The organism is Brucella haematophila, from assembly GCF_005938105.1.
Classification (GTDB): Bacteria; Pseudomonadota; Alphaproteobacteria; order Rhizobiales; family Rhizobiaceae; genus Brucella; species Brucella haematophila.
This window is the reverse complement of the sequence record NZ_VCPE01000016.1, coordinates 1-57,671: the sequence shown is the minus strand read 5'-3', so window position 1 is coordinate 57,671 and position 57,671 is coordinate 1. Positions and strand designations below refer to the sequence as shown.

Genomic DNA, 57,671 nt, shown 5'->3' with positions numbered 1-57,671 from the left:
TCATGGGTGAAGCGCCAGTTTGGCGCCAAGGATTCGGGGCGTCTTCTGCCGGGTCATGGCGGGGTACTTGATCGCGTTGACGGGCTTGTCGCCGCCGCTGCACTTCTATACCTCTTTGGTGCCGTGATTGCTGAACCGGATGTGCCATCTGCAATCTTTTTCAGTTTCTAAGCGGCAGGCGATTCGTAGAGTACGAGGATCGGCGCGCCAATCGAGGCCGCAGTCGATCAACGGGTGATTTGTAAGGAGTAGTGATTTGCAGGAGGCTCTGGCCTTTTTCTTCGGCGGTGAAAGCCTGCTTGTCGGGACAATCGTACCGTTTCTTTTCGTTCTTACAATCGTCGTATTCGTACATGAGATGGGGCATTATCTTGTCGCGCGATGGTGCGGCATTGGTGCGCAGGCCTTTTCGATAGGCTTTGGTCCTGAGCTGCTCGGCTTTACCGATCGTCGCGGAACGCGTTGGAAGCTCTCTGCAATTCCGCTTGGCGGCTATGTAAAGTTCATCGGCGACGAAAGCGAAACCAGTTCGCCTGTCGGTGTGGATAATAATGCGCTCAGCGAGGAAGATCGCAAGCGAGCATTCCATACCCAGCCTGTGTGGAAGCGTGCGGCAACGGTTTTTGCCGGACCGGCTTTCAATATCATTCTGACAATTGTCATTTTCAGTGTTTTCTTTGCACTTTACGGACGCCAGATCGCAGATCCGCTGATTGCAGGCGTACAGCCTAACAGCCCCGCAGCCGCGGCTGGTTTTGAACCCGGCGATCGTTTTATCAGCGTCGAAGGTGAGAAGATCACCACTTTTGCCGATGTGCAGCGCATCGTTTCGGGCCGGGCAGGTGACACGCTCGACTTTACGGTTGAGCGTGGCGGCAAGATGGTTGACCTCAAAGCAACGCCGGCGACTGTCGAGCGCGTAGATCCGCTCGGCAACAAGGTGAAGCTTGGCGCCATTGGCGTGGAGACCACGGAAGCGGTCGGCAATTTCCGCCGCATTGAATACGGTCCGCTCGAATCAGTCGGGCAGGCGGTGATGGAAACGGGCTTCATCATCAGTCGCACGGGTGAGTTTTTCACACGTTTCGCCTTTGGCCGTGAGGACAAGTGTCAGCTCGGTGGGCCGGTCAAGATCGCCAATATGGCGAGCAAGGCGGCAAGCGCGGGCTTTGACTGGTTGATACAATTGACGGCTATGCTCTCCATCGGGATCGGGCTTTTGAACCTGTTTCCCCTGCCGCCGCTGGATGGCGGGCATCTGGTTTTCTATGCTGTGGAGGCAATCAAGGGCAGCCCGGTGTCACCGGGAGCGCAGGAAATTTTCTACCGTATTGGATTCCTTCTTGTGATGGGATTTATGGGGTTCGTACTTTTCAACGACCTCTTTGCCTGCTAGATCAAATGCCGACTGTCTCAGGCAGCGGTCCTAGGAATTGAAATCTCGGGGGATGGCGATCTTGGGGTTATTGGCTCGACCGGCCTGTCCGGTTAGGCTGACTGCAAAGAGACGACGTTTTGTCCGACGGAGGCCGGGCAAGGTGTTAAACAGAAGTGAACATTGGGAGCGACGACCGGAAAAGCTAAGCAATCTGTTTACCATAACTCACAATTCGCGTGGCACGGATGCCACGCTTGTTGCCTAAGTAAACAGAATTTAACCGCAACGCTTGCTTGTATGGAAAAACCGGCTAATACGGTTGTATCTGTACGCATTTTTCTGGGTTAATCGTCCCGGGGACAGAAACGAAGGTTCGGAAAGCCTATGACGGCAAGTTCTAAATTCTTTGGCGCCGCGTCTGCGCTCGCCATGTCGGTGGCTCTAGTGGCTTCGGGTACTGCAGCGCTCTCGCTGGCATCCGTGAATGTCGCGGAAGCTGCCGTTGTGAGCCGTATCGATGTTCGTGGTAACACGCGTGTTGATGCTCAGACCATTCGCGACAATATCGAGATTCGTCCGGGCAAGGCCTTCACCAGCGCTGATATCGATGCTGCGGTGAAGCGTCTTTTCGCTATGGGCCTGTTTTCGGATGTTCGCATCAATCAGTCCGGCAGCACGCTTGTCGTGACCGTGAACGAACGTTCCGTGGTCAACAATGTCCTGTTCCAGGGCAACAAGAAGATCAAGGATCCTGATCTGACGCGCGCCGTCCAGCTGAAGCCGCGTTCGCCTTACGATGCGGCGACGATGGAATCGGACAAGGAAGCCATCAAGGCTGCCTATGCACATATCGGACGTAGCGATGCGACCGTGAATGCGCGCACCGTCGATCTCGGTCAGGGGCGCGTCAACGTTGTCTATGAAGTCAACGAAGGCTCGCGCACCAAGATTTCCAATATCGAATTCGTCGGCAATCAGGCCTATAGCGGCCGTCGTCTGCGCGATGTCATTTCCACCAAGCGTTCGAACCCGCTGTCGTGGCTGACCCGTAATGACGTTTACGACGAAGGCCGTTTGCAGGCTGACGAAGAAACGCTGCGTCGCTTCTATTACAACCGCGGTTACGCTGATTTCCGTGTTGTGTCGTCGAATGCGGTTCTCGATCCGTCGACCAATGAATACACGATCACCATCACGGTTGATGAAGGTCAGCGTTATACCTTCGGCGATGTGAGCGTTGAAAGCACCGTTGATGGCGTTGATACCAACGCGCTCGGCGGTCTCGTGAAGACCCGTTCGGGTCGCGCTTATAGCGCCAAGGAAGTTGAAGATTCCGTTCTGGCTGTGACCGAAAGCGTTGCCGGTAGCGGTTATGCTTTTGCCAAGGTTGAGCCGCGCGGCGATCGTAACTTTGAAAACCGCACGATTTCGGTCGTTTACAGTGTCGATCAGGGTCCGCGCGCTTACATTCAGCGTATTGAAATTCGCGGCAACGACAAGACGCGCGACTACGTGATTCGTCGTGAGTTCGACATGAACGAAGGCGATGCCTTCAATCAGGTTATGGTGCAGCGTGCCAAGCGTCGCCTTGAAGCTCTGGATTTCTTCCAGACCGTCAATATCTCGACGGCTCCGGGCTCCGAGCCGGATCAGGTGATCCTGGTTGTTGACGTCGTGGAAAAGTCCACCGGTGAATTCTCTATCGGCGGTGGCTACACCACCGGCGGTGAAACGCCGGGTGCGTCTGTCGAAGGTGCGATCACCGAGCGTAACTTCCTCGGTCGCGGCCAGTATATCCGTCTTAGCGCCGGTGCCGGTCAGGACGATATGCGCAATTATGGCCTGTCCTTCACCGAGCCTTATTTCCTCGGCTATCGCGTCTCCGCAGGTTTCGACGTATTCCGTCGCAGCTACCGCGTGAACGACGACTACGATGTTGAGCAGACCGGTGGTACGATTCGTTTCGGCCTTCCGATCACCGAGAACTTCTCGGTTGGTCTCGCCTATAATCTGGTTCAGGAAAAGTACGACCTGTTCCGCGACAACATCAATGATTACTACGCTCCGGCTCTGCAGGAAGCAGCAGAAAACAGCCCGTGGCTGCGTTCGTCCATCAGCTACTCGCTGACGTATAATTCCATCGACGATCTGAAGAACCCGCATGACGGCCTCTATGGCAAGTTCACGCAGGAATTCGCAGGCCTTGGTGGCGATGCGAAGTTCATGAAGACGACCTTCAAGGGTAACTACTATAAGACGCTTGCTCAGGAAGCCGACATTGTCGGTATGCTGGGTGTCGGCGGTGGTTATATCCATGAATTCGGTAGCGACGGCGTCCGTATCTTCGATTTGTTCAAAAACAATTCGGACATCATCCGCGGCTTCAAGTTCAACGGCATTGGTCGTTACCAGGATTCTGGTACGGGCCAGCGTTATTGGCTGGGTGGCACGACCTACATCAATGGTACGGCTGAAGTGCAGTTCCCGATGCCGGTTGTTCCTGAAAGCCTCGGCATTCGCGGTGCATTCTTCGCGGATGCGGCGATGCTCTACGGCGGTGCAGACGAGTTGGGTGGTTCGCCGGTTTATGGCGACGACAAGAAGCTTCGCGCTTCGGTCGGTCTCAGCCTGATGTGGGCTTCGCCGTTCGGTCCGCTGCGCTTTGACTATGCATTCCCGGTCGCGAAGGCTGATACCGATAAGGTTCAGAACTTCAACTTCGGTGTTTCGACCAAGTTCTAACCGATTTGCCTTTCCCCGGGGCGGCTACGCCCCGGGAGAGAAAGTGTACTGATGGCAGATCCTGTCTTTTTCACGCCTTCTCGTGAACTCACGATTGGCGATGTGGCTGATTTCACCGGTGCAAGACTTCGTGACCCGAAGCTTGCACCGCGTTCTGTTGAGCGCCTGGCTTCCATGAAGGATGCCGGGGAGGGTTCGCTTATCTTCGTGGAAGGTAAGAAGAACGCCGAGGCGCTGGCCGGAATCAAGGCTGCTGGTGTTCTTTGCAAGGAAGACATAGCGCCAAGCGTGCCTTCGCATATGGCTGCGCTGATTACCCGCAACCCGCATCGCGATTTTTCGGCTGTCGGACGCATGTTGTTTCCAACGTCGGCCAAGCTGGAAAGCTGGTTTGGCGAAACCGGCATTTCTGCGCAAGCATTCATTCATCCTTCGGCACAAATTGAAGATGGCGCAACGATTGAAGCGGGTGCGGTGATTGGTAAGGGCGTGACCGTCGGTTCGGGCACTTTGATTGCTGCAACCGCAGTGATTGGCGAGAACTGCCAGATTGGACGCGATAGCTATGTTGCGCCGGGTGTGACCGTCCAATGCTCTTTCATCGGTAACCGCGTGTTGTTGCATCCGGGCGTTCGCATCGGTCAGGACGGTTTTGGCTACGTGCCGGGCGCTGCCGGACTTGAAAAAGTCCCGCAGATCGGTCGTGTCATTGTTCAGGACAATGTAGAGATCGGCGCCAATACAACGATTGATCGTGGAGCGCTGACCGACACGGTGATCGGCGAGGGCTCCAAGATCGATAACCTTGTCCAGATTGCGCATAATGTGCGCGTCGGTCGGTTCTGTCTTATTGCCGCGCATTGCGGTATTTCGGGAAGCTGTGTGATCGGCGACGGGACTATGCTTGGTGGTCGCGTCGGTATTGCGGATCACCTGATTATCGGCTCGGGCGTGCAAATTGCAGCTGGGAGCGGCGTTATGAACGATATACCCGATGGTGAACGTTGGGGTGGTCTTCCCGCACGTCCTATCAAGCAGTGGTTCCGCGATATCGCGAACATACGCAGCATCGGGCAATCAAGAAAGGAGCAATCCTCAGATGAGTGATACGGAACAGACGAAACTCGAAGCGGCGGATATTCAAGAACTTCTGGCCGTGCTTCCGCACCGTTATCCTTTTCTGCTGATCGATCGCGTCGTTGATATCAATGGCGATCTGTCGGCAACCGGTATCAAGAACGTCACGATCAATGAGCCGCATTTTACCGGACATTTTCCGGAAAAGCCGATCATGCCGGGCGTATTGATCATTGAGGCCATGGCACAGACCGCCGGTGCAATCTCGCTGCTTCAGCGCAAGACTGGCCGCCCGGGCGTTGTCTATTTCATGACCATCGACAATGCGAAGTTCCGCCGCCCGGTCATCCCGGGTGATCGGTTGCTTCTGCATGTCAAAAAAGTGAAACAGCGCGCCAATATTTCGAAGTATGAATGCGTGGCTGAGGTTGATGGTGTGAAAGTTGCCGAAGCGGAAGTTGCGGCAATGATTAATGCCGGTGAAGAAAGCCAGTGAGCATTACAATGAAAGAAACAATCATTCACCCCACCGCTCTTGTTGAGCCGGGTGTGGAACTGGGCCAGGGTGTGTCTGTCGGGCCTTTCTGTCATATTCAATCGGGCGCCGTTATTGGCGACAATTCCGTTCTGATGAGCCATGTGGTTGTTACGGGCGGGACGACGCTTGGCGCGGGCGCGAAGGTTTATCCGCATGCTGTTCTCGGTTGCGATCCGCAGAACGGCAAGCATAAGGGTGGCCCAACGACACTCACTGTTGGCGCGAACTGCCTTATCCGTGAAGGCGTCACCATGCATCGCGGCTCGGATAGCGCGCGCGGCTATACTTCGGTGGGCAGCGATTGCACCTTCCTCGCTTATGCGCATGTGGCGCATGATTGCGATGTTGGCGATCACGTCACCTTCTCGAACAATGTCATGATCGGCGGTCACACGACCATCGAACATCACGCCATTCTGGGCGGCGGTGCGGCCGTGCATCAGTTCGTGCGTGTCGGCCATCATGCATTTGTCGGCGGTATGGCTGGCGTTGTGGGTGATGTTATCCCTTATGGCATGGTCATTGGTAATCACGCGCATCTGGGCGGCCTCAATATCGTTGGCATGAAGCGTTCCGGCATGCAGCGCGCGGAAATCCACATGCTCCGTCACGCCGTGCGTATGCTGTTCGATCGTACCAAGCCGGTTCGAGATCGCGCTGCCGATGTGCTGGCGGCTTTCCCGGAATCTCAGGCTGTTGCCGATATGATTGCTTTCATCAGTGTCGACGCGAAACGCGCCTATACAACGCCACCACTCGACGCGGCTCATGGCGGAGTCGGGCATGACAGCGACGAAAGCTGAATCTTTGGCGCGTCCGCCCCTTGAGGGCGGGCGTGTCGGTATTATTGCGGGCAACGGCCTGTTGCCCATTGCGGTGGCCGAGGCGCTTCAGAGCGCCGGTACCCCCCCATTCATCGTTCCCCTGCGTGAAGAAGCTGACCGGGTGCTCTACAACTACGAGCATCAGGAAATTTCGATGGTCGAATTCGCAAAGCTGATTCGCTCCATGAAAGCGGCTGGCGTTTCGCATGTCGTTCTCGCGGGCGGTGTGCGCAACAGGCCACATCTTGGCGATCTGAAGCTCGACTGGCCCACATTGCGGGGCATTCCCTATGTGCTTCGTGCGTTGGGGCAGGGTGATGACGCCTTACTACGTGCCTTTATCGGCCTGCTCGAATCATTTGGTTTCAAGGTCGTCGGCGCACATGAAGTTGTGCCTGATCTTCTGTCTCCATCGCCTGCTCGTCTTCTGACCAAGGTTGCGCCAGATGCGCGCGAAGCCGCGAATATTAAGCTGGCTATGGAGTCTGCTTTGCGGCTTGGTGATCTCGACGTCGGACAGGGCGCTGTCGCAACAGGTGGTCGTGTCGTGGCGCTGGAAGGCGCGGAAGGCACGGATCTGATGATCGAGCGCGTTCGCGAGCTGCGTGAAGCCGGACGTATTCCCAAGCGCGGCGGGGTCCTTGTGAAAATGGCCAAACCTCGTCAGGATGAGCGGGCGGATTTGCCCGCCATCGGCATTTCCACCGTGCTGAATGCCAAACGTGCTGGTCTTGCAGGAATTGCAGTTGAGGCGGGGCGCACATTTATCCTGGGTTTCGGTGAAACCATTGCGGCGGCAAATGAAAGCGGTCTCTTCATAGAGACGATCAGTCGGGACAAGAAGGACGCCTAAACGTGAGTAACACCAGCCGGCCATTGAAAATAGCAATCGTGGCCGGTGAAGAATCCGGTGATCTTCTCGGTGCGGATTTGGTCGACGCCCTGCGTCTTCAGACTGACAGGCTGGTTGATCTCGTTGGTGTGGGTGGTGACCACCTGGCTGCGCGTGGCCTAAAGACCTTCTTCGACCCCCATGAAATTGCTCTCATGGGGCTTGGCGCGGTCATCAAGAACCTGCCGGGACTTATACTGCGCATCCGGCAGACGGCTCGGCAGATCGTGGCGGAAAAACCGGATTGTGTCTTGCTGATCGATAGTCCGGATTTCACCCATCGCGTGGCGAAGAAGATCAGAGCTGCCGCTCCGTCTATTCCGATTGTCAAATATATCGCGCCCAGCGTCTGGGCCTGGCGTCCGCAGCGTGCACGCGCCATGCGCGCTTATGTCGACCATGTGCTCACGGTCTTGCCGTTCGAGGTTGATGTGATGGCGCGGCTGAATGGCCCTCAGTCAACCTATGTCGGGCATCGCCTGTCGAGTTATGCGCCTATCCTCGATACGCGTGCTGCACAACTGGCGCTTGAACCGCAGCGGTCGGAAGCCGGCAAACATACATTGCTTTTGCTGCCTGGCTCGCGTCGCACGGAAATCCAGATGCTGATGGAACCCTTCGGCAAGACGGTCGAAGAGCTTTCGTCGCGGGTTGAAAAGCTTGAGGTTATTCTGCCCACCTTGCCGCGTATCGAGGCAATGGTGCGTGAACTTTCGCGTGACTGGACAGTCAAGCCGTTGATCGTCGTCGGTGATGAAGAGAAGTGGAAGGCCTTTGCGCGGGCCGATGCTGCGCTTGCCGCTTCCGGCACCGTTTCGCTGGAACTGGCGCTGTCGCGCATTCCAAGCGTGCTTTCCTACAAGGCGGACTGGTTTGCGCGAAAATTTCTGGTACCCAAGATCACGATATGGAGCGCAGCGCTGCCCAACATCATTGCTGATGAACCGGTGGTGCCGGAGTTTTTCAATGAATTCGTCCGTCCGGGGATGTTGGCCCGCAATGTGGAGCGCTTGATGCGCCCCGGTTCGGCGCGTCAGGCGCAGTTGGATGGTTTTGATGCGGTGGCTTCGGTCATGTCGACAGAGCGGCCCTCCGGCGAGATCGGAGCGCAGGTTCTGCTGGACGTTATAGAACGAGGCCGCAAGGGCTGAACGGTATCGTCAATACGGGAACCGCTACGGATAAAAAGAAACCCCGGTCGCCATTGGCAACCGGGGTTTTGTTTTCAGCGTTTGCGCGCTTATTTGCGCTTTGCAACCGGCACGTAGTCGCGTTCCGTAGCGCCCGTGTAGAGCTGGCGCGGACGGCCGATCTTCTGCTGCGGATCTTCGATCATTTCCTTCCACTGTGCGACCCAGCCGACGGTGCGGGCGAGTGCAAAGAGAACCGTGAACATTTCGGTCGGGAAGCCGAGAGCCTTCAGCGTGATGCCGGAGTAGAAGTCGATATTCGGATAGAGCTTCTTCTCGATGAAATACTCGTCGGTCAGAGCGATCTTTTCCAGTTCCATTGCAACGTCGAGCAACGGATCGTCCTTGATGCCCAGTTCGCCGAGAACTTCATGGCAGGTCTTCTGCATGATCTTGGCGCGCGGATCGTAGTTCTTGTAAACGCGGTGACCGAAGCCCATCAGGCGGAACGGATCGTTCTTGTCCTTGGCGCGCGCGACAAATTCCGGAATGCGATCCACCGAGCCAATTTCGGCCAGCATGTTGAGCGCTGCTTCGTTCGCACCGCCATGGGCAGGGCCCCAGAGGCAGGCAACGCCAGCTGCGATGCAGGCGAATGGGTTGGCGCCCGACGAACCGGCAAGACGTACGGTCGAGGTCGATGCATTCTGCTCGTGATCAGCGTGCAGGATGAAGATGCGGTCCATGGCGCGGGCCAGAACCGGATTGACCTTGTAATCCTCGCAAGGAACGCCAAAGCACATGTGCAGGAAGTTCGATGCGAAATCGAGATCGTTCTTCGGGTACATGAACGGCTGGCCGATATGGTACTTATAGGCCATTGCGGCGAGCGTCGGCACCTTGGCGATCAGGCGGATCGAAGCGACCATGCGCTGATGCGGATCGGTGATGTCGGTCGAGTCGTGGTAGAAGGCGGACATGGCGCCAACACAGCCAACCATGACGGCCATCGGATGCGCATCGCGGCGGAAGCCGGTGAAGAAGCGCGTCATCTGTTCGTGGATCATCGTGTGACGGGTCACGCGATAATCGAAATCGGCCTTCTGGGTTGCCGTCGGCAGTTCACCGTAAAGCAGCAGGTAGCAGGTTTCGAGGAAGTCGCCATGCTCGGCAAGCTGGTCGATCGGATAGCCGCGATAGAGCAGGGTGCCTTCGTCGCCATCGATATAGGTGATCTTGGACTCGCACGAAGCGGTCGAGGTGAAACCCGGATCGTAAGTGAACGCATGCGAATTCTTGTAAAGCGGACCGATATCGACGACGTCCGGCCCGACAGTGCCTTGTCGCACAGGCAGATCGAACGTATTGCCGTCGAGAGTAAAGCTGGCTGTCTTAGCTGACATCATGTTTCCTTTCATGTCCACTTTGCCGCCTTAGGCGGCAGTATTGCATTCGCTGCTATAACTTGTCTCGTATCTCTTGGCGGGCGCCCCAAAACTGCAGGATGCCCGATTTTTAACGCATTACGGCTACGATTTTGATCGCCAAACTATCCCAAACCGTCCGTGATGCAATGCGAAATTTGAACTATTTAAGCGAGTTATGTCACGTCAGCGTGAATGATAGCACCTTAACCGATTTGATCGCGAATACGGCCCAAAGACTCTTCGCGACCCAGTACAAAAAGCACATCAAAGACGCCCGGTGAGGTAGCGCGACCGGTCAAGGCGGCACGCAGTGGTTGCGCAATCTTGCCCAGTTTCAGTCCGGTTTTCTCTGCATGGGCGCGAACCACCGCATCCAGTGATTCAATGGTCCATTCTCCGGCAGCTTCCAGATCGGGCAGCACGGATTTCAAAACCGCGCGGCCTTCTTCGTTAAGTAGCGAGGCGGCCTTTTCGTCGAGATCGAGCGGGCGGGCTGCAAAGATGAACTTCGCGCCATCTGCCAGTTCTACGAGCGTCTTGGCGCGGTCCTTGAGGCCCGACATGGCTGCGAGGAGCTGCGCGCTACGCTTGTCGTCGAGCGCTGCGGCGAGTTCCTTGCCGCCTTCGATTTCCGGCAGGACAGCCACCAGAGCGTCGAACAGTGTCTTGTCGTCGCTGCCACGCATATAAAGGCCGTTGATCGCTTCGAGCTTCTGGAAGTCGAAACGGGCAGCGCCCTTGTTGATGTCCGTCACGTCGAACCATTCGATCATTTGTTCGGTCGACATGATTTCGTCGTCACCATGGCTCCAGCCAAGACGGACGAGATAATTGCGGAGTGCTGCCGGCAGGTAGCCCATGGCGCGATAGGCATCGACGCCGAGAGCGCCGTGACGCTTGGAGAGCTTCGCACCGTCCGCACCATGGATCAGCGGAATATGCGACATCTGCGGCACATCCCAGCCCATGGCGTCATAGATCACGGTCTGGCGCGCTGCATTCGTCAAATGATCGTCGCCGCGGATGATATGCGTGACGCCCATATCGTGGTCGTCAACGACAACGGCATGCATATAGGTCGGTGTGCCGTCGGAACGCAGAATGATGAAATCATCGAGATCCTTGTTGGGGAAGCGCACATCGCCCTGTACGGCGTCGCGCACGAGGGTTTCGCCTTCCTGCGGCGCCTTGATGCGAATGACTGGCTTTACGCCTGCAGGCGCTTCGGACGGATCGCGGTCGCGCCAGCGGCCATCATAACGCGGCGGGCGGCCTTCGGCACGCGCCTTCTCGCGCATTTCTTCCAGCTCTTCCGGCGTCGTGTAGCAGTAATAGGCTTTGCCTAGAGCGACGAGTTCTTCGGCGACTTCGCGGTGACGTGGAGCGCGCTCGAACTGCGAGATCGCATCGCCTTCCCAGTCGAGACCAAGCCAGGTCAGGCCGTCGAGAATGGCCGCGGTGGCTGCATCGGTGGAACGTTCACGGTCGGTGTCTTCAATACGCAGCAGCATCTTGCCGCCCGTGTGCTTGGCATAAAGCCAGTTGAACAGCGCAGTACGGGCACCGCCGATATGAAGATAACCCGTGGGCGAAGGGGCAAAACGGGTGACGACCGGTTTCGACATGGTAGCTCCACTTTATTGCGCGCCCGTCAAGACAGCGGCAATTGCCGGGGCAGGGGCGCAAAACTGAATTCTGATACTCGCTACCTAAGAGCGAGAACGAGGATTTCTATAACGAAACCCTCTCGATTTCGACTGGCGTTCATGTAGCATAGGCAGCACTACGCGCAAGGGCTTCGCGTTTGTTTCGGCTCCTTGCGGCATTGTTCTTTTGGGGTATTTCGACAAAAAGACCTTTTTTGCAGTCAGGCGGGGGCATGACGCGCTTAGGTGATATGGCCAAGGCCTCCGATGAGGCCAATGAGCGGGCGCTTGTCAAAAGCCTGCCCGATGGCCTGACGCGTTCTTATCTTCCCGAGTTGTGGCCCGAACCGTCAATTGCTCCCACTGAAAGCCGTGAACGCGATCTGTCTGAACTTCCGAAACCGGATGATGTGCGGAGCCGCGCCAAAAGTCTCGCTCACAAGGTGCCCATCGCCTTTGCCGAGGCGGTTGACCTTGAAACGGCGCGCGGGATTTTCTTTCTGCTGATTCCGATTCTCAGTGGCCTTGGCGCGATTGTTTATTTCACTCTGCCGTTTGAACCAGATTGGACGCCCATTCTGGCTCTGCTGGTTGGGCTGGCTATGGCTCGCATATTGGCGCGGAAGCATTTCTTTGCAGGGCAGGTGCTAACATTGGCGCTTGCTTTCCAACTGGGCCTTGCCAGCGGAAAATGGGAGACCGAACGCATGGCGACGCCGATGCTCGGTTCCGATGTGTCGACACGCGTTACTGGCCGGGTTGTTGCGCTGGATGCGCAGGATAATGGAAGCTGGCGTATTACCCTCGATCTGTTGTCGACAGAACGCCCAACACTGCGCTTTTCACCAACACGCATACGTATAAATGCTCGCGATATACCGGCGGATACATCGATTGGCGGGGGATTAACCGGTTTTGCACGGCTGCGCGTTCCGTCAGGCCCGGTTCGTCCGGGTAATTACGACTTCTCCTTTCATGCCTATTTCAATGGCATTGGAGCAAACGGCTTCTTTCTGGGAAATCCGAAGACGGCAGCTGTTCCGCCACAGACAAGCATAGCGGCGGCAGTCAGCGAATGGATTGCCTTGCTTCGCGTGCGTGTTTCCGAGCGTGTGGAGGAGGTGATCGGCGGTGAAGATGGCAATGTCACCGCCGCATTGATCGCCGGTACGCGCGGCGGCATCAGCGAGAAAACCAATGAAGATCTGCGCAAGGCCGGTCTGGCGCATATCCTCTCTATATCTGGCCTGCATATGGCGCTGGCGGCGGGTGTCGTCATGTTTGCCCTGCGGTCTGCCTTTGCGCTGTTTCCGGGTTTCAGCGTCCGACATCCGGTCAAGAAATATGCCGCTTTCCTGTCGTTGCTAAGCTGCACATTTTATCTCGCCATGTCGGGTGCCGATGTTGCAGCGCAGCGCAGCTATGTGATGATCGCCGTCATGCTCAGCGCCTTGTTGTTTGACCGCGCGGCACTCAGCATGCGCAATGTGGCAATCGCTGGCATGGTGACAATAGCAATCTCACCGCATGAAATACTCGGGCCGAGCTTCCAGATGTCCTATTCGGCAACAGCAGCGCTGATTGCCGGATATGCATGGTGGGGAGCGCGTAAAGCCAAAAAATTGCAGGATGTGGAGAGGCACGCCGCTTCGTCGGTAGCTGGATTGCCATCGAAGATCATGAAATCAGCCATTGCTGCTGCCGGGACTTCGCTTGTAGCGGGAATTGCGAGCGGCATTTTCGCCGCCTACCATTTCAACAATACCGCGCCATTCGGGCTGATTGGCAATGTGCTGGCCGATCCGGTGATCGCCATTCTTGTCATGCCGTTCTCGGTTCTGGGCCTCGTGCTGATGCCGCTCGGCCTTGATTGGCTGCCTTTGACTATTGCCGGGTCTGGTATCTGGATTGTCCGCACCCTCGCGAGCCTGATCGGGGCATGGTCGCCTGATGGCAATCCGGGAGCGATGCCGGTCGCGGCTCTCGCATTCTGGACCATAGCGCTCGTGATAGCGGTGTTGTTCACAACGCGATTCAAGATGCTGGCGTTACCATTTGTTTTGGCGGGATTTATTGCCTTCATGCACCAGCCGTTTCCAGATGTTGTGATATCCGAAGATGCAAAGCTGGTCGGCGTCCGTCTGCCCGATGGGCGTTTTGCAGTGAATCGCGACAGACCGTCGAAGTTCACGGTCGATAACTGGAAAACCGCCTATCTCGCAACGCAATTTCTAATACCGCAGCACACAAAAGACTGGCTTCGCGGAATACCGACTGACGGCTTTATCTGCGAAGATGAGCTCTGCACGATTACATTACGCGATGGGCGGGTACTGGCCTATACGGCTGATCCTGCCATTCAGGATATCGCGTGTGATGTGGGTGATGTCGTTATCCTCGCCGTAGCTGGGAAAACACAGGGATGTACCATCCAGAACAAACTGGTCATCAACCGGCGTGACTTGGCATTGCGGGGAACGGTCGAGATGAGACTAGGCGACAAGAATGTCAATGCCAGCACTCCTGCCACGGTTCCAACTGGTGATTTGGCGCCGGCCAGCGACAACGCGCCCCTGAGGCATGGTTTTGCCGATCCACGTTTTGACGACAGGCTAGCTTTCGCCATCGATGAGCCGCGGCGTCCATGGCATCTGTTCCGGCTCTATTCACGCGCAGCACGCGGTTTGCCAGATTGGGAATATAAGAAGAAGCAGCCTGCTCAAAAGGCAGAAACACAATGCCCGGCCACTGACGATCAGGAGCTGGGCAAATGCGAATGACAATATTGGGCTGAGCGCCTGTGATTCAGTAGACTGGCGGTTCAACTCGCCCTTTCATGCATGTGTTTCCGAAAACGGTGCCCCATTTTCGGGCCTAACGATCAGTACCGGCGGATCAATCCGACCAGTTTGCCCTGCACGCGAACGCGGTCTGGGCCGAAGATACGTGTTTCATAAGCTGGGTTTGCGGCTTCAAGCGCAATAGATGCGCCCTTGCGGCGGAACCGCTTCAAAGTTGCTTCTTCATCATCAACCAGTGCGACGACGATTTCACCCGGATTGGCGATATCGCCGCGCTTGATGATGACTGTATCGCCGTCAAAAATCCCGGCCTCGATCATCGAGTCGCCTTTGACCTCCAGCGCATAATGCTCACCCGCCCCAATCATTTCAGGGGGGAGGCTGAGCGAATGCGTCTGACTCTGGATGGCTGAGATCGGCACACCGGCAGCGATGCGCCCCATGACTGGCACTGATACAGTTGCCGAAACATCATCATTGGTTGCAACAGGCGCGGAGCGTAATGGCTGCACAGGCGCAGGAGGTGCCTTGCCCAGACTGCCTTCGATGACGCTCGGTGCAAATTTCTTCTGCGCGTTCAGGCCCGGTGCAATCGAATCCGGCAGGCGCAGCACTTCCAGCGCACGTGCCCGGTTCGGCAGCCTGCGAATGAAGCCCCGTTCTTCCAAAGCGGTGATCAGGCGATGAATGCCCGACTTGGAAGCAAGATCGAGCGCTTCCTTCATTTCGTCAAAAGAGGGCGGAATGCCTGTTTCTTTCAGACGATCATGAATGAACAGCAGAAGCTCGTGCTGCTTACGGGTCAACATGCGCGACACCCTCCGGCCAGATAAGAATCGAGAAAAACAAAACCAGAACGAACACTATATGTTCCAGTCTTGTTCTGCAATGGTTTTAAAATGATTAACGGGCTGGCGGCTTGTTGCCGGAATGTTCACAGGGCGACGTAACGGGCCGTTCGTCATCGATGGAAGCGTTTTAGTTTCAATCCGTTACGGCTTTTGCTTAGCGTGGTTTCGAGGCAGCAAACGTGACCATTCTGGTGCTTTTTAACGTAGCATGAGCACGCGGCACGAACTGCCTGCATCTGCTGCCGGGGCATTTTCGTCACGAATGAGCAATGCATTGGAGCCGACGAGGGCTGTCAGCATGGACGAATCCTGTACTGAAAATGGTGTTGCAAGCAGCGTTCCATCGCTTTGCGATTCGACCGTGGCGCGTACAAAATCGCGCCGATGGTCATTGGCAGGCATCGCCTGACCGAGCTTTGCGGGACGGATATCTGCCGTCAGATCGGTGCCTGCAAGTTTCGCAATAAGCGGGCGGAGAAAAACGAGGCTGCAAACGAGGCTTGAAACCGGGTTTCCCGGCAGGCCGATCACGTGAACAGTTTTGCCGTCGACAGTCTTGCGCCCATACATGAGCGGCTTGCCGGGACGCATGGCGATTTTCCAGAAACCGAGATCGACACCGCAATTGCGCAAAGCGCCATGCACGTAGTCGCGATCACCGACCGATGCGCCGCCAATGGTCACCAGAACATCGATTCCACCGTTCAGAGCGCTGGCAATAGCCGCCTCGATCTGTGCCGGATCATCCGGAATGATGCCCATATCTTCGGATTTGCCACCTGCACGGCGCACGATGTCGGCAATACCGACACTGTTCGAGGCGACAATCTGGTCCGGTCCGGGCTCGGCTCCGGGCGGCACAAGCTCGTCGCCGGTCGCCAATATGGAGACACGCGGCTTGCAAAACACATCGAGCGTTGGATTGCCGCTTGCAGCAGCCAGTGACAGGGCGGGTGCGTCCAGTTCGCGACCGACCGGTATGACGGTCTTGCCCGGAGCAAAATCGAGACCGGCCCGGCGGATATGCCGTCCGGGTTCCAAACCTTCCAGAATGGTCAGCTGATCGCCGGAGCGTTCGGTATGTTCCTGAATGACAATCGTGTCGGCAGCTTCCGGCATCGGTGCGCCGGTGAAAATGCGCACGGCCTGTCCGGGCTGCAAGGAGCCTTCGAAACGTTTGCCAGCGGCTGACTCGCCGATAACCGTCATCGGTATCGGATAGGCGATTTCTGCTGGCGCTATCAGCGCATAGCCATCCATGGCCGAGCAGTCGAACGGCGGCTGCAGGAAACGGGCCACGATGGCGCGGGCAACCACGCGCCCGCCTGCTTCGTTCAGCGTAACAGTTTCAGGGCCATGCGGTTCTGCGGAGGAAAGTATACGGCCCAGAGCATCTTCGACCGGGAGAAGGGACATGGTATTTCCTCTCGAACTCAGTTTTGTGAGGCCGCTTCAGGCCTTCCAGTCGCCGGACTTGCCACCGCTCTTTTCCACCACGCGAATATTGCCGATTTCCATTTGGCGATCGACAGCCTTGGCCATGTCGTAGATTGTCAGGCAGGTTACGGAAACAGCTGTAAGCGCTTCCATTTCAACGCCTGTGCGGCCTTTCAGCTTGGCAAGCGCATGTACGCGCAGACCGGGCAATGCGTGGTCCGGGGTGATATCGACCGCAACCTTGGTCAGCATCAGCGGGTGGCAAAGCGGAATGAGGTCGGCGGTTTTCTTCGCAGCCATAATGCCAGCAAGACGGGCCGTGCCGATCACATCGCCCTTCGCTGCATCGCCAGCCAAAATGAGCGCCAGCGTTTCCGGTTTCATGGTCACGCTGCCTTCGGCAACGGCCTGACGCTCGGTCTCGTCCTTGGAGCCGACATCCACCATATTGGCAGCGCCAGACTGATCGAGATGGGTGAGCTTGGCCGCGTCCGAGGTCATGACATCACGCCTTGCCGGTCAGAAGCTCGCGTGTGGCGGCAGCAACATCGTCCTTGCGCATCAGGCTTTCGCCGATGAGGAACGTGCCGATGCCGGATTTTTCCAGGCGCAGGCAATCGTCATGGGTGAAGATGCCGCTTTCGCCAACCAGCAAACGGTCGGCAGGGGCCATTTTCGACAGGCGTTCGGAAACCGCCAGATCGACTTCAAATGTGCGCAGATTGCGATTGTTGACGCCGAGTAGACGCGAGGAAAGCTTGAGCGCACGTTCCATTTCGGCCTCGTCATGCACTTCGATGAGCGCATCCATGCCGAGTTCGAAAGCGGTTTCTTCCAGCGCTCGGGCCAGATCGTCGTCGACGCTTGCGAGAATGATCAGAATGCAGTCCGCACCCCAGCTGCGCGCTTCATAGACCTGATAGGTGTCGAACAGAAAATCCTTGCGCAAAGCAGGCAGGCTGCATGCTGCGCGCGCTGCCATCAGAAATTCCGGCGCACCCTGGAAGGATGGCGTATCGGTCAGAACTGAAAGGCAGGCAGCGCCACCGTCTTCATAGGCTTTTGCCAGTGCTGGCGGGTTGAAATCCGGGCGGATCAGGCCTTTGGACGGGCTGGCCTTCTTGATTTCGGCAATCAGGGCAAACTTGTCGGCTGCGCGCTTGGCTTCGAGCGCCTTGAGGAAGCCCCGCGGCGCAGCCTGATCCCTGGCGAGCGCCTTCAGGTCTTCAACCGTGTGACGCGCCTTGGCAGCCGCGATTTCCTCGCGCTTATAGACTTCGATCTTACGGAGAATGTCGGTGGACATGATGCGCTTCCTCTCGTCAGACTGTCTTGTCGTTTGAGACAGCGATTACTTTTTGCAAAACGGCCAATGCCGCGCCGCTATCAATCGAATGGGCGGCCTGAGTGATGCCGTCCTTCAGGTCCTCGGCCTTGCCTGCAATTACCAGCGCTGCGGCGGAGTTGAGAAGGACGATGTCGCGATAGGCGTTCTTCGCGCCTTCCAGCACGGCGATCAACGCCTTGGCATTCTCGGCAGCATCGCCGCCTTTCAGCTCTTCCGGCTTGCAGCGGCGCAAACCGACTTCCTCGGGCGTGATTGTGAACGTGCGGACGGTGCCATTTTCAAGCGCCGCGATCTGCGTTGTTCCAGCGGTGGTCATTTCATCGAGACCATCGCCATAGACGACCCAGACGGCTTCCATGCCGAGTTCGTTGAGCACATGCGCCAGCGGTTCAACCCATTGGGCCGCAAATACGCCCAAAAGCTGGCGCTTCACGCTTGCCGGATTGGCCAGCGGTCCAAGTATGTTGAAAATCGTGCGCGTTCCAAGCTCCACGCGGGACGGGCCGACGTGGCGCATGGCGGAATGGTGCATTGGCGCAAACATGAAGCCGAGACCGGCTTCCCGGGCGCTGCGGCCGATGGTTTCCGCATCGGCCTCGATATTGACGCCAAGTGCCGCGAGCGTGTCAGCAGCGCCTGAGCGCGAGGACAGGGCGCGGTTGCCATGCTTGGCGACCGGTACGCCAGCGCCAGCCACGACGAAGGCCGAGCACGAGGACACATTATAGGAACCGGACTGATCGCCGCCAGTGCCGACAATGTCTATGGCGTTTGCCGGGGCGACGACAGGCAGCATGCGCGACCGCATGGAAGCGACTGCGCCGACGATTTCCGGCACGGTTTCGCCGCGCACGCGCAAAGCCATCAGAAAGCCGCCGATCTGCGAAGGCGTTGCCTGACCGGACATCATGATGTCGAACGCGGCCTTGGAATCCTCCTGCGACAGTGGTTCGCCGGAGGCCGCTTTCGCGATGTATGGTTTCAGATCAGCCATTTTCTTTCTGCCGCTTGTTTATGTGAATTCTTGCGTTCCGGAGCTGTGCTCAGCAGAACCTAGAACGCAAGAGCATTGTTGATGATGGTCTGGTTGATCTTCACCGGATACTGCTTTTGCAATTCGCCAACCATCTGTTCCAGCACGTCGTCAGAAAGGGCGGTCGACAGATAGTTGCGCTGCTGTTCAGGAATGGTGTCTGGACCAGCACTTGCAGGCTCGGTCACTTCCGTCACCTTGAAGAGAATCTGCGCGTCATCGGAAGGCGCTGCCGCCGTGCCGGTGAAACCGTTCGGGCCACGGAAAATCTGCGCTGCCGCAGCCGAGCCGATATCGGCATCGTTGGTCGAGCGGGTCACGCCACGCTTGGTCTGCTTTTCAAGGCCGAGTTCCGATGCAATTGCATCAAGCGTTGCGCCGCCATCGAGACGCTTCTTGAGATCTTCCAGACGCTGATTGAGGCGCTTGACAGCTTCCTCACCCTTCCATGCGGCCACAACCTTGTCCTTGACTTCGTCGAGGGTGCGGTCGCGGGCAGGAGTGACGCCATCGATCTGGTACCAGAGATAGCCGACATTGCCCATGGTCAATGCATCATTGTCAAAGCCCTGTTCCGCCTGGAAAGCAGCCGCCAGAAGCGCCTTTCCGTTCGGCAGTTCAACCGGCTTACCGGATGGATCGTTGCCTTCTGCATCGACTGCATCGACGGTAACAGTCTTGAGGCTAAGGCCCTTGGCGACATCGGCCATCGACGCGCCATCGGAGCGCTGCTGTTCATAGGAATCGTGAATGCCGCTGATGCTGCTTGCCGCGATGTTGTTGGCAAGGGTCGTGCGGATTTCGGCTTCGACTTCCGTGAGCGGCTTGACATGCGCCTGGTCGATCTTGGTAACGCGCAGAATGACCGGGCCAAAACCGCCCTTGACGACAGGGCTTACGCCGTTTTCCGCCAGCGCAAAGGCTGCATCGGCGATGGTCTGGTCAGGAATGGCGCTTTTCTCGAAAGTGCCGAGCTTCAGATCGTCTTCGGTTTTGCCCTGTTCCTTGCCGATGTCGAGGAAGCTCGTGCCAGCGGCAATCTTTTCCTGCGCGGCATTGGCCGCAGCCTCATCTGCAAAGCTGATCTGCTCGATGGCGCGCTGTTCGACCGTGCCGTAGCGCGCCTTGTTCTTCTCGTAATATTCGTTGATTTCTTCCTGCGTCACGGCAGCCGGATCGGCAATGTCGACAGGCTCCAGCTTGACGTAGCTGATCTTGCGATATTCAGGCGCCTTGTACTCATCCTTTTGCGCATCGAAATAGGCCTTGAGGGCGTCGTCCGACGGGGCAGGGATCGCGTCTGATTTTTCCACAGGAATGGTGATGTAGTCGACGCTGCGGCTTTCGCCCTGATAAAGCGCCAGTGCCTTGAGCATCGCGTCAGGCATCTTGATGCCGCCGGTGGCAGCGTCGACCATTTGCTGGCGACGGGCAACCTTGGCGCGATTTTCGAGATAATCCTGAGCGCGAATGCCGGACTGGCGCAACACCGCGTCAAACTGCGCGCGATTGAAATTGCCGCCGGCGTCCTGGAATGCCGGGTCTTCCGCCGTCAGGCGTGCAATGCCGTCCTTCGACAGGCCGAGCTGCATGTTGCGTGCGCCTTCGTCGAGCACGACACCGGCTGCAAGCTGCGCCAGAACCTGGTTTTCAACGCCGATGGATTTTGCCTGTTCACGCGTCAGACGCTGGCGGAACTGCTGCGACAGGCGCATGACCTGCTGCTCATAAGCGAAGCGATAGTCGGTCGCGCTGACTTCGGAGCCGCCTGCTGTCAGCGCGGCGTTGCCTGTCATGCCACCGCGGAAAACATCCGCGATGCCCCAGACGCCGAAGCTCAGGACGAGCACACCAAGCAGAAGCTTGGAGATCCAGGAGCGAGAGGCAGAGCGCAGGCTGTCGAGCATGGGAAACCCTTCGATTATGATATAAAGCTCGGCTTTGGTTGAGTTGAGCCAGTCGTTGAATTGAACCGTTCAGGGGATAACCCCAAGCAAGCCCCATATGCAAGGTCTCATTGAGGCTCTGCAACCAAGAACATTTGCATTGCGACACGAATATGCTTAGTCAGTGGCAAAATTCGGCGCGGCCATGCGTTATTTGCTGGAAGCGTCTGCCGTTTACAAAGGCGAGGAGAATACAATGACTCCGGGTATCCGTCCGTTGGTCGCTGGCAACTGGAAGATGAATGGCACGGGAGAATCTCTCACCGAGCTGCGCGCGATTGCAGCCGGTCTGAGCTCCGATTTCGGCAGAAAACTCGATGCGGTGATCTGTGTGCCTGCTACTCTGCTGTCACGCGCTGCCGAAACACTCTCTGGAGAAACCACGGTCGGCCTCGGCGGGCAGGACAGCCACTCCAAGGTGTCTGGCGCACATACCGGCGATATTTCGGCCGAAATGCTGAAAGAAGCAGGCGCAAGTCACGTCATTATCGGCCATTCGGAACGCCGTACAGATCACGGCGAAACCAACGATGTTGTGAAGGCAAAGACCGAAGCCGCTTGGGCAGCCGGCCTTGTGACCATCGTTTGCGTCGGTGAAACCGCGGATGAACGCAAGTCGGAACGCACGCTCGAAGTCATCGGCTCGCAGCTGGCAGGTTCCCTGCCGGATGGCCTGACTGCCGAAAACACTATCATTGCCTATGAGCCCGTGTGGGCGATCGGCACGGGCCTGACGCCGACGGTGCAGGATGTCCGTGCTGCCCATGCCTTCATGCGCGAGCAGCTGACCGAGCGCTTCGGAGCCAAGGGCGCGCATCTGCGCCTTCTCTATGGCGGTTCGGTCAAGCCTTCCAACTCTACCGAATTGCTCGGCATTGCCGATGTTGACGGTGCACTTGTTGGCGGAGCGAGCTTGAAGGCGACCGACTTCCTCGCCATATGCGAGACCTATCGCAACCTTTAAGCGGTGCCTTGCCCTGCCGTGCTTCTAACTTGGGCGGCGGGGCTTGGATTATCACGCAATAGCGTGTAAAGAGCCGCATCTATTCTATCGTGCAGTCTGGACATGGTCATGTGATGTGTCCTGGAACTGCTTTAGTTCAGGGACGTAAAGACCGTTACCCATGCAAACCGTACTCATTGTCATTCATTTGTTGATCGTGCTGGCGCTTGTCGGCGTTGTGCTTATCCAGCGCTCTGAAGGCGGCGGCCTTGGCATTGGCGGCGGTTCTGGCTTCATGACGGCGCGGGGTGCCGCCAATGCGCTCACCCGTACGACTGCCATTCTGGCAATCGGCTTCTTCGCGACGTCGCTGGTTCTCGGCATCATGGCGCGTTATGGCGAACGCCCGACCGACATCCTGAACCGTATTCCGGCAGCATCCGGCAGCCAGACGGCTCCGGCAGGCGGCAACGGCGCTGGCGGCGGCATTCTCAATCAGCTTGGCGGCGAGTCTTCTCGCACCAACACGAATGAGACCGCACCTGCTGCGCCGGGCGCTGCTCCAGCAGCTCCGACCGGAACCACCGCACCGCAGGCGCCGGCTACGCCGGAAGCTCCGGCCAACCCGGTTCCAAGCTCACAGTAAAAAGAGCTTTCTATTCAAGAGATTGTGAAACCGGCCCAATCGGCCGGTTTTCTTTTTGTTAACCGTCAAATTGCAAAGTGTTGCAAGCAGGCAATAGGCTTTCACGAATCGCATTGCACAACTGTTGCAACGAATTGAGTCGTACCTGCGTTTACAGTATGGAAAGCGAAAGCTTGGTCGCAAAGCTGCGGCAGCTATTTTCCGCTTGTGCTTGGATTTTCGGGAACTGATCATGTTTTCACGTCGTATTCTTATGGCTGGCATTGCGAGCCTTTGCGTTGGAATTTCCGCGCCGGCTTTTGCCGCTTCGCCGGTCGGTGCCGAGGCACAGCTGAATGAAGCCGCTGCCGCTAACGTGCAGCAGGTTGCGCTTTCGAGCGACGCCAAGGCCAATCCGGACAAGCCGAAGAAGAAGAAAAAGAGCGCTTCCAACGGCAATGCCGGTGTGAAGGCCAACAAGTACAATATCGATCCCAAGTTCCGCGCGCAGGAAGTGGCCTTCACGGGCTACAAGCCGGGCACCATCGTGATCGATCCGAAGCAGCGTTTCCTCTACTATGTGGAAACCTCGACGACGGCGCGCCGCTATGGCATCGCAGTTGGCAAGCAGGGCCTTGAGTTCAAGGGTTCCGCGACCGTTAACGCCAAGCGTGAATGGCCGCGCTGGATCCCGACCAAGGAAATGGTCGAGCGCGATCCAGGCCATTACGGTCGTTTCAAGAACGGCATGGATGGTGGCCCGGGCAACCCGCTCGGTTCGCGCGCCATGTATCTGTTCCAGGGTAACAAAGACACCTATATCCGCATTCACGGAACGGTTCAGCCCTGGACCATCGGCAGCTCCGCTTCGAACGGCTGCTTCCGTATGATCAATGAAGATGTCATGGATCTTTACGAGCGCGTCGGTCTCGGCACCGAAGTCGTCGTTCTCTGATCTATCTTGACGATCTGAAAAATGGCCGGGCTTTTGGGCCCGGCTTTTCTTTGGCCATTCTATCCATGGCGCGGCACCTCGCTTGAGGCCTTATCTGTGGATTTCGGGCTTCGGCATGGAAATGTCGGGCAGGGGCCATTAAGACGTTACTACGTATTCACTCCGGAGGTCGTGCTCCGGTCAGGTTCAGCGTATGGCGTTCACATTCGTGGAATACGCTGAGGGTCTCGTGTCGCTCTCCAAACGTTCCGTTTTGGGGTGGCATGTCTGGGTTCAACAACGATTACCGCATCGCTTCAGTGAAAAATCACTTTGGAGCGCATTTTTTTGTGGTGGAATCAATTAAGAAAGTCTAACGAGATAAGCCCATGGCGCGATATGTTTTCATCACTGGCGGCGTGGTTTCTTCCCTTGGAAAAGGCATAGCTGCTGCAGCACTGGCTGCACTCCTTCAGGCACGCGGTTACCGCGTGCGTATCCGTAAACTCGACCCTTATCTGAACGTCGATCCCGGCACGATGTCGCCTTACCAGCATGGTGAGGTGTTCGTCACTGACGATGGTGCCGAAACCGACCTCGATCTCGGTCATTACGAGCGGTTCACCGGTCGTCCTGCAAACAAGCAGGACAATATTACCACCGGTCGCATCTACCGTAACATCATCGAAAAGGAACGCCGCGGCGACTATCTCGGCGCGACGGTTCAGGTCATTCCGCACGTTACCGACGAGATCAAGAACTTTGTTCTCGAGGGCAACGAGGATTATGATTTCGTGCTGTGCGAAATCGGCGGCACCGTTGGCGACATCGAAGCCATGCCGTTCCTCGAAGCGATCCGTCAGCTTGGCAATGAACTGCCGCGCGGAGCAGCCGTTTACATCCATCTGACGCTGATGCCGTATATTCCGGCGGCGGGCGAACTCAAGACTAAGCCGACTCAGCATTCGGTCAAGGAACTGCGGTCCATCGGTATTGCTCCGGATATTCTTCTGGTGCGTGCGGATCGTGAAATTCCGGAATCCGAACGTCGCAAGCTGTCGCTGTTCTGTAACGTGCGTGAAAGCGCCGTTATCCAGGCGCTCGACGTGGCGACGATCTATGATGTGCCGATTGCTTACCACAAGGAAGGTCTCGATTCGGAAGTCCTTTCGGCGTTCGGTATCGACCCGGCTCCAAAGCCGCGCATGGATCGCTGGGAAGAAGTTTCCCATCGCCTGCACAATCCGGAAGGCGAAGTCACCATCGCTATCGTCGGCAAATATACGGGTCTGAAGGACGCGTATAAGTCGCTGATCGAAGCGCTTTATCACGGTGGTCTTGCCAATAAGGTGAAGGTCAATCTCGACTGGATCGAAGCCGAAGTCTTTGAAAGTGAAGATCCGGCTCCGCATCTTGAAAAGGTGCACGGCATTCTGGTGCCGGGTGGCTTTGGCGAGCGTGGCGCAGAGGGCAAGATTCTTGCGGCGAAGTTCGCTCGTGAGCGGAAGGTTCCGTATTTCGGCATTTGCTTCGGCATGCAGATGGCCTGCATCGAGGCAGCGCGTAATCTGGTTGGCATTGAAAACGCATCTTCGACCGAATTCGGCCCGACCAAGGAGCCGGTTGTTGGTCTGATGACCGAATGGCTCAAGGGCAACATGCTCGAGAAGCGCGCAGCAGCGGGCGATCTTGGCGGCACGATGCGTCTTGGCGCCTATGAAGCGGCTCTTGCTCCGGGTTCCAAGATTGCGGAAATCTACGGTTCGACCGATATTTTCGAGCGTCACCGTCACCGCTACGAAGTCAATGTCGACTATAAGGCGCGTCTCGAAGAGGCTGGCCTCAATTTCGCAGGCATGTCGCCGGATGGCGTTCTGCCGGAAACTGTCGAATATCCGGACCATCCATGGTTCATCGGCGTTCAGTACCATCCGGAACTGAAGTCCCGTCCGTTTGAACCGCATCCGCTCTTCGCTTCGTTCATCGAAGCGGCGATTGAACAAAGCCGTCTGGTTTGATGCATGAATAGTGATCTCGCGCGCAACGCTCGTTCGGTCGACCATCTGGTTCTGCCGGTTGAACAACTGGACGAAGCGCGCGCGAGACTTTCCCTCTTGGGATTTACAGTGGCCCCGAATGCCCAGCATCCATTCGGCACCGCCAATGTGTGCAGCTTTTTTGCTGACGACACCTATCTGGAAATGCTGGCAGTCGACCGCGAGCCGCTTTATGTGGCTGCCGCCCGTCGCTCGAACAGTTTCATTCTCCGCGATCAGGCCTACCGCTTCCGCAGCGGACAGGACGGCTTTTCCGGAATAGCCTTCAAGACCGATGATGCCCGCGCCGATCACGCCGAGTTCAAACGGCGTGGTGTTTCCGGTGGCCGCATGGTCGAGTTTTCCCGCGCGTTTCTCAGCCGGGAAGGCAAGCGCGAGATCGCCAGTTTCCGTCTGTCTTTTGCTGCGGATTTGCGCGCTCCCGATGCCTTTTTCTTCTGTTGCCAGCGGCTGGCATATCCGAAAACGGATCGTTCGCATCTGATTGCGCATGAGAATGGCGTCACCGGCCTGCGCAAAATCCTGATCTGCGAGGAAAATCCGGCAGAGTTTTCGGAATTGCTGCAAGGCGTGTTTCATGCGCCTGCGCGCAAGCATGACGGTGGTTCTCTGGAAATCACCGCCGGCAATGCCGATATAGAGATCGTTCCTTCCAAACAGTTTGAACAGAGCTTTGGATGGTTGCCAGAACTGCATGGTCGCGGTTTGCGGCTTGCAGGACTGGTCTTCACGGTTGCTTCGCTTTTGACAGTCGAGCAGCTTCTTGACCGCAACGGTGTCACGTTTCTGAAAAGAGATGGCCGTATCATCGTTTCTCCGGCTAAAGGCCAGGGTACGTTGTTCGTATTTGAAGGTGTTGAGTAAATGACGACCGCCAATTCCTCCGTCAAAGTCGGTAATGTTACCTTCTCCAACAGCGCGCGTTTCGCGCTGATCGCTGGCCCCTGCCAGATGGAAACGCGGGAGCATGCCTTCGACATGGCAGGCCGCCTGAAGGAAATCACCGACAAGCTGGGTATCGGTCTCGTCTACAAGTCCAGCTTCGACAAGGCCAACCGCACGTCGTTGAAAGCGGAGCGCGGTATCGGTCTCGAAAAGGCGCTGGAGGTTTTTACCGATCTGAAAAAGGAATTCGGCTTTCCGGTTCTGACCGATATTCACACGGAAGAACAATGCGCTGCCGTCGCACCGGTTGTTGATGTGCTCCAGATTCCGGCTTTCCTCTGCCGTCAGACCGATCTGCTGGTCGCCGCCGCAAAGACGGGCCGCGTGGTCAATGTCAAGAAGGGGCAGTTCCTGGCACCCTGGGACATGAAGAATGTTCTGGCCAAGATCACCGAAAGCGGCAATCCGAATGTGCTCGCAACCGAACGCGGCGCGTCTTTCGGCTATAATACGCTGGTTTCCGACATGCGTTCGCTGCCGATCATGGCTGGCCTTGGCGCGCCGGTAGTGTTCGATGCGACCCATTCGGTACAGCAGCCGGGCGGGCAGGGCGGTTCGTCAGGCGGACAGCGCGAATTTGTTGAAACACTGGCTCGCGCAGCGGTGGCTGTCGGGGTAGCCGGTCTCTTCATTGAAACCCATCAGGATCCAGACAATGCGCCGTCGGACGGACCAAACATGGTACCGATCGACAAGATGCCAGCATTGCTGGAAAAGCTGGTGGCGTTCGACCGGATTGCCAAGGGGCTTTAGTGTCTGTTCCAAAAGCCGTCATGCCGGGCTGCAAATGGCAATTTCTGCGCTTCCGGTGCTCACGTACCCAAAAGTACGCTGCGCTCCGGTTCTCGAAATCACCATTTTCGCCGCTGCCTGCCACCTTTTTGATTCAGACACTCGGAATTCAAAGCGAATTGTGAAAGGCGGGGGATTTTCCTCCGCCTTTTGTTTCGCTAAGGATGTGCCCACATCGGATTTGTTCAGCAGCTTCGCGGATAAGCGGAGCGATCTATAGGGAAGGACTGGCTCCTATGACTGCAATTATCGACATCGTCGGCCGCGAAATTCTTGACAGCCGCGGCAACCCGACCGTCGAAGTGGACGTAGTGCTTGAAGATGGCTCTTTTGGCCGTGCCGCTGTTCCATCCGGCGCATCGACCGGCGCCCATGAGGCCGTCGAGCTGCGCGATGGCGGCAGCCGCTATCTCGGCAAGGGCGTGGAAAAGGCTGTTGAAGCCGTGAATGGCAAGATTTTCGACGCCATTGCAGGTCTCGATGCTGAAAGCCAGCTGCTCATCGACCAGACGCTGATTGACCTCGACGGCACTGCCAACAAGGGCAATCTCGGCGCCAATGCCATTCTCGGTGTGTCGCTGGCTGTTGCCAAGGCTGCCGCTCAGGCAACCGGCCTGCCGCTCTATCGCTATGTTGGCGGCGCGAATGCGCATATTCTGCCAGTGCCGATGATGAACATCATCAATGGCGGCGCACATGCCGACAATCCAATCGACTTTCAGGAATTCATGATTCTGCCGGTTGGCGCATCGTCGATCCGTGAAGCTGTGCGTTATGGCTCGGAAGTCTTCCACACGCTGAAGAAGCGCCTCAAGGACGCTGGCCACAACACCAATGTCGGCGATGAAGGCGGCTTTGCTCCGAACCTCAAGAGCGCCCAGGCTGCCCTCGATTTCGTTATGGAATCGATCGAAAAGGCTGGCTTCAAGCCGGGTGAAGACATTGCTATCGGTCTTGATTGCGCATCGACCGAATTCTTCAAGGACGGCAACTACGTCTATGAAGGCGAACGCAAGACCCGCGATCCGAAGGCGCAGGCCAAGTATCTGGCCAAGCTCGTTGCCGATTATCCGATCGTCAGCATTGAAGACGGCATGGCCGAAGACGATTGGGAAGGCTGGAAGTACCTGACCGACCTCGTTGGCAACAAGTGCCAGCTGGTTGGCGACGATCTGTTCGTCACCAACTCGGCCCGTCTGCGCGATGGTATCCGTATGGGCGTTGCCAATTCGATCCTCGTGAAGGTCAACCAGATCGGCTCGCTGTCGGAAACGCTCGATGCCGTCGAAACCGCGCATAAGGCTGGCTACACCGCTGTCATGTCGCACCGTTCGGGCGAAACCGAAGATTCAACCATTGCCGATCTGGCGGTTGCCACGAATTGCGGTCAGATCAAGACCGGCTCGCTGGCCCGTTCGGACCGTACGGCGAAGTACAATCAGCTCATCCGCATTGAAGAAGAACTCGGCAAGCAGGCTCGTTATGCAGGCCGCAGCGCGCTGAAGTTCCTCTAATCGGAACTGAAGGTAACGTTGAAAGGCGGGCCCTGTGCCCGCCTTTTTCGTTGCCCTTGAGGCCGCATCGACATGTCATCCAGTTCTGATTTTGACTCCGCTCAAATATATTGATATCAATATTATTATCTTTGCCATGTGCTGGCCCTGAAGTGGGCGCAGAATGGCAGACATGAAGCGGCTCAATCCCGTACCGACCCGAGCCGTATTGGGGGGAGATCAAAGGGAGAGAGAAAATGGCCTATATTGAAGGTTTCGTCGTCGCCGTTCCGAAGGCGAACAAGGAAATCTATCGCAAACATGCCGCGACTGCTGCCGAACTGTTCAAGGAGTTTGGCGTCACGCGCATGGTCGAAGCTTGGGGCGACGATGTCCCTGATGGCAAGGTGACCGACTTCCGCCGGGCCGTGCAGGCAACGGACGATGAGGAGGTGGTTTTCTCCTGGTTCGAGTATCCCGACAAGGCCACGCGCGATGCGGCCAATCAGAAGATGATGAGCGATCCTCGCATGGCTGCGATGGGCAGCGAGATGCCCTTCGATGGCAAGCGCATGATCATGGGCGGGTTCTCAACGATTCTCGATGTGTGATCGTTTGGACGTCTGATAAGGAATAAATCGGCAATCAGGGATTGATGATGATTGCCGATTTCCCTCTTTAAGAGTGAATTTAAAAAAATACACCGTCTTGTGAACACCTAATCTGTTTCACAAAAATAGGGTTAATCTTTCCCTGACATATGGCTGCGGTAAAGCTCTGTTAAGCAAAATAATGCTTCATGGTGGAATTCGGATTGGCGGTTACAGCTTGAGATTCGCTGCCGTCAAAATCATCCGGGAAGGAAGCCGCAATGTGGACCAAGCAGAAACGTAAATCGATCCGTGGGCGCTTTATTTTGCCCATCCTGACGGCTGCGTTTCTCAGCTATTTCGGCTTCCACGCCTATCACGGCGAATTCGGGCTCTACGCCCGTATCCAGCTTGAAGAGCAAAAGGCGAACCTGACAAAGCAGCTCGAAAAAATCAGCGGTGAGCGTGCCGCACTCGAAAAGCGCGTCGGGCTTCTGCGTGACGGATCCATTGAAAAGGATATGCTTGACGAGCAGGCGCGCAGAGCGCTTAATCTCTCCCATCCCGATGAAGTGACAATTATTACCTCTCGGGAAGACAGATCGAATTAACTGAATTCCGGTTAATTGTCTTTTTGTGATATGTTTTTAAGGGCTTGGTAGCATAGCAGCTATGCTCTGGGTGCATATTGTATCTTGTAATATGCCCGTATAACGTCACAATATAACGACAATCTTAGGGAGCGAGATATGGCACCGAGGGCTAAAAGGGCGCCTGCTGGCAAAACGCAGACGTCTTCCGTCACTACCCCCAAGGCACCTGCGCCTGTAAACTTCACCAAGGAGCAGGAGCTGCACGCCTATCGCGAGATGCTGATGATCCGGCGTTTCGAAGAAAAAGCCGGCCAGCTTTATGGCATGGGCTTCATTGGTGGCTTCTGCCATCTCTATATCGGACAGGAAGCTGTCGTCGTTGGCATGCAGACCGCGCTGAAGGAAGGTGATCAGATCATCACGTCCTATCGCGACCATGGTCACATGCTGGCAACAGGCATGGAAGCGCGCGGCGTCATGGCCGAGCTGACCGGACGCCGTGGAGGCTACTCCAAGGGCAAGGGTGGCTCCATGCACATGTTCTCCAAGGAAAAGGGCTTTTACGGCGGTCACGGTATCGTCGGCGCTCAGGTTCCACTTGGTACCGGTCTTGCCTTTGCGAACAAGTATCGCGGCAATGACAACATTTCCGTCACCTATTTCGGCGATGGCGCGGCCAATCAGGGCCAGGTCTACGAAGCCTTCAACATGGCATCGCTGTGGAAGCTCCCGGTGATCTACGTCATCGAAAACAACCGTTACGCTATGGGTACTTCTGTTTCGCGTTCTTCCGCTGAGACTGATTTCTCCAAGCGCGGCGTTTCGTTCAACGTTCCGGGCATCAAGGTCGACGGCATGGATGTTCGCGCCGTTGCTGCCGCTGCCGCACTCGCTGCCGAATGGACGCGTTCCGGCAAGGGCCCGCTGATTCTCGAAATGGAAACCTATCGCTATCGCGGTCACTCCATGTCCGATCCTGCGAAGTATCGCTCGAAGGACGAAGTGCAGAAGATGCGTTCGGAGCATGATCCAATCGAGCAGGTCAAACAGCGCCTGATTGAAAAGAACTGGGCCACCGAAGAAGAGCTGAAGGAAATCGACAAGGAAGTCCGCGACATCGTCGCTGATTCGGCCGATTTCGCTCAAAACGATCCGGAGCCGGATGTTTCCGAGCTCTACACGGATATTCTGCTCTAATTCGGGAAAGGTGTTGTCATGCCCGTAGAAATTCTCATGCCCGCCCTTTCTCCGACCATGGAAGAAGGCACGCTTTCCAAGTGGGTGAAAAAGGAAGGCGACAAGGTTACGTCCGGTGACGTGATTGCCGAGATCGAAACCGACAAGGCGACGATGGAAGTCGAAGCCGTTGATGAAGGCGTCATCGGCAAGATCCTGATCGCAGAAGGCACCGAAGGCGTGAAGGTCAATACGCCGATTGCCGTGCTGCTCGGTGACGGTGAAAGCGCTTCCGATATCGGTTCGGCTCCGGCTGCCAAGGCTGAAGCGCCGAAAGAAGAAGCTCCTAAGGAAGCTCCGAAGGCCGAAGACAAGCCTGCTGCCAGCGTCCCTGCTGCGCCGAAGGTTGAAGTCGCTTCCGATCCGGATATTCCGGCTGGCACGGAAATGGTTTCGATGACCGTGCGTGAAGCACTGCGTGACGCCATGGCCGAAGAAATGCGCCGTGACGAAAACGTCTTCATCATGGGTGAAGAAGTTGCCGAATATCAGGGCGCTTACAAGATCACCCAGGGTCTTCTCGACGAATTCGGCCCGCGCCGTGTTGTCGATACGCCGATTACCGAGCATGGCTTTGCCGGTGTGGGCGTTGGTGCGGCTATGGCCGGCCTCAAACCAATCGTTGAATTCATGACCTTCAACTTCGCCATGCAGGCGATTGACCAGATCGTGAATTCGGCTGCCAAGACGCTTTACATGTCGGGCGGCCAGATGGGCGCTCCGATGGTGTTCCGCGGTCCTTCGGGCGCTGCTGCACGCGTTGCCGCACAGCATTCGCAGTGCTACGCCGCATGGTATAGCCAGATTCCAGGCCTCAAGGTCGTCATGCCTTACTCGGCTGCTGATGCGAAGGGTCTTCTCAAGGCTGCAATCCGCGATCCGAACCCGGTCATCTTCCTCGAAAACGAAATTCTCTACGGTCATCATTTCGAAGTGCCGAAGCTGGATGATTTCGTTCTGCCGATTGGCAAGGCTCGCATTCACAAGCAGGGCAAGGACGCGACCATCGTTTCGTTCGGCATCGGCATGACCTATGCGGTCAAGGCTGCTGAAGAACTGGCGGAGCAGGGCATCGATGTTGAAGTCATCGATCTGCGCACCATTCGCCCGATGGATATTCCGACGGTCGTGGAATCGGTCAAGAAGACCGGTCGCCTCGTCACCGTTGAAGAAGGTTATCCGCAGTCGTCCGTTGGTACCGAAATCGCCACCCGCGTAATGCAGCAGGCTTTCGATTATCTCGATGCGCCGATCCTGACCATTGCGGGCAAGGACGTTCCGATGCCTTACGCCGCAAATCTCGAAAAGCTGGCGCTGCCGAATGTGGCCGAAGTCGTGGAAGCGGTGAAAGCCGTGACCTACTCCGCTTAACGAAAGGGTCTGGACATGCCGATCAATATCACCATGCCAGCGCTTTCTCCCACGATGGAAGAAGGCAACCTGTCGAAATGGCTGGTTAAGGAAGGCGACAAGGTTACATCCGGCGATGTGATTGCCGAGATCGAAACCGACAAGGCCACGATGGAAGTCGAGGCTGTTGACGAAGGCACCGTTGCCAAGCTGGTTATTCCGGCTGGCACCGAAGGCGTCAAGGTCAACGCGCTGATCGCCATTCTGGCCGCTGATGGCGAAGACGTCGCGGAAGCAGCAAAGGGCGGCGGCGCTGCCGCTCCCAAGGCGGAAGCAAAGGCCGAGGCTCCGAAGGAAGAGCCGAAAGCTGAAGCCAAGAAGGATGCTGCACCTGCTGCAGCGCCTGCTCCGGCAGCTGCCGCGCCCGCACAGGCACCTGCGAAGGGCGAACGCGTTTTCGCTTCTCCGCTTGCACGCCGTATCGCCAAGGACGCCGGCGTCGATATCGCCGCCGTGAAGGGCACAGGTCCGCATGGTCGCGTCGTTCAGCGCGATGTGGAATCCGCTATTCAGTCGGGCGGTGCGAAAGCAACTGCTGCTGCGCCGCAGACTGCGGCCAGTGCTCCGGTTGCCAAGCCGATGTCGGACGATGCCGTTCTCAAGCTGTTCGAGGAAGGTTCTTACGAAATCGTGCCGCATGACGGTATGCGCAAGACCATTGCTCGTCGTCTGGTGGAATCGAAGCAGACCGTTCCGCATTTCTACCTGACGATTGATTGCGAACTCGATGCGCTTCTGGCGCTTCGCGCGCAGATCAACGCGGCTTCGCCGATGATCAAGACAGAGAAGGGCGAGGTTCCGGCCTACAAGCTCTCCGTCAACGACATGATCATCAAGGCGACTGCTCTGGCGCTTCGTGATATCCCGGAAGCCAATGTTTCCTGGACTGAAGGCGGCATGATCAAGCACAAGCGTTCGGATGTCGGCGTTGCCGTTTCCATCCCGGGCGGCCTGATTACGCCAATCGTCCGTCACGCGGAAAACAAGACGCTGTCCGCCATCTCCAACGAGATGAAGGATCTGGCCAAGCGCGCGCGTGATCGCAAGCTGAAGCCAGAGGAATATCAGGGCGGTTCGACCTCGGTTTCCAACCTCGGCATGTTCGGCGTCAAGGATTTTGCCGCCATCATCAACCCGCCGCATGCGACCATTTTCGCAATCGGCGCAGGTGAAGAACGCGTCGTGGTGAAAAAGGGCGAGATGAAAGTGGCGACAGTCATGTCGGTCACGCTTTCTACCGATCACCGCGCAGTCGATGGCGCTCTTGCCGCCGAACTGGCGCAGGCCTTCAAGCGGCACATCGAAAATCCGATGGGCATGCTGGTCTGATGGAATTGAAGCCGCGCCCTTCTTTTTAGAAGGGCGCGGCCTTTCCGCTTTCAGGAATAAGGGCAAGAACTATGGCCGACATTTACGACGTTATTGTTATTGGATCGGGACCGGGCGGTTACGTAACGGCGATCCGTGCTGCGCAGCTGGGCCTCAAGACGGCAATCGTTGAGCGCGAGCATCTGGGTGGCATCTGCCTCAACTGGGGCTGCATTCCGACCAAGGCGCTGCTGCGTTCGGCGGAGATTCTGCATTTCGGTGAACATGCCAAGGACTACGGTCTGAAGCTGGAAGGCACCATCACGCCTGACGTGAAAGCTGTTGTGCAGCGTTCGCGCGGCGTTTCGGCGCGTCTTAACGGCGGCGTCGCCTTCCTCATGAAGAAGAACAAGATCGACGTGATCTGGGGCGAAGCCAAGCTCGTCAAGGGCGCTTCCAGCTCCAATCCCGCCGAAATTTCGGTCGGCAAGACCTCGAAGCAGCCGATGCTGCCGCAGAACCCGGTGCCGAAGGGCGTGCTGGGCGAGGGCAGCTACAAGGCCAAGCACATCATCGTCGCGACTGGTGCGCGTCCGCGTGCGCTGCCTGGCATCGAGCCGGATGGCAAGCTGATCTGGACCTATTTCGAAGCCATGGTGCCGCAGGACCTTCCAAAGTCGATGCTGGTCATGGGTTCGGGCGCAATCGGCATCGAATTCGCATCGTTCTATCACGACATGGGCGTCGATGTGACGGTTGTGGAAGTGATGCCGCAGATCATGCCGGTGGAAGATGCGGAAATCTCCGCCATCGCCCGCAAGCAGCTTGAAAAACGCGGCCTCAAGATCATCACCGACGCCAAGGTTGCGAAAGTGGAGAAGGGCGCCAACAACGTCACGGCTTCCATCGAGACCAAGGACGGCAAGGTGCAGAAGCTGACTGTCGACCGGATGATTTCGGCTGTTGGCGTTCAGGGCAATATCGAGAATCTCGGCCTTGAAGCGCTCGGCGTGAAGACGGATCGCGGCTGCATTGTCATTGACGGCTATGGCAAGACCAATGTCGAAGGCATCTACGCCATCGGCGACGTTGCCGGTCCGCCGATGCTGGCCCACAAGGCCGAGCATGAAGGCACGATCTGCGTTGAAAAGATTGCAGGCGTTCCGAATGTGCATTCGCTCGACAAGGGCAAGATCCCGGGCTGCACCTATTGCAATCCGCAGGTTGCTTCGGTTGGCCTGACGGAAGCCAAGGCCAAGGAACAGGGTTTCGACATTCGTGTCGGTCGTTATTCCTTCACCGCAAACGGCAAGGCGATTGCTCTCGGCGAGGATCAGGGTCTGGTCAAGACGATCTTCGACAAGAAGACCGGCCAGCTTCTGGGCGCGCATATGGTTGGTGCGGAAGTCACCGAGCTTATCCAGGGCTTCGTGATTGCCATGAACCTTGAGACCACCGAAGAAGAGCTGATGCATTCGGTCTTCCCGCATCCGACCCTTTCGGAGATGATGAAGGAAAGCGTACTCGACGCTTATGGCCGTGTGCTGAACGCATAATCCTGAAAAGTTGCAGACTTTTCGGATAAGATTGTGCGGGTGAGTACCGCTTAAACAGCAGGAGTTGCGCACATTCCGCTGATCGAAAATGGAGAGCCATGGCGGCGTGCCGCCTGGCCGATCATAAAATGGTGTACCGTCATCGGTCTGACGCTTGGATTTGTTGCCGGCGTCTTGAGTCTGCTCGGCGGTAACACCATATCGGTCAACGGATTGGCGCTCGCTGGCTGGTACGGTGTCTGGACGCTTACTTTGGCGCTTGGCGTTGGCGGCCTGGCCTTCGGCCTGATCTGGGCTCTGGTTTTCAGGGCTCTCGGCATGGCTGCGCGGCGATGAGTAGCAAATGGTCCAAGTTGACAGGTCTGTGGTCAGGGCTTAGGACCGGACCAAATTAAGGAGCGTTCCACATTCTTTTGGGAACAGGCTCCGGATAGGCAGGAAACAGCATGGTTACAGTTCTCAATACGGTCAACCAGAGCGGACGTCTGCGGCACCCGGAAAAGGCGCACCGCCCGGACAATGAAGTCCTGAAGAAGCCCGACTGGATTCGCGTCAAGGCTCCGGTCTCGCGCGGCTATAATGAAACGCGCGAAATCGTGCGTTCCAACAAGCTCGTGACCGTCTGTGAAGAAGCTGGCTGCCCGAATATCGGCGAGTGCTGGGAAAAGAAGCACGCCACTTTCATGATCATGGGCGAAATCTGCACACGCGCTTGCGCGTTCTGCAATGTTTCGACCGGCATTCCGACGCCGCTTGATCCGAATGAACCGGAAAATGTCGCCAAGGCCGTCAAGCAGATGGGCCTGACCCATGTGGTCATTACCTCGGTGGATCGCGACGATCTGGCCGATGGCGGCGCACAGCATTTTGCCGACGTTATTCTCGCCATCCGCGCCGCTGCGCCTGCAACGACCATCGAAATTCTGACGCCGGACTTCCTGCGCAAGGAAGGCGCTCTGGAAATTGTGGTCAAGGCTCGCCCGGACGTGTTCAACCACAATCTGGAAACTGTGCCGTCGCGCTACCTTAAGGTTCGTCCCGGTGCACGTTATTTCCACTCGATCCGCCTGTTGCAGCGCGTCAAGGAACTCGATCCGACCATTTTCACCAAGTCTGGCATCATGGTTGGCCTCGGCGAAGAACGGAATGAAATCTTGCAGCTGATGGACGACCTTCGTTCGGCTGACGTGGATTTCATGACTATCGGTCAGTATCTGCAGCCAACCCGCAAGCACCATCCGGTCATTCGCTTTGTGACGCCGGACGAGTTCAAGTCGTTTGAAACCATCGGCAAGACCAAGGGCTTCCTGCTGGTCGCCTCCAGCCCTCTGACGCGTTCTTCGCATCATGCTGGCGACGATTTTGCAAAGCTAAAAGCCGCCCGCGAAACGCAGATTGCGAACCGGGCATCGTAAAACATGCCGCAGTTTACGACCGTCAGACGGGTGCATCACCGGGCCGATCAGATGTTCGCGCTCGTTGCGGATGTCGAGAAATACCCGGAATTTCTACCAATGTGCGAAGCCTTGTCGATCCGCTCTCGTAAGGAGCGCGACGGCAAGGCCTTGCTGATTGCCGACATGACGGTCGGGTACAAACTGATCCGCGAAACTTTCACCAGCCAGGTGCTGTTGAAGCCGGACGATAGTGTCATCGACGTCAAATATCTCGACGGCCCGTTTCGCTATCTCGATAATCGCTGGACGTTCAAGTCTGTCGAGGACGAAGCCTATTGCGACGTCGAATTCTTCATCGACTATGAGTTCAAGAGCCGCACTCTCGGCCTGCTGATGGGCACGATGTTCGATCTGGCCTTCAAGAAATTCTCGGAAGCCTTCGAAAAGCGCGCCGACCAGATCTACGGTTTGTAATCAAACGGCGTTTACTGCGCCGTATACCCACCATCTACCATCAATGACGATCCGGTGATGAACGAAGCCTCGTCACTGGCGAGGAAGAGCACAGCGCTTGCCACTTCTTCCGCGCGGCCAAGGCGGCCCATCGGGTGCAGGGCGACAAGAGCATCCTTCTTGTCGTCGGGAACATCTTTCAGAAGCGGTGTGTCGATATAGCCGGGGCAGACGGCATTCACGCGGATATTCTGCGTGCCGTAATCGATGGCCAGAGTCTGGGTCAGAAGTTTCACACCACCTTTTGCCGCTGCATAGGCTGTCACGCCCGATTTGCCGACATGGCTGTGGATCGATCCGCAATTGACGATGACGCCGCCGCCTTGCGAACGCATCTGGTCGATTGCGTATTTATCGCAGAGGTAAACGCCGGTCAGATTGATATCGATGGTCTTCTGCCAGGCGCTTTCGTCAAGCTCGTCGATGGGGCCGTCCGCCGCAATACCGGCATTGGCGAACATGATGTCGAGACGACCGTAATTTTCCACTGTTCGGGCAATAAGCTCCTGAACAGCTTTGGTTTTTGTCACATCTGTCTTGATGAAAATGGCCTGCTGGTGTGTTCCGGCAAGTTCGTCGGCCAGTTGCTGGCCGTGATCGGCATAATCGGCAATGACGACACTTGCACCTTCACGTACAAAGGCCCGGACCGTCGCTTCCCCGATACCGCTTGCCCCACCCGTTACGATGGCCACTTTGCCTTTGAAACGCATTGCCTATGTTCCTCATCTTGAATTGATAAGCAGAGGATAGGGCGGCAGTGCGGAAAGTACATGCGTTGGCGTTAGGCGTCGCGCAAATTTGTCAGCACCAGTTCCAGCGCGGCAAGAACCGTTGCATGGCGAATATCCGCACGGCTTTTCGGGCCGAAACGGCATTCGCGGTGCAGGGTTGGCTGGCCGCTGCGTGCGGAGGCTATATGGACAAGTCCAACAGGCTTTTCGTCCGAGCCGCCGCCGGGTCCCGCAACGCCGGTGACTGCAATGCTGATACCTGCGCGCGAATGCTTCAGCGCGCCTTCGGCCATGGCAATCGCCACTTCCTTCGAGACAGCGCCGACCTGACCGATCAGTTCCATCGGCACGCCGATCATTTCAGTCTTGGCTTCATTGGAATAGGTAACGAAGCCACGATCCACCACATCGGACGAACCGGCAATGTCGGTCAAGGCGCCAGCAATCAGCCCGCCGGTGCAGGATTCCGCGGTCGCAATCATCAGGCCAGCCTTGCGGCAGGCTTCCAGCACTGCGATTGCTTCTTTCTCTGCGACGAGTTCGCTCATTCCGGCACTTCACCGGGATAAATGACGGTCGCCGTCGCAATGGCGGCGATGCCTTCACGACGACCGACAAAGCCGAGCTTCTCGTTGGTCGTGGCCTTGATGGACACGCGGTCGGCGGCGATGCCCAACATATCGCAGAGTGCTTCCGTCATGGCAGCGCGATGTGGCCCGACCTTCGGCGCTTCGCTGATCAGCGTCACATCGACATTGGCGATGCGTCCGCCAGCCTCGCGAACAATCTTGGCTGCATGCTCGATGAAGATGCGCGAGGCCGCGCCCTTCCATTGCGGATCCGATGGCGGGAAATGTGTACCGATATCGCCTGCGCCGCGCGTGGCGAGCAGGGCGTCGGTGAGGGCGTGAAGAGCCACATCGGCATCGGAATGGCCGTTGAGCTTTGCTTCATGCGGGATTTTCACGCCGCAGAGCGTGACATGGTCGCCCGGCTCGAAGGAATGTACGTCATAGCCATTGCCCGTGCGAATATCCGGAAAGGCGGCGTGGTCTTGCCGCAGGCGCTTGTCTGCCATTTCGATGTCCTTTGCCCAGGTAAGCTTTGTATTGTCAGCCGAGCCTTCGATGATGCGCACGGCGAGGCCCTGCCATTCGGCAATGGCGGCATCGTCGGTGAAATCCGTGCGACGGATGGCGAAGGCTTTTTCGTGCGCGTCGAGTATAGGCGCATAGGGAAATGTCTGCGGAGTCTGCGCCGCGAACAGACCGGCGCGGGGAACGGTGGTCTTGACTGTTCCGTCGATGGCCGATTGTTTCAGTGTGTCTGAAACGGCCAGCGCGGGGAGGACGCCTTCCTCCGGTGTCAGGTTGCCGACGATCCGTTCAAGCAGTCCCTGCGTGATGAAGGGGCGCACGCCGTCATGGATCATCACATAATGCGGCGCATGTTCCGTGAGGGCGAGTAGCCCCAGCCGTGTAGATTCCTGCCGTGTGGGGCCACCGGTCACGACGATGACGTCTTCGTGGCTTTCCGGTATGGCGCGTTCATAAAGCAGGTGATCGTCGGGATGGATGACGACAACGATCTTGTCGACCAGCGGACAGTCGATAAAGGCGCGCAACGTCCGCGCGAGCACGGCTTCGCCGCCGATGCGCCGGTATTGCTTCGGCCCTTCGACGCTCTGCCCCGCCCGTTCGCCTCGGCCGGCTGCCACAATGACCGCTGCTGTTTTCGAAATGATCTTTGCCTTTGCCAAAGTTGGTCGCTTGGAAGCCGAATAATGCCTTGCATCGATAAATGCCAGACGGCAATTGATTTATTGCATATTCCAGAAACATGCCTTCCAAAAGCGAGGGGCGCTTTCGGGGCAAAGATACGCATAAAAACAACAAGTTAAAGCGTACTTCTCAAATGACGCAAAATGCAATGCTATCTGCGTGCTTTTCCTTGCGTTCAAAAGATGAACTGATTAAAGTGTGTGCGTTATGCATCATGCACATGAAATAGGCATTTATTTGTGACTTCTATCGATCAGCCCTTGGATATCCGTGGCGTGGTGCTCAAGAATCGCGTTTTTCTGGCGCCGATGTCTGGCGTCTCCGATTTGCCGTTTCGCAAGCGCGCTGCTGCTGCCGGAGCGGGAATGGTCGTTTCGGAAATGGTCGCCAGCGCGGAACTTTGCAATCGTCACAAGGAAAGTCTGCTGCGCCTGTCGGGCGAAGGTCTGGGCACGCATGTGGTTCAGCTTGCCGGGCGTGAAGCCCATTGGATGGGCGAGGCCGCCAAGATCGCCGAAGGCGAGGGCGCGGATATCATCGATATCAATATGGGCTGCCCGGCCAAGAAAGTGACCGGCGGCTATTCCGGATCGGCGCTGATGCGCGATCTGGATCACGCGATGACGCTTGTTGAGGCGACTGTGGCTGCCGTGAAGGTACCGGTCACGCTGAAGATGCGGCTCGGCTGGGACGAAAACAGCATCAATGCACCCGAACTGGCCAAGCGTGCCGAAGATGCGGGCATTGCCATGGTCACTGTGCATGGGCGCACGCGCTGCCAGTTCTATGAAGGTCATGCCGACTGGGATGCCATCCTCGCCGTGCGCGATGCAGTGAAAATTCCGCTCGTCGCCAATGGCGATGTGTCGTCTCGTGAAGACGCTGAAGAGATTCGCCGCCGGTCCGGTGCGGATGCGGTGATGGTCGGACGGGCTACCTATGGACAGCCATGGCTGCCGGGAGTGATCGCGGGCAGTTCACCATCAGCGCAATCCGAAACGGAGATTATCGATTATATTATAATGCATTACGAAGATATGCTCGACCATTATGGTAGCAAAACGGGTATTCGCCATGCGCGCAAGCATCTTGGCTGGTATCTGGATCGTCATGCCGGAGAGGCTTTGACCTCTGCGGATAAGGCGGAAGTTATGACGCTGACCGATCCCGCAAAGGTTGTTGAAGCGCTGCGTCGGATTTTCGCGGCACGGACGACGGATGCGCCAGAGTTGAAATCGGCGTTCAGAAAGGTCGCCTGATGCGCGAAAGAGAAGAAAAAGGCAGCATTCCTTCAGTTATCCTGGATGCGATTAGCCAGCCGGTCATTATGGTCGGGCCTGACAATCACATTGTCTATGCCAATCTGGACGGCGAGCAGTTTTTCCGCTCTGGCTCGTCCATATTGGCCCGCAACCGGCTGGAGAGCTTTCTGCCTTTTGGCAGCCCGCTTCTGGCTCTCATCGATCAGGTTCGCGCCAGCCAGATGCCGGTCAATGAATATCGCGTTGATATTTCCTCGCCGCGTCTTGGTGCTGAACGCATCGTTGATCTTTATGTTGCGCCCGTCGTTGAAATGCCGGGCGCTGTGGTCATCCTGTTCAAGGAAAAGACCATGGCGGAAAAGATCGACCGCCAGATGACCCATCGCGGCGCTGCCCGCTCGGTTACTGGTCTTGCCTCGATGCTGGCGCATGAGATCAAGAACCCGCTTTCGGGTATTCGTGGTGCGGCTCAGTTGCTTGAGCAGGTGGTTGGCGACGAGGATCGCGCGCTGGCGCGGCTGATCACCGATGAAACCGACCGTATCGTGTCACTGGTGGACCGGATGGAGGTTTTCTCCGACGAGCGTCCCATTGAGCGCACCGCAGTAAATATTCACGCGGTTCTGGACCATGTGAAGGCCGTCGCCCGCAATGGTTTTGCCCGTCATATCCGTTTCTCGGAAGATTATGATCCGTCATTGCCGCCGGTTTTCGCCAATCGCGACCAACTTGTGCAGGTGTTTCTCAATCTGGTGAAGAACGCTACTGAGGCCATTGGCGACCGCGATCACGGAGAAATTCTTCTCTCGACGGCTTATCGCCCCGGTATTCGCCTTCAGGTGCCGGGTGCGCGCGACCGCGTGGCGCTGCCGCTGGAATTCTGCGTGCACGACAATGGACCCGGCGTGCCGCAGGATATGCTGCCGCATCTCTTTGATCCATTTGTAACGACCAAAACCAATGGTTCGGGCCTTGGATTGGCCCTGGTGGCAAAAATCATCGGCGATCATGGCGGCATCATCGAATGCGACAGCCATCCGTCGCGCACCACTTTCCGCATTCTTATGCCTGCCTGGAAAAGCTCGGATGTTGCTTCCCGGCCAAGCAAATTCACGACTGACTATACCGGAGACGACGCATGATAGCAGGACGCCCGACGGGAACCGTATTGGTGGCGGATGATGATGCGGCGATCCGCACTGTGCTCAATCAGGCACTCTCCCGGGCCGGTTACGATGTGCGGGTGACATCGAATGCCGCATCCTTGTGGCGTTGGGTGGCGGCTGGCGATGGCGATCTGGTCATCACCGACGTCATGATGCCGGACGAAAACGCTTTCGACCTGCTGCCGCGTATCAAGAAGATGCGGCCTGATCTGCCGATTGTGGTGATGAGTGCCCAGAACACATTCATGACGGCCATTCGCGCCTCGGAAGCGGGCGCCTATGAATATCTGCCGAAACCGTTCGACCTGACGGAACTGATTAATATTGTCGGCCGCGCTTTGTCCGAACCGAAGCATAAGCCAATCGCCTCGCTCCACGACGAGCCCGGCGAGAATATGCCGCTTGTCGGTCGTTCGCCTGCCATGCAGGAGATCTATCGCGTTCTGGCGCGTATGATGCAGACTGACCTGACCATGATGGTGACGGGCGAATCCGGCACCGGCAAGGAACTGGTAGCCCGCGCGCTGCATGAATATGGCCGCCGTCGCAAGGGACCGTTCGTTGCGATCAACATGGCTGCCATTCCACGCGATCTGATCGAATCAGAACTGTTCGGCCACGAGAAGGGCGCTTTTACGGGCGCGCAGAATCGCTCGAGCGGTCGCTTCGAACAGGCCAATGGCGGTACGCTTTTTCTGGATGAAATTGGCGATATGCCGATGGAAGCGCAAACGCGCCTGCTTCGCGTGTTGCAGCAGGGCGAATATATGACGGTCGGCGGACGCACGCCTATCAAGACCGATGTGCGCATCGTGGCGGCGACCAACAAGGATCTGCGCCAGCTGATCGCGCAGGGCCTCTTCCGCGAAGACCTTTATTACCGTTTGAACGTGGTGCCGCTGCGGCTGCCGCCGCTGCGTGAGCGCAGTGAGGACGTGCCTGATCTGGTGCGTCATTTCTTCAAACGCGCTGCTGAAGAGGGCTTGCCAGAAAAACGCATCACCAATGCCGGTCTCGACATGATGCGCCGCTATCCATGGCCCGGCAATGTGCGCGAACTGGAAAACCTCGTGCGCAGGCTGGCGGCGCTCTATCCGCAGGAAGAAATCTCGCCGGAAATCATCGAAACCGAACTGAAGGCGGAACTGTCGAAGCCCGACACGATTCCAGCAGTGACCGGCGACGCGGAAAACGTCACGATCTCGCAAGCGGTCGAGCAGAACATGCAGCGTTATTTCGCTTCATTCGGTGCCGACCTGCCGCCGCCGGGGCTTTATCACCGCGTACTGGCTGAGCTTGAATATCCGCTGATCCTGGCTTGCCTGACGGCAACACGCGGTAACCAGATCAAAGCGGCGGACCTGCTTGGTCTCAACCGCAATACACTGCGCAAGAAAATCCGCGAGCTTGGCGTGAATATTTATCGCGGCGGCAAGGGGAATTAATTCCTTCCGCAATTTTCTTCGACACGTGTTCTTGTTTAAGTCGTCGTCGCTTCGACTTTCGAAGCGACGATCGCATTTTTGTTCAGATTGAACGCGGATTAATGTCGGATCGGCTTTCTGACGGGCTTTCGGACAGGCTTTTTAACGTGTCTCTTTGGACCTGGCTTTTTTGCCTTGGCCTTTTTAACCACCTTGACCTGATGGACGAGACCCGAGGAAATTTGGCTTTGGGCAGCAAAAGCAGCAGGAGCGGAAATAAAGGAAAGTGCGATAGCTGCAGCAAAGATTTTCTTCATAATCAGTATCCTCTACGATTTCAGTAAATAAAATATACATCTATAGATTGTTCTGTTTTGGGCAGAATTGTAAATGAACGTTTCTGATTGGATATTTTTCTGTTCTCTGAACGAAGATCATTAAAATATATCGTTCTTAAAAATAATCGGTTATTCGACAATCAAGCGAGATGAATACTAGAAGATTCGACGGGATTATTTCTGAGAAGGCGGATTTTCTTTTCCGAAAGGAATTACCAATGAAGCGATGCGCAAATTTGTTAGGGGTCCGACGTTTAGTGCTGTAATCCAGCTAAATGGCGTTCATGAAAAATATGGCGATGACCAATAGAATAAATGAAAGTCCAAACGCGAATAATGCGATATTGAATAGTAACATTGGTAAGTATCAACTCGTCGGTCGTGAGCAGGTGTTTCGTTGCGACGATGGTCTTTCCCTGATTTCACGATGTGGGGCGAGAGACACAAGTGTGTAGAAACCGTGCCTCTCGCGGGGGCGGGCAATTGCTTAGGCTGCCCGGCGCTGGCCATATCGCCTAGGTGTTTTAGCTGCAACTTTTAAACGCAATGCGTGTGCCGTATTGGGTCAAAACCGGACATCCCAGCACGATTAGACAAGTCATGAGCCGGTACTCGCCATTTATATTTCTATTTAGTTCTCATCCACATTAGGGAGCGGATGAGGAAAGGGGCTGGAGTGCCCACAGACTGCTTAAGCAGACATCGAGATGTCATAAGATTAAGGTGAGGGGTCGTTTCAGGTTTATCGGTAGAAACAATGGTCAGTCTGTGACGCAAAATGGCGGACTGTTCCGAATCGAAATTCGTTCGACTGTATGAAAATAAATGGAAATATCTCTTGCCAGAGAAAATAGTGGTGCCCCCAGAGAGACTCGAACTCCCGACCCCCTGATTACAAATCAGGTGCTCTACCAACTGAGCTATAAGGGCACTTCACGATACAGTGTGTATCGAACCGCTTTTGGTTGCAAATCGCTTCCGCTGTGCGGCTAGCGCTCGATTAGCACAAATGACGCGTCTGTAAAACGAAAATTCATCGCAAAGAGGTCATGGCAACAGGGTTTTTCATGTGATAGCCAATAGACCGCGATGAGGCATGGCAAACTTATCAGGGTTGAGCTGGGGAGCGAGACAGTAGACATGAACGACAAATCACTCGCGCTTCATTTTCTCTCGTCCGGGACCGAAGAATCACTCGCGGCTCAGAAAGAGCTTGTGAATCGCTATGGACATGTGTCGGGGGAAGACGCCGACATTATTGTTGCGCTCGGCGGTGACGGCACCATGCTTCAGGCGCTGCGGGATTTCATGAATAGCGGTACCCCGATCTATGGCATGAATCGCGGGTCTGTTGGCTTTCTGATGAATGAGTTCAGCGTTGATAATCTGTGCGAGCGCATTCTGGCTGCGCAGATGGAAACAATTCGTCCGCTGGTCATGATCGCGGAGACTGAAAATTCAGCTCCGGTCGAGGCGCTTGCAATCAACGAAGTTTCGCTGTTCCGCCAGTCCTATCAGGCGGCCAAGGTGCGCATTTCGATTGACGGTAAAGTGCGGCTGGAAGAACTGGTCTGCGACGGCGTGATGGTCGCCACCCCCGCTGGTTCGACAGCCTACAATCTCTCGGCGCAGGGACCGATTCTGCCATTGGAAGCGCCGCTTCTGGCGCTGACGCCGGTCAGCCCCTTCCGTCCGCGTCGCTGGGGTGGCGCATTGCTGCCCAAGCATGTGACGGTTCGTATGGATTTGCTGGAAACGGAAAAGCGCCCGGTCAATGCCGTTGCCGACAACAACGAAGTCAAATCCGTGACGTCGGTTACGGTGCGCGAGGCACCGAATAGTCAGGTGGCCATTCTGTTTGATAAGAACCACTCCTGGGACGAGCGCATTCTGACAGAACAATTCCGGCATTAATCTGAAAAGTCGACAGGTTTTCGGGTAAGATTATAAGCAAACAAAGTTGTCAAACTACCGCGGCTGACAATCTTCTAATTGTCATCAATTTGATTTAATTCGATTAGAAAAGACGTAGATTAGCGTCATTTGTCGTTATCAGCAGGATTATCAAAGCAATTTGATATCGGATGTTGGTATTTTGGTTGACTTTTGCACGCTGCGGACGTAGGCGATGCTGCAAGAAAACGCTAGATGCGTTGCAGACGCCTTTTCTGCTTTGGTTCCTGCGCCGGATGACGCGGCTGCAATGACAGGATGGGCGGAACACGTTTCCGAACCAGAGAGCTGCGCCTCCATTGACGACATTTGCCGAACTCGGTCTTTCCCCGAAAGTGCTTGCTGCTGTAGAAGCGGCTGGATACACCGCGCCTACACCCATTCAGGCAGGCGCTATACCGCCCGCGCTCGAGCGCAAGGATGTGCTTGGTATCGCCCAGACGGGAACGGGCAAGACGGCTTCTTTCGTTCTGCCGATGCTGACGCTGCTGGAAAAGGGCCGGGCTCGCGCCCGCATGCCGCGCACGCTCATTCTTGAGCCGACCCGTGAGCTTGCTGCGCAGGTCGAAGAGAATTTCGTCAAATACGGTGTCAATCACCGCCTTAATGTTGCTCTGCTGATCGGCGGCGTTTCGTTCGACGAGCAAGAGCGCAAGCTTGAGCGCGGCGCAGACGTTCTGATCGCCACGCCGGGCCGTCTTCTCGACCATTTCGAACGCGGCAAGCTGCTTTTGACCGGCGTTGAAATTCTGGTCATCGATGAAGCCGACCGTATGCTCGACATGGGCTTCATTCCGGATATCGAACGCATCTGCAAGCTGATTCCGTTCACGCGTCAGACGCTGTTCTTCTCGGCGACCATGCCGCCGGAAATCACCAAGCTCACCGAGCAGTTCCTGCATTCGCCAACGCGTGTCGAAGTGGCCAAGGCTTCGTCCACGGCAAAGACCGTGACGCAGCGTCTGGTCAAGTCGAGCAGAAAAGATTGGGACAAGCGCGCTGCATTGCGTGATCTCATCCGTGCCGAAGGCGACACGCTCAAGAATGCGATCATCTTCTGCAATCGCAAGAAGGATGTGTCGGAATTGTTCCGTTCGCTGGTACGCCATGAGTTCAACGCCGGTGCATTGCATGGCGATATGGATCAGCGCGCCCGCATGACGATGTTGGCCAACTTCAAGGAAGGCAAGCTGCAATTGCTGGTCGCTTCCGATGTGGCAGCACGCGGCCTTGATATCCCTGATGTCAGCCACGTCTTCAATTTCGATGTTCCGATCCATTCGGAAGACTACGTCCACCGCATTGGCCGCACGGGTCGCGCTGGCCGCTCAGGCAAGGCGTTCACCATCGTCACGCCATCGGACACGAAGTATCTTGCCGCGATTGAGAACATGATCGGCGAGAAGATCGAATGGGTCGATGGCGATCTGTCCACGCTTGCACCGTCCGACGAGGCTGATGATCAGCCGCGCAAGGGCAGGAATGCGCGGGGCAAGGGCAAGGACTCGCAAAGAGATAGCAAGGGCAAAGATAAGGGGCGGGACAAGAGCATGGACAAGCCAAAGGAAAAGGTAGCTTCGACCGAAGCGCTCGATCCGGCGGAACAGCCGCAGCCCATTATTGAAACCCACGACCGCCGCGATGCGATCCGCGCTTCCAACGATGAACGTCGTGGCAAGCCGCAGCACGACCAGCATAAGCGCCGCCGTGATCGCGATGATGATGGTCCGTCGCCGGTTGGTTTCGGCAACGACATTCCTGCTTTCATGCTCATTCCAACGGGCATGTAAGCGGAAAGCACTGTTAGATTTATTATTCGGCCGTGGAGGATCGCTTCGCGGCCGATTTCTTTTGGGGTTTGGGCTGACCGCTGCGCAGTGCAGCTTCATAAGCGAGGCGAGCCCATTCGGTCATGATCTCAGGGTCGTCGAAGGCTTCGCTCGGCACGCTCCAATAGGGCATGCCAATGGGATCGCCGCCCTTGCGCCCTTCATAGGTCCATTGCACCGATCCGGCGTCGATAAAACGCGGGATGGTCAATTCGTCGGCTTTGAAAAGCAGTTCATCGCGAACGACAAGCGCGAAAATCAGCCCCTGATGATAAATGCCTTTGCCGCCGAACATGCGGCGGATACTGATCGGGCCAAAATCCTGCAATAGATCGCGAAGAGTTTCGTCATCCATTGGGGAGATTCCTTCGGAAGACTATCCTCGTGGATCAGGTCAGGCGGCGCCCTGCATCTGGCGTAGGCTTTCTGCCGAGGCAGGGGTCAGTTCAACCGATTCACCGCAGCCACAGGCAGAAGTCTGGTTCGGGTTGTTGAACACGAAACCGGTGCGCAGCGTGGTGACTTCGAAATCCATCTGGGTTCCGAGTAGAAAAAGAACAGCTTCCGGCGCGATAAAGACCTTGGCGCCATCTTTCTCGGCAACATCATCACCGGCTTTCGCTTCGCTGGCGACATCGATGGTATATTCCATGCCCGCACAGCCGCCTTTTTTCACGCCGACACGAATGCCCAGCGCGCCTTCGCGCGACTCAACAATCTCGCGAACGCGATTTGCTGCGGCTTCGGTTAGCGTCATGACTGCGAAACGGCCCATGGTTCTTCTCTTCCGGTGCTATGCGGTGGCCTTGAGGCTGTGGCTTCACGCGCGAGAATCAACCAATCTCGTGTGAAACCAGCGAGTTTGAAACCTCGCTGCCACGTTTTCACTATAGTTAGTGTTGTAACATCATTACCGCAAGACACCAAATCGAGAGCGCAGGCCGCGTGTTCGGCTGGCGGGTATTGGGGAAAGAGGAGGTATGAATGTCGATTGATCGGATGAAATCTCTAAGGCTGGCTGTTCTGGTGGGCGCGCTCGGCCTGTCTGTCGCTCTACCGCATGCTTATGCACAGGAGACGCCAAAGCCTGCTGCAAAGGAAGCACCGAAACCCGCATCGAAAGACAGCACTGAACCGACAGCGCAGAAAAAGCCTGAAGCCGAGAAAAAGGATCAGGCTGAGCAAACAAAGGCGCCCGTTGAAGAGACGAAACCGTCTGAACAGACGCAGGATGCGGCCAATGGCGTTACCGTGCCGGAATATCGCGATGACCGATCCTCGCCGCAGGCGCTGATTGAATCTTATTATAATGCGATCAACCGCAAGGAATATACGCGCGCTTACGGTTATTACTCGGAAGAGGGGCGGGAACCCGACTTCAAGACCTTTGTGAAGGGCTACGAGAATACCAAGAGCGTCAAGGTCGCCTTGCGCAAGACCGAGCCTGACCCGGGTGCGGGCCAGATCTACTGGAGCCAGCCACTGGCTATCGAAGCCGAGAGCAATGATGGCAAGAAGGAAGTCTTCGGCGGTTGCTACACGATTCACCTTACCAATCCCGCCATGCAGGAAGAGCCGCCTTTCAAGCCGATCGAGATCATGACCGGCTCGCTGAGCAAATCGGAACTGGAACTTGAAAAGAGCGTGCCTGAAGCCTGTGAAGCCCCATAGCTCTTTGAGAACATGACCTGATTTTCTGGTCGCCTCTTTGGGAATGATCGCCGGAACAGCATGATTCAGAGAGGGCATTTTTAGTGCTTGACCTTACCACGATGGCAAGGTGCATGCTGCTTTCGGTCGGGGCGATCTGTCTTGAGATGAAATCTCGAAAGTCGCCCTCTCTCGTTGTTCATAAGCATTTCCAGCCCGTATCGGTGCGTTTTTTGGAAAGGTGCAGGCGTGGAGTCAGTCAATGATGAAATTTTCCGTTCCCAAGATGAAATGCGGTGGCTGCGCCGACAGTGTAACTGCCGCGCTGCGCAAGCTCGATGCCACAGCGCCGATTGAAATCGACCTCGACACCAAGGAAGTCGAATTCGGTGGCAATGCCTCCAGAGATGCGGTTGTTTCCGCGCTGGCGGCAGCCGGTTATCCGGCTGCAAACGCTCAATAATGTGATTTTGCAGGTGCTTGCGCCAATGCAAAGCAGGATGTACGTGCCGGGAAGCCTTGCTTTCCGGCATTTTCTTTCCGTAACGGAAGCCGGACCGCAGAGGTTCGTTCCGGTGAGTTCAAGTGCCGCAAATGCGGGTGTTTCGCAGCTGTTTCATTGACTGTACCGGCGATTTTTGCCACATCAACGGCAAATCTCGTTTATGGTGCACTCGCAGCGAGGTTTGGACCAACGCTGCGGAGTGCTTTGTGATATGAAACATCGCGTTAGGCGATAATGAAGGGTTGAGGGCTATGGCAGCCGATTTCCAGGATCTTCGCACAAAGATGGTCGACAATCAGATCCGTACGACGGACGTAACCGATCTGGCGGTTATCGATGCTTTTCTGGCCGTTCCGCGGGAAGCCTTTGTACCGACCGTCCGTCAGGCAGTTGCCTATATTGACGAAGATCAGCCGCTCGAAGCCGAAGGTGGCGCGCCGCGTTATCTCATGGAGCCGTCGCCTTTCGCAAAGCTCATCCAGCTTGCCCGCGTGAACAAGAACGATGTCGTGCTCGATATCGGCTGCGGCACTGGTTATTCCTCGGCCATTCTTTCGCATCTGGCCGGTTCGGTGATCGGTCTTGAGAGTGATTCTGCGCTTTCTGCCGCTGCGACCGCCCGTCTTGCCGAACTCGGCTATGACAATGTTGTGATTGTTTCTGGCGATATGCACGCCGGCTATCCTTCGGAAGCACCTTACGATGTGATCATGATCGAAGGCGGTGTGGATTTCGTGCCGGACACATTGTTCGTGCAGTTGAAGGAAGGCGGACGCCTCGTCGCCGTCGAAGGCCGTGGAAACGCTTCGGTTGCCCGCATTTATATTAAAGAAAATGGTGTTGCATCGGGACGCATTGCGTTCAACACTGCGGTGCGCCCACTTCCGGGATTCGAGCGGATTCCGCAGTTCGAATTCTAATTTCCGGGATTGGTACAATTCTGCAACGCTGCGGAATTTCTTTGTGCATGCTCTGGGCGGGGCGATGGAAATAACCGATTTTAAAGGTTATTTAAGGTTGCCCGAACTGATCGGTTCGATTTACTGAATTTGGCTATTCTTAAGATGAGGTACCCGGTGTTCAAAACGTACAAAGGACTGGTCGCAGCGGCAGCATTGTTGGCCGGCACCGTTTTATCGGGGCAGTCCGCCTTGTCTGAAAACCTCTCCGGTGCTCTGGTCAAGGCTTATAAGAATAACGCTACGCTTAATTCTTCCCGCGCAGGTGTGCGCGTTCAGGACGAAAACGTGGCTATCGCCAAGTCGAATTACCGTCCGCAGATTACCGGTACGTATGATGCAAGCCGCAGTCGTGCGCCGACAAGCGGCTATCGCACCAGCGGTACGGTCGGCATCCAGCTGAACCAGATGCTGTTCGACGGTTTCCAGACCAAGAACAACGTGGCCGCAGCAGAAACCCAAGTCTATGCGCAGCGCGAAAATATGCGCAACGATGAGCAGAACACGCTTTATAGCGCTGTCGCTGCCTATATGGGCGTTTATCAGAATCGCCAGATCGCCGTGCTTCGCGAGAAGAATCTGGCTGCGATGAACGAACAGGTGCGCGCAGCCCGTGCGCGTCTGGACGTTGGTGAAGGCACGCGTACCGACGTTGCGCAAGCTGAAGCCAGCCGTTCGACAGCAGTTGCCGAGCTGAACAGCGCCCGCGCCAATGTCAAGTCGGCGGAAGCGACCTATATTCGCATCGTCGGTGCACAGCCGGACAGGCTTGCCGCTGCTGCTGCCGCGAAGAACCTGCCGAAGTCGCCTAACGAAGCTTTCGCTATCGCACAGGCCGGACACCCGGGCATTCTTGCAACGCAATATGCCGTGAATGCTGCAGGCTATAATGTGAAGGCCAAGGAAGGCGCTATGCTGCCGACCGTAGGTCTGTCGGCCGGCGCCAGCCGTCTGGATACCTTTGCCGGTTCGACTGTCGGTGATGGTAATTCCGCTTCGGTCGGTATTGGCGTGACCATTCCGATTTATACGGGCGGTCGCACATCGGCGCAGATTCGCCAGTCCAAGGAACAACTTGGTCAGGCGCGTATCGAAGTTGATGTCGTACGCGATCAGGTTCGTGAAGCCATTGGTTCGGCATGGTCGCAGCTTGAAGCTGCCCGCGCTTCGGTCAAGGCAAATCGCGATGGTATCGCAGCTGCCCAGCTCGCACTGGATGGCGTGATCGAAGAGCGCAAGGTTGGCCAGCGCACCACGCTGGACGTGTTGAACGCGCAGAACGATCTGACCGCTGCTGAAATCACTCTCGTCCAGTCGGAGCATGATGTGGTTGTCGCCAGCTATGCGCTTCTCAACGCGACTGGTCGCATGACCTCCAAGCAGATGGGCCTTCAGGTGGCTGAATATAAGCCAGAAGAACACTACGAAGCCGTCAAGGATAAGTGGTTCGGTCTTCGCACGCCGGATGGTCGCTAATCAGCGAGAATTTCAGATTGAACGGCGCCTTCGGGCGCCGTTTTCGTCTGACGACGATTCGCTGGTGGTTGCGTTCAATTCTTAACAAAATGATAAAGCTGTGGGTTGAATTGCGCAGCGTTCTTGCGGGGATTCTCAAATCGCCGAACGTCCGGTACCCTTAATTCATTGATTCTCTGTCCTTTGCAGGATGCGGCTTTGAAAGCTGCGGAACGATTTTCCGCGCAAAACCAGCGGCTCCATACAGAGAAGGAGAACGATGTGCAGCCTTGCGGGCGCGCATTGCTCTATTCTGAAATAGGGAAGATGGACAGCTATGGCACAGACATCCAGCGCATCACGCGAACCGTCCATGGAAGAGATTCTCGCTTCCATTCGACGCATTATCGAAGACAGCGATGTCAGCCGTCACCCTGTGTCCACGTCGGCGAATTTTCCGTTGCGCGGCGAGGTGGCTGAGTTCCGTCGTCCAGCCCCTGCGCAGGAACAGCCCGCAGCTGAAGCCCCAGTTTCGAGACCGGCTGAAAAGCCGGCCATGATGCGTGATATCCTCAAGGACGAGCCGGTATTGCGCGGGCCGATTGACGAGCCGGTGAAAGCTGCGCCCGCATTCGAACCGGAAATCGATGAGGAAGAAGAGGACATTGTCCTTGACGCGCAAAATGATGACCGGCGTGCCGCTGAAGTGCAGCAGGAAGCGCCTGCCGCAATTGCGCCTGAAGCCGCGATTGAGGATAGCGCGATGGAAGCGCTTGATCGTTCGCTTGAGGACGGAATCGCCGAAGCCATTGACGAGTTGCTAGAACCTGATCTGGATGAGCCTGTCGAAGCATATGTTGAACCGGTTGTGGAGCCAACTCCGGAAGCACCGGTCGCGACCACGGCTCCGGCAGCGCCGATATCCGAACCACTGGCAAATGCGAGCGTGGCTCCCCATATTCTGTCACAAGTGGCAGAACGCCAGGTGGCCGCAGCTTTTCAGGATCTGAGCCACGTCGTGCGTGCAGAGCCGCGTCGTTCGTTTGACGATATCGCCGCCGAGATTCTGCGTCCCATGTTGCAGGATTGGCTGGACAACAATCTGCCGACCCTCGTGGAGCGACTTGTTCGCGAAGAAATCGAACGAGTGGTGCGCGGCGACCGATAATCGACGTGTTACCTGAATAAAACGGCCTTTGAGTTCAAAAGCCCGTCTGTCTTGCAGGCGGGTTTTCACTTTTAAAGTGATTTATCACCCGTTTGTTGTTATTGAGCGCTCAATCCTTTCATTGCGCAAAAAGACCGGATAATTCCATGCTTGAGAAGACTTATGACGCCGCGGCCATAGAGCCGAAAATTGCCGAACGCTGGGAAGAAGCAGGGGCATTTAAAGCGGGAGCAGGAGCGAAGCCAGGAGCCGATCCTTTTGCCGTGGTCATTCCTCCGCCGAATGTCACCGGATCGCTGCATATGGGCCATGCGCTCAACAACACGATCCAGGACATTATGGTTCGTTTTGAACGCATGCGCGGCAAGAATGTGCTGTGGCAGCCGGGCATGGACCATGCCGGCATCGCAACCCAGATGGTCGTCGAGCGTCAGCTTGCCGAGCGGAAGGAGCCGAACCGTCATGCCATGGGTCGCGAGAAGTTCATCGAGCGCATCTGGCAGTGGAAATCCGAATCCGGCGGCATGATCTCCAATCAGCTGCGTCGTCTCGGCGCGTCGTGCGACTGGTCGCGCGAACGTTTCACGATGGATGAGGGGCTGTCGCGCGCTGTTCTGGAAGTCTTCGTCTCGCTCTATAAGCAGGGCTTGATCTATCGTGACAAGCGTCTGGTCAACTGGGACCCGAAGCTGCTGACGGCTATCTCTGATATCGAAGTCGAATCCCGCGAGACGAAGGGCCATCTCTGGCACTTCCGCTATCCACTGGAAAACGTACCTTTCGATTCAGAAGACCCGCATACCTATATCGTTGTTGCAACGACCCGCCCTGAAACCATGCTGGGCGACACTGGCGTTGCGGTTAATCCGAAGGATGAACGCTATCACGCTCTCGTCGGTAACGATGTCGTTCTGCCGCTGGTTGGCCGTCATATTCCGATTGTTGCCGATGATTACGCCGATCCGGAAGCCGGGTCTGGCGCGGTCAAGATCACGCCTGCTCATGACTTCAACGACTTTGAAGTCGGCAAGCGCAATGATCTGCGCGCGATCAACATTCTGACGCCGGCAGCGGCTGTCACGCTGAAAGACAATATCGACTTCCTTGAAGGCCTCCAGCTGACGCCGGAATTGAAGGCGCTGATTGCCGAGCTGGACGGGCAGGATCGCTTTGCGGTTCGCAAGCGCATCGTCGAGCTGATGGACGAGCGCGGCTATCTGGAAAAGGTCGAGGATCACACCCATGCCGTTCCACACGGCGATCGCGGTGGCGTGCCGATCGAGCCTTATCTGACTGACCAGTGGTATGTGAACGCCGCCGAAATGGCGAAGCCTGCCATGGCCGCTGTTCGTGACGGTCGCACGCAGATCGTGCCCAAGAACTGGGAAAAGACCTATTTCGACTGGATGGAAAACATCCAGCCATGGTGCGTTTCGCGTCAGCTCTGGTGGGGACACCAGATCCCGGCCTGGTACGGCCCGGATGGCAAGTGCTTTGTCGAGAAGAGCGAAGCCGAAGCCAAGGCCGCAGCAAAGGCGCATTACGGTGAAGATGTTGCTCTGGAACGCGACACCGACGTTCTGGACACGTGGTTCTCGTCGGGCCTGTGGCCATTCTCGACGCTCGGCTGGCCTGACAAGACCCCGGAACTCGCAACCTATTATCCGACCAGCGTTCTGGTGACCGGTTTCGACATTCTGTTCTTCTGGGTTGCCCGCATGATGATGATGGGCCTCCATTTCATGGAGGAAATCCCGTTCCATACGGTCTATCTGCACGCGCTTGTTCGTGACAAGCACGGCGCGAAGATGTCGAAATCCAAGGGCAATGTGATCGACCCGCTGGAGCTGATGGACGAATATGGCGCCGATGCGCTGCGCTTCACGCTGGCCATCATGGCCGCGCAGGGACGAGACGTTAAGCTCGATCCGGCACGTATCGCAGGCTATCGCAATTTCGGCACCAAGCTCTGGAATGCGACGCGTTTTGCGCAGATGAATGGCGTCAAGCTTGATACAGATTTCCGTCCGGAAAACGCAAAGCTTGCAGTCAATCGCTGGATCCTGACCGAACTGACCAAGGCGACGCGCGCCGTCACCGAGGGCATTGCCAATTACCGCTTCAATGAAGCAGCGGGTGCGGCCTATCGCTTTGTGTGGAACCAGTTCTGCGACTGGTATCTGGAACTGCTCAAGCCGATCTTCATGGGCGACGATGAAGCGGCAAAAGCCGAAGCACAGGCAACGGCTGCTTACTGTCTGGATCAGATCTACAAGATCCTGCATCCGTTCATGCCGTTCATGACGGAAGAACTCTGGACGCTGACGGCTGGCGAAGGCCAGAAGCGCGATACGGTTCTGGCGCTGGCCGACTGGCCCGAGCTTTCCTTTGCGGATGAAGAAGCGGCTGCCGACATCAATTGGCTTGTCGATCTCGTCACCGGCATCCGTTCGGTGCGTGCAGAAATGAATGTTCCGGCTGGTGCCGTAGCGCCGGTCGTCGTTCTCGAGGCCAATGCAACGACCACAGAGCGCTTTGAACGTCACGACGCTGCAATCAAGCGTCTTGCCCGCGTTGAAAGCGTGGCCTTCGAAGCGCAGGCTCCGAAGGGCGCTGCCCAGATGCTGCTCGGCGAAGCGACGATCTGCATTCCGCTCGGCAAGCTGATTGATCTCAAGGCTGAATCGGCACGTCTCGCCAAGGAAGCTGGCAAGATCGCGGCTGATATCGACCGGATCGAGAAGAAGCTGTCGAACGAAAAGTTCGTCGCCAACGCCAAGGAAGAGGTCGTTGAAGCAGAACGTGAGCGTCTGGTTGAGCTGAAGGAAGCCGCCGAGCGTGTGGCTACGGCAGAATCACGTATCCGTGACGCGGGTTGATTTGACCCATTCCGTAACGTAAGGCGAAACACGAATCACCACCCGGCAGTGCACACTGCCGGGTGTTTTTATGCGGGCTATCCCGGAAAAGTTGCGTTTCAAGAGGTCTGAGGCGAAATCGAACCAGCGTTTCGATTGTTTTTTGATATTGTTGCGCATTCGCAACAAGGCCTGAATTTGGCCGAAAAAGGGGCAATTTGGGCGAATTTCTGGCCATGATTTGTCGGAATGTTTCCCGCGCGCATAAAAACCCAACACATTTTAGGCATTTTTGATGTGGCCATTCAGAGCGAGCGACCGACCCGCGAATGATTGGATATTGCAGGTCGAATCCTTCCTGTTTTACGTTTGCGTCAACGTTAATGCCGTTGCTATCTGGGAGGACATTTATGAGCGGACGCGGCTTAAAAATAGGGGGAATTGCGGCGGTACTGCTTGGGAGTGCGGTTGTCGCTCATGCGGGTGGTCTGGAACGCAGCTCGCAGGATTTCGACATTCTGTTCGAACAAGGAAATGCTGTCGATGCGTCCGGCACTTTTGTCGCTCCGCAGCGTAAGCTGAAGAACATTCGTGGCTCCGCAATCGGAGCGGCGACGGGCGGCAGGAATCCTTTCAAGGGCGGTCAGCCGTACAGCACCGAAGTTGACGAAGCGACGAGCTATTGGGTGCCGAAGGCATCCGCAAAGTTCGACCTGACGTCGGATCTGGCTTGCGCCGCACAATATCGTCAGCCTTGGGGCATTCATACGGATGTCGGTCTGGACTCGGTTCGCAGCTTCGTTGCAGCAGAACAGAAGATTTCCTCTAACGACTACGGTCTGAACTGTTCCTATCGTTTTGCAGCCGGTGAAAAGGGCTATTTCCGTATTCTCGGTGGCGTGAGCTATCAGGAACTGCGTGGCGAACAGACCAAGGCCATTCCGCCAACAGGTCATCCGTTCGGTGGCACGTGGCGCGTTGCATCTCTCGACGTCGAAGATGAGTCCGTGGGCTGGCGTCTCGGTGCTGCGTACTGTTGATTGCCGCTGAGAAGTGACCCGGTTTGGGGTGATATTTCCATTTAGAATTGACCCATGTTTGAACCTTCCCTCGTTTGTTTTTCAGCG

The 57,671-nt window shown here is 56.5% G+C and carries 50 protein-coding genes, 1 tRNA gene and 1 pseudogene (1 of these 52 running past the window's edge); 37 read left to right on the top strand and 15 right to left on the bottom strand.

All coding sequences use genetic code 11. The features are described 5' to 3' along the window. From FGI60_RS20725 to lpxB, 8 genes are all read left to right on the top strand, one after another. Positions 1–171, top strand: partial view of a phosphatidate cytidylyltransferase gene (locus FGI60_RS20725; RefSeq protein WP_138786811.1) — the 3' end only. The gene continues 642 nt to the left of window position 1, outside the view; 171 of the gene's 813 nt are visible here — the last part of the coding sequence; its start codon lies beyond the left edge, outside the window; its stop codon occupies positions 169–171. Between the two features lie 85 nt (positions 172–256). After that, the gene (gene rseP, locus FGI60_RS20720) at positions 257–1,396 is read left to right on the top strand and encodes an RIP metalloprotease RseP (RefSeq protein ID WP_138786810.1); all 1,140 of its coding nucleotides are present in this window, start codon (positions 257–259) and stop codon (positions 1,394–1,396) included. Between the two features lie 366 nt (positions 1,397–1,762). Then, positions 1,763–4,120 (top strand): outer membrane protein assembly factor BamA, encoded by a 2,358-nt coding sequence (bamA, locus tag FGI60_RS20715; protein WP_235889885.1) that lies wholly within the window; start codon positions 1,763–1,765, stop codon positions 4,118–4,120. Between the two features lie 51 nt (positions 4,121–4,171). Next, on the top strand, positions 4,172–5,227 hold the full coding sequence (lpxD, locus tag FGI60_RS20710) for a UDP-3-O-(3-hydroxymyristoyl)glucosamine N-acyltransferase (RefSeq protein WP_138786809.1): 1,056 nt from the start codon (positions 4,172–4,174) through the stop codon (positions 5,225–5,227). Further along, positions 5,220–5,693 carry a 3-hydroxyacyl-ACP dehydratase FabZ gene (gene fabZ / locus FGI60_RS20705; RefSeq protein WP_078340383.1) on the top strand — a complete coding sequence of 158 codons (474 nt, stop codon included), beginning with the start codon at positions 5,220–5,222 and terminating at the stop codon, positions 5,691–5,693. The genes lpxD and fabZ overlap by 8 nt, the downstream gene beginning before the upstream one ends. Before the next feature lie 8 nt (positions 5,694–5,701). Then, a complete protein-coding gene (gene lpxA / locus FGI60_RS20700; protein ID WP_138786808.1) occupies positions 5,702–6,538 on the top strand; it encodes an acyl-ACP--UDP-N-acetylglucosamine O-acyltransferase in 837 nt (278 codons plus the stop codon). Continuing rightward, positions 6,519–7,412, top strand: a complete 894-nt coding sequence (locus FGI60_RS20695) for an LpxI family protein (RefSeq protein WP_138786807.1) — start codon at positions 6,519–6,521, stop codon at positions 7,410–7,412. The genes lpxA and FGI60_RS20695 overlap by 20 nt, the downstream gene beginning before the upstream one ends. 2 nt (positions 7,413–7,414) lie before the next feature. Then, the gene (lpxB, locus tag FGI60_RS20690; RefSeq protein WP_138786806.1) at positions 7,415–8,602 is read left to right on the top strand and encodes a lipid-A-disaccharide synthase; all 1,188 of its coding nucleotides are present in this window, start codon (positions 7,415–7,417) and stop codon (positions 8,600–8,602) included. Between the two features lie 89 nt (positions 8,603–8,691). Here the strand turns inward: lpxB and gltA are convergent, their stop codons facing one another. Beyond that, complete coding sequence (gene gltA / locus FGI60_RS20685) at positions 8,692–9,984, bottom strand: citrate synthase (protein WP_078340455.1); 1,293 nt, start codon at positions 9,982–9,984, stop codon at positions 8,692–8,694. A gap of 227 nt (positions 9,985–10,211) precedes the next feature. After that, positions 10,212–11,633, bottom strand: a complete 1,422-nt coding sequence (gene gltX / locus FGI60_RS20680; protein WP_138786805.1) for a glutamate--tRNA ligase — start codon at positions 11,631–11,633, stop codon at positions 10,212–10,214. A 254-nt stretch (positions 11,634–11,887) separates the two neighbouring features. On the opposite strand from gltX, the gene FGI60_RS20675 reads away from it, so the two are divergent. Next, on the top strand, positions 11,888–14,434 hold the full coding sequence (locus FGI60_RS20675; RefSeq protein WP_138786804.1) for a ComEC/Rec2 family competence protein: 2,547 nt from the start codon (positions 11,888–11,890) through the stop codon (positions 14,432–14,434). A 101-nt stretch (positions 14,435–14,535) separates the two neighbouring features. Here FGI60_RS20675 and lexA read toward each other — a convergent pair whose 3' ends face one another. The 6 genes from lexA to FGI60_RS20645 form a co-directional block, all read right to left on the bottom strand. Further along, positions 14,536–15,264: a transcriptional repressor LexA gene (lexA, locus tag FGI60_RS20670; protein WP_078340389.1), complete on the bottom strand. Its 729-nt coding sequence runs from the start codon at positions 15,262–15,264 to the stop codon at positions 14,536–14,538. 240 nt (positions 15,265–15,504) lie between these two features. Then, on the bottom strand, positions 15,505–16,722 hold the full coding sequence (locus FGI60_RS20665) for a molybdopterin molybdotransferase MoeA (protein WP_138786803.1): 1,218 nt from the start codon (positions 16,720–16,722) through the stop codon (positions 15,505–15,507). 36 nt (positions 16,723–16,758) lie between these two features. Beyond that, entirely contained in the window at positions 16,759–17,244 is a 486-nt protein-coding gene (gene moaC / locus FGI60_RS20660) for a cyclic pyranopterin monophosphate synthase MoaC (protein WP_138786802.1), read from the bottom strand. Positions 17,245–17,248: 4 nt separating this feature from the next. After that, a complete protein-coding gene (gene trpC / locus FGI60_RS20655; RefSeq protein ID WP_138786801.1) occupies positions 17,249–18,049 on the bottom strand; it encodes an indole-3-glycerol phosphate synthase TrpC in 801 nt (266 codons plus the stop codon). Between the two features lie 16 nt (positions 18,050–18,065). Continuing rightward, positions 18,066–19,085 carry an anthranilate phosphoribosyltransferase gene (gene trpD, locus FGI60_RS20650; protein WP_138786800.1) on the bottom strand — a complete coding sequence of 340 codons (1,020 nt, stop codon included), beginning with the start codon at positions 19,083–19,085 and terminating at the stop codon, positions 18,066–18,068. Between the two features lie 59 nt (positions 19,086–19,144). After that, positions 19,145–21,031 (bottom strand): peptidyl-prolyl cis-trans isomerase, encoded by a 1,887-nt coding sequence (locus tag FGI60_RS20645; protein WP_138786799.1) that lies wholly within the window; start codon positions 21,029–21,031, stop codon positions 19,145–19,147. Between the two features lie 235 nt (positions 21,032–21,266). On the opposite strand from FGI60_RS20645, the gene tpiA reads away from it, so the two are divergent. The 16 genes from tpiA (at position 21,267) to FGI60_RS20570 (ending at position 37,423) form a co-directional block, all read left to right on the top strand. Beyond that, a complete protein-coding gene (gene tpiA, locus FGI60_RS20640; protein ID WP_138786798.1) occupies positions 21,267–22,034 on the top strand; it encodes a triose-phosphate isomerase in 768 nt (255 codons plus the stop codon). A 160-nt stretch (positions 22,035–22,194) separates the two neighbouring features. Next, a complete protein-coding gene (gene secG, locus FGI60_RS20635; RefSeq protein WP_138786797.1) occupies positions 22,195–22,659 on the top strand; it encodes a preprotein translocase subunit SecG in 465 nt (154 codons plus the stop codon). Positions 22,660–22,891: 232 nt separating this feature from the next. After that, positions 22,892–23,593 (top strand): L,D-transpeptidase, encoded by a 702-nt coding sequence (locus tag FGI60_RS20630; protein ID WP_138786796.1) that lies wholly within the window; start codon positions 22,892–22,894, stop codon positions 23,591–23,593. 368 nt (positions 23,594–23,961) lie between these two features. Further along, positions 23,962–25,590: a CTP synthase gene (locus FGI60_RS20625; RefSeq protein ID WP_078340397.1), complete on the top strand. Its 1,629-nt coding sequence runs from the start codon at positions 23,962–23,964 to the stop codon at positions 25,588–25,590. Between the two features lie 3 nt (positions 25,591–25,593). Next, entirely contained in the window at positions 25,594–26,493 is a 900-nt protein-coding gene (locus tag FGI60_RS20620; RefSeq protein WP_138786795.1) for a VOC family protein, read from the top strand. Beyond that, positions 26,494–27,327, top strand: a complete 834-nt coding sequence (gene kdsA / locus FGI60_RS20615; RefSeq protein WP_138786794.1) for a 3-deoxy-8-phosphooctulonate synthase — start codon at positions 26,494–26,496, stop codon at positions 27,325–27,327. Positions 27,328–27,602: 275 nt separating this feature from the next. Further along, complete coding sequence (gene eno / locus FGI60_RS20610; RefSeq protein WP_138786793.1) at positions 27,603–28,880, top strand: phosphopyruvate hydratase; 1,278 nt, start codon at positions 27,603–27,605, stop codon at positions 28,878–28,880. Between the two features lie 236 nt (positions 28,881–29,116). Further along, positions 29,117–29,470: a DUF1428 domain-containing protein gene (locus FGI60_RS20605; RefSeq protein ID WP_078340401.1), complete on the top strand. Its 354-nt coding sequence runs from the start codon at positions 29,117–29,119 to the stop codon at positions 29,468–29,470. 260 nt (positions 29,471–29,730) lie between these two features. After that, complete coding sequence (locus tag FGI60_RS20600; RefSeq protein WP_078340402.1) at positions 29,731–30,060, top strand: FtsB family cell division protein; 330 nt, start codon at positions 29,731–29,733, stop codon at positions 30,058–30,060. A 138-nt stretch (positions 30,061–30,198) separates the two neighbouring features. After that, the gene (gene pdhA, locus FGI60_RS20595; protein WP_078340403.1) at positions 30,199–31,239 is read left to right on the top strand and encodes a pyruvate dehydrogenase (acetyl-transferring) E1 component subunit alpha; all 1,041 of its coding nucleotides are present in this window, start codon (positions 30,199–30,201) and stop codon (positions 31,237–31,239) included. Positions 31,240–31,257: 18 nt separating this feature from the next. Continuing rightward, positions 31,258–32,649, top strand: a complete 1,392-nt coding sequence (locus FGI60_RS20590) for a pyruvate dehydrogenase complex E1 component subunit beta (protein WP_138786792.1) — start codon at positions 31,258–31,260, stop codon at positions 32,647–32,649. A 15-nt stretch (positions 32,650–32,664) separates the two neighbouring features. Beyond that, positions 32,665–34,017 (top strand): pyruvate dehydrogenase complex dihydrolipoamide acetyltransferase, encoded by a 1,353-nt coding sequence (locus FGI60_RS20585; protein WP_138786791.1) that lies wholly within the window; start codon positions 32,665–32,667, stop codon positions 34,015–34,017. A 71-nt stretch (positions 34,018–34,088) separates the two neighbouring features. Next, complete coding sequence (lpdA, locus tag FGI60_RS20580) at positions 34,089–35,552, top strand: dihydrolipoyl dehydrogenase (RefSeq protein ID WP_138786790.1); 1,464 nt, start codon at positions 34,089–34,091, stop codon at positions 35,550–35,552. 174 nt (positions 35,553–35,726) lie between these two features. Next, positions 35,727–35,888: a hypothetical protein gene (locus FGI60_RS26345; protein WP_171058823.1), complete on the top strand. Its 162-nt coding sequence runs from the start codon at positions 35,727–35,729 to the stop codon at positions 35,886–35,888. Positions 35,889–35,998: 110 nt separating this feature from the next. Beyond that, positions 35,999–36,967, top strand: coding sequence for a lipoyl synthase (gene lipA / locus FGI60_RS20575; protein ID WP_078340407.1), 969 nt, complete (start codon positions 35,999–36,001; stop codon positions 36,965–36,967). A gap of 3 nt (positions 36,968–36,970) precedes the next feature. Further along, a complete protein-coding gene (locus FGI60_RS20570; protein ID WP_138786789.1) occupies positions 36,971–37,423 on the top strand; it encodes a type II toxin-antitoxin system RatA family toxin in 453 nt (150 codons plus the stop codon). A gap of 11 nt (positions 37,424–37,434) precedes the next feature. On the opposite strand, the gene FGI60_RS20565 is transcribed toward FGI60_RS20570, so the two are convergent. The 3 genes from FGI60_RS20565 to FGI60_RS20555 all read right to left on the bottom strand — a co-directional run bounded on the left by FGI60_RS20565 (position 37,435) and on the right by FGI60_RS20555 (position 39,955). After that, positions 37,435–38,175 carry an SDR family NAD(P)-dependent oxidoreductase gene (locus FGI60_RS20565; RefSeq protein ID WP_138786788.1) on the bottom strand — a complete coding sequence of 247 codons (741 nt, stop codon included), beginning with the start codon at positions 38,173–38,175 and terminating at the stop codon, positions 37,435–37,437. A 71-nt stretch (positions 38,176–38,246) separates the two neighbouring features. Further along, positions 38,247–38,744 (bottom strand): CinA family protein, encoded by a 498-nt coding sequence (locus tag FGI60_RS20560; protein WP_138786787.1) that lies wholly within the window; start codon positions 38,742–38,744, stop codon positions 38,247–38,249. Continuing rightward, positions 38,741–39,955, bottom strand: a complete 1,215-nt coding sequence (locus FGI60_RS20555; RefSeq protein WP_138786786.1) for a bifunctional 2-C-methyl-D-erythritol 4-phosphate cytidylyltransferase/2-C-methyl-D-erythritol 2,4-cyclodiphosphate synthase — start codon at positions 39,953–39,955, stop codon at positions 38,741–38,743. The genes FGI60_RS20560 and FGI60_RS20555 overlap by 4 nt, the downstream gene beginning before the upstream one ends. Before the next feature lie 261 nt (positions 39,956–40,216). On the opposite strand from FGI60_RS20555, the gene dusB reads away from it, so the two are divergent. The 3 genes from dusB to ntrC are packed head-to-tail and all read left to right on the top strand — an operon-like array spanning position 40,217 to position 43,850. Next, positions 40,217–41,236, top strand: a complete 1,020-nt coding sequence (gene dusB, locus FGI60_RS20550) for a tRNA dihydrouridine synthase DusB (protein WP_138786785.1) — start codon at positions 40,217–40,219, stop codon at positions 41,234–41,236. Further along, positions 41,236–42,381, top strand: a complete 1,146-nt coding sequence (locus tag FGI60_RS20545; protein ID WP_138786784.1) for a two-component system sensor histidine kinase NtrB — start codon at positions 41,236–41,238, stop codon at positions 42,379–42,381. The genes dusB and FGI60_RS20545 overlap by 1 nt, the downstream gene beginning before the upstream one ends. Next, a complete protein-coding gene (ntrC, locus tag FGI60_RS20540) occupies positions 42,378–43,850 on the top strand; it encodes a nitrogen regulation protein NR(I) (protein ID WP_138786783.1) in 1,473 nt (490 codons plus the stop codon). The genes FGI60_RS20545 and ntrC overlap by 4 nt, the downstream gene beginning before the upstream one ends. A gap of 98 nt (positions 43,851–43,948) precedes the next feature. On the opposite strand, the gene FGI60_RS20535 is transcribed toward ntrC, so the two are convergent. Together FGI60_RS20535 and FGI60_RS20530 are read right to left on the bottom strand one after the other, a co-directional pair. Next, positions 43,949–44,146 carry a hypothetical protein gene (locus FGI60_RS20535; RefSeq protein WP_138786782.1) on the bottom strand — a complete coding sequence of 66 codons (198 nt, stop codon included), beginning with the start codon at positions 44,144–44,146 and terminating at the stop codon, positions 43,949–43,951. Positions 44,147–45,021: 875 nt separating this feature from the next. Further along, positions 45,022–45,097 (bottom strand) — tRNA-Thr (locus tag FGI60_RS20530). Between the two features lie 210 nt (positions 45,098–45,307). On the opposite strand from FGI60_RS20530, the gene FGI60_RS20525 reads away from it, so the two are divergent. Both FGI60_RS20525 and FGI60_RS20520 read left to right on the top strand, forming a co-directional pair. Then, entirely contained in the window at positions 45,308–46,081 is a 774-nt protein-coding gene (locus FGI60_RS20525) for an NAD kinase (protein ID WP_138786781.1), read from the top strand. A gap of 338 nt (positions 46,082–46,419) precedes the next feature. Then, the gene (locus FGI60_RS20520; RefSeq protein WP_138786780.1) at positions 46,420–47,910 is read left to right on the top strand and encodes a DEAD/DEAH box helicase; all 1,491 of its coding nucleotides are present in this window, start codon (positions 46,420–46,422) and stop codon (positions 47,908–47,910) included. 22 nt (positions 47,911–47,932) lie between these two features. On the opposite strand, the gene FGI60_RS20515 is transcribed toward FGI60_RS20520, so the two are convergent. Next, a complete protein-coding gene (locus FGI60_RS20515; protein WP_138786779.1) occupies positions 47,933–48,304 on the bottom strand; it encodes a TfoX/Sxy family protein in 372 nt (123 codons plus the stop codon). Between the two features lie 39 nt (positions 48,305–48,343). Then, complete coding sequence (gene sufA, locus FGI60_RS20510) at positions 48,344–48,724, bottom strand: Fe-S cluster assembly scaffold SufA (protein WP_078340420.1); 381 nt, start codon at positions 48,722–48,724, stop codon at positions 48,344–48,346. A gap of 209 nt (positions 48,725–48,933) precedes the next feature. Here sufA and FGI60_RS20505 point away from each other — a divergent pair, with 209 nt between their 5' ends. The 7 genes and pseudogenes from FGI60_RS20505 to FGI60_RS26565 form a co-directional block, all read left to right on the top strand. After that, positions 48,934–49,620, top strand: coding sequence for a hypothetical protein (locus FGI60_RS20505; protein WP_138786778.1), 687 nt, complete (start codon positions 48,934–48,936; stop codon positions 49,618–49,620). Between the two features lie 241 nt (positions 49,621–49,861). Further along, positions 49,862–50,062, top strand: a complete 201-nt coding sequence (locus tag FGI60_RS20500; RefSeq protein WP_138786777.1) for a heavy-metal-associated domain-containing protein — start codon at positions 49,862–49,864, stop codon at positions 50,060–50,062. A 293-nt stretch (positions 50,063–50,355) separates the two neighbouring features. Then, positions 50,356–51,024, top strand: a complete 669-nt coding sequence (locus FGI60_RS20495; RefSeq protein WP_138786776.1) for a protein-L-isoaspartate O-methyltransferase family protein — start codon at positions 50,356–50,358, stop codon at positions 51,022–51,024. A 144-nt stretch (positions 51,025–51,168) separates the two neighbouring features. Beyond that, positions 51,169–52,539: a TolC family outer membrane protein gene (locus FGI60_RS20490; RefSeq protein WP_138786775.1), complete on the top strand. Its 1,371-nt coding sequence runs from the start codon at positions 51,169–51,171 to the stop codon at positions 52,537–52,539. A 316-nt stretch (positions 52,540–52,855) separates the two neighbouring features. Next, positions 52,856–53,686 (top strand): PopZ family protein, encoded by an 831-nt coding sequence (locus FGI60_RS20485; protein ID WP_138786774.1) that lies wholly within the window; start codon positions 52,856–52,858, stop codon positions 53,684–53,686. Between the two features lie 146 nt (positions 53,687–53,832). After that, complete coding sequence (locus FGI60_RS20480) at positions 53,833–56,565, top strand: valine--tRNA ligase (RefSeq protein WP_138786773.1); 2,733 nt, start codon at positions 53,833–53,835, stop codon at positions 56,563–56,565. 389 nt (positions 56,566–56,954) lie between these two features. After that, positions 56,955–57,578, top strand: a pseudogene (locus tag FGI60_RS26565) (OmpP1/FadL family transporter); the annotation flags it as partial. Positions 57,579–57,671 lie beyond the last annotated feature (93 nt).

Excerpts from the sequence above, each read along its gene's own strand:
- FGI60_RS20600 (WP_078340402.1), top strand. The coding sequence starts at position 29,731 with ATGTGGACCAAGCAGAAACGTAAATCGATCCGTGGGCGCTTTATTTTG.
- ntrC (WP_138786783.1), top strand. The coding sequence starts at position 42,378 with ATGATAGCAGGACGCCCGACGGGAACCGTATTGGTGGCGGATGATGAT.
- FGI60_RS20625 (WP_078340397.1), top strand. The coding sequence starts at position 23,962 with ATGGCGCGATATGTTTTCATCACTGGCGGCGTGGTTTCTTCCCTTGGA.
- gltX (WP_138786805.1), bottom strand. The coding sequence starts at position 11,633 with ATGTCGAAACCGGTCGTCACCCGTTTTGCCCCTTCGCCCACGGGTTAT.
- trpC (WP_138786801.1), bottom strand. The coding sequence starts at position 18,049 with ATGTCCACCGACATTCTCCGTAAGATCGAAGTCTATAAGCGCGAGGAA.
- lexA (WP_078340389.1), bottom strand. The coding sequence starts at position 15,264 with ATGTTGACCCGTAAGCAGCACGAGCTTCTGCTGTTCATTCATGATCGT.
- secG (WP_138786797.1), top strand. The coding sequence starts at position 22,195 with ATGCAAACCGTACTCATTGTCATTCATTTGTTGATCGTGCTGGCGCTT.
- FGI60_RS20485 (WP_138786774.1), top strand. The coding sequence starts at position 52,856 with ATGGCACAGACATCCAGCGCATCACGCGAACCGTCCATGGAAGAGATT.
- lpxD (WP_138786809.1), top strand. The coding sequence starts at position 4,172 with ATGGCAGATCCTGTCTTTTTCACGCCTTCTCGTGAACTCACGATTGGC.
- kdsA (WP_138786794.1), top strand. The coding sequence starts at position 26,494 with ATGACGACCGCCAATTCCTCCGTCAAAGTCGGTAATGTTACCTTCTCC.
- moaC (WP_138786802.1), bottom strand. The coding sequence starts at position 17,244 with ATGACCTCGGACGCGGCCAAGCTCACCCATCTCGATCAGTCTGGCGCT.
- eno (WP_138786793.1), top strand. The coding sequence starts at position 27,603 with ATGACTGCAATTATCGACATCGTCGGCCGCGAAATTCTTGACAGCCGC.
- FGI60_RS20620 (WP_138786795.1), top strand. The coding sequence starts at position 25,594 with ATGAATAGTGATCTCGCGCGCAACGCTCGTTCGGTCGACCATCTGGTT.
- lpdA (WP_138786790.1), top strand. The coding sequence starts at position 34,089 with ATGGCCGACATTTACGACGTTATTGTTATTGGATCGGGACCGGGCGGT.
- FGI60_RS20585 (WP_138786791.1), top strand. The coding sequence starts at position 32,665 with ATGCCGATCAATATCACCATGCCAGCGCTTTCTCCCACGATGGAAGAA.
- FGI60_RS20590 (WP_138786792.1), top strand. The coding sequence starts at position 31,258 with ATGCCCGTAGAAATTCTCATGCCCGCCCTTTCTCCGACCATGGAAGAA.
- FGI60_RS20645 (WP_138786799.1), bottom strand. The coding sequence starts at position 21,031 with ATGCTCGACAGCCTGCGCTCTGCCTCTCGCTCCTGGATCTCCAAGCTT.
- FGI60_RS20565 (WP_138786788.1), bottom strand. The coding sequence starts at position 38,175 with ATGCGTTTCAAAGGCAAAGTGGCCATCGTAACGGGTGGGGCAAGCGGT.
- fabZ (WP_078340383.1), top strand. The coding sequence starts at position 5,220 with ATGAGTGATACGGAACAGACGAAACTCGAAGCGGCGGATATTCAAGAA.
- FGI60_RS20505 (WP_138786778.1), top strand. The coding sequence starts at position 48,934 with ATGTCGATTGATCGGATGAAATCTCTAAGGCTGGCTGTTCTGGTGGGC.
- FGI60_RS20675 (WP_138786804.1), top strand. The coding sequence starts at position 11,888 with ATGACGCGCTTAGGTGATATGGCCAAGGCCTCCGATGAGGCCAATGAG.
- pdhA (WP_078340403.1), top strand. The coding sequence starts at position 30,199 with ATGGCACCGAGGGCTAAAAGGGCGCCTGCTGGCAAAACGCAGACGTCT.
- FGI60_RS20490 (WP_138786775.1), top strand. The coding sequence starts at position 51,169 with ATGAGGTACCCGGTGTTCAAAACGTACAAAGGACTGGTCGCAGCGGCA.
- FGI60_RS20525 (WP_138786781.1), top strand. The coding sequence starts at position 45,308 with ATGAACGACAAATCACTCGCGCTTCATTTTCTCTCGTCCGGGACCGAA.
- FGI60_RS20535 (WP_138786782.1), bottom strand. The coding sequence starts at position 44,146 with ATGAAGAAAATCTTTGCTGCAGCTATCGCACTTTCCTTTATTTCCGCT.
- FGI60_RS20545 (WP_138786784.1), top strand. The coding sequence starts at position 41,236 with ATGCGCGAAAGAGAAGAAAAAGGCAGCATTCCTTCAGTTATCCTGGAT.
- bamA (WP_235889885.1), top strand. The coding sequence starts at position 1,763 with ATGACGGCAAGTTCTAAATTCTTTGGCGCCGCGTCTGCGCTCGCCATG.
- FGI60_RS20495 (WP_138786776.1), top strand. The coding sequence starts at position 50,356 with ATGGCAGCCGATTTCCAGGATCTTCGCACAAAGATGGTCGACAATCAG.
- sufA (WP_078340420.1), bottom strand. The coding sequence starts at position 48,724 with ATGGGCCGTTTCGCAGTCATGACGCTAACCGAAGCCGCAGCAAATCGC.
- FGI60_RS20630 (WP_138786796.1), top strand. The coding sequence starts at position 22,892 with ATGTTTTCACGTCGTATTCTTATGGCTGGCATTGCGAGCCTTTGCGTT.
- FGI60_RS20665 (WP_138786803.1), bottom strand. The coding sequence starts at position 16,722 with ATGTCCCTTCTCCCGGTCGAAGATGCTCTGGGCCGTATACTTTCCTCC.
- tpiA (WP_138786798.1), top strand. The coding sequence starts at position 21,267 with ATGACTCCGGGTATCCGTCCGTTGGTCGCTGGCAACTGGAAGATGAAT.
- FGI60_RS20500 (WP_138786777.1), top strand. The coding sequence starts at position 49,862 with ATGATGAAATTTTCCGTTCCCAAGATGAAATGCGGTGGCTGCGCCGAC.
- lipA (WP_078340407.1), top strand. The coding sequence starts at position 35,999 with ATGGTTACAGTTCTCAATACGGTCAACCAGAGCGGACGTCTGCGGCAC.
- FGI60_RS20560 (WP_138786787.1), bottom strand. The coding sequence starts at position 38,744 with ATGAGCGAACTCGTCGCAGAGAAAGAAGCAATCGCAGTGCTGGAAGCC.
- FGI60_RS20605 (WP_078340401.1), top strand. The coding sequence starts at position 29,117 with ATGGCCTATATTGAAGGTTTCGTCGTCGCCGTTCCGAAGGCGAACAAG.
- FGI60_RS20480 (WP_138786773.1), top strand. The coding sequence starts at position 53,833 with ATGCTTGAGAAGACTTATGACGCCGCGGCCATAGAGCCGAAAATTGCC.
- FGI60_RS20515 (WP_138786779.1), bottom strand. The coding sequence starts at position 48,304 with ATGGATGACGAAACTCTTCGCGATCTATTGCAGGATTTTGGCCCGATC.
- FGI60_RS20695 (WP_138786807.1), top strand. The coding sequence starts at position 6,519 with ATGACAGCGACGAAAGCTGAATCTTTGGCGCGTCCGCCCCTTGAGGGC.
- trpD (WP_138786800.1), bottom strand. The coding sequence starts at position 19,085 with ATGGCTGATCTGAAACCATACATCGCGAAAGCGGCCTCCGGCGAACCA.
- lpxA (WP_138786808.1), top strand. The coding sequence starts at position 5,702 with ATGAAAGAAACAATCATTCACCCCACCGCTCTTGTTGAGCCGGGTGTG.
- FGI60_RS20570 (WP_138786789.1), top strand. The coding sequence starts at position 36,971 with ATGCCGCAGTTTACGACCGTCAGACGGGTGCATCACCGGGCCGATCAG.
- gltA (WP_078340455.1), bottom strand. The coding sequence starts at position 9,984 with ATGTCAGCTAAGACAGCCAGCTTTACTCTCGACGGCAATACGTTCGAT.